Genomic DNA, 56153 nt, shown 5'->3' with positions numbered 1-56153 from the left:
ACGCGGGCCGGGGTGGCACACACCCGCCCACCCCAAGCGACCCACACCGCCCGACTCCCACCCACGTCAAGACAGGACGCGGGCGCCCAACGGAAGGCCGCAAGATTCAGCCCACCCACACCCGCGCCACAAGAGGCAGGCACCGCCCCAAAATGCGCACGGGTCGGCCACCCAACCCGCATCACAGAGGCACGCGGGCCTGGAGTAACACGCACCCAGCCACCCCACACGGCCCGACTCCCGCCCACGTCAGGCCGAGACGCGGGCGCCCGCCGAAGGGCCGCAAGGTCCAGCCCACCCACACCCGCGCCACAAGAGGCAGGCACCGCCCCAAATGCGCACGGGTCGGCCACCCAACCCGCGTCACAGGCGCACGCGGGCCCGGGGTGGCACGCACCCCCCACCCCAGGCGCCCCACACCGCCCGACCCTGCGCCCGCCTAAGGGCGGGCGGGCACCCGCCCGAGCTAGCGGCATGTGGCTCCCGTCCCGGGCCACCCGCACAGACCAACCCACCGCCCGCCCGCTCGCCACCGAAGGCTCGCAGGACACCCACCGACACGGCGCAGGCAGACCACTCGTCCAGAACACTCGCACGTATCGCCCCACCGTCCGCCCACGTCAGGGCGGGACGCGGGCGCCCGCCGGAGGGCCGCAAGGTTAGCTCTCACCTCCACCCGCCGCGGAGAGCGCGGGGGTACCCGCCCGGAGGCCAGTGAGGTGCGACTCTCCGCAGCCCCGCGCCGCAGGGCAGGCGGCCCGTCCAGAGGCCCATGGGGGTGGCCTGTCCCACTCGGAAGGCGGGGGACGCGGAGGACGCGGGACGCAAAGGAACGCGGAACCGCGGGCGGGATCGCCGGGCGCGACCGCAAAGCGCGGGGAGCGCGAGGAGCGCGAAGAGCATGGGAAACGCGGGCAGCGTGAAGAGCCCGGGGACCGCGAAGAGCCCGAGGACCGCCAGGACCGCGAAGAGCGCGAAGAGCGCGAAGAGCATGGGAAACGCGGGCAGCGTGAAGAGCATGGGAAACGCGGGCAGCGTGAAGAGCATGGGAAACGCGGGCAGCGTGAAGAGCCCAGGGACCGCGAAGAGCCCGAGGACCGCCAGGACCGCGAAGAGCGCGAAGACCGCGAAGAGCGCGAAGACCGCGAAGACCGCGAGGAGCATGGGAAACGCGGGGAGCGTGAAGAGCCTGGGGACCGCGAAGAGCGCGAGAAGCGCGAAGAGCGCGAGGAGCTCGCGGGGAGCGTAGGACTGCCGGGCGCGAGGCCCGTTGTTTATCGCTCGGCCGGGTCGCAGGGCGGCGAACACTCCCAGTGAAGGCGTGCATGGTTGGGCTCGCATCCAGCTGCGCCCGCAGACAGGGGAGCCACCTCGGCGCACGCCTCCGCCGCGAGGGCGAGGCGGGCGGACGGGAGACCTGTGGGGACGACCCACCGTGCACGCGCGCGTGGCGGGCAAGCGGGCGGGCCGCTTTGCCCGGGTTGGTCTGCCTCTGCCTGCGGGGCAGGGGGACGTGGGGACGTGCTGGGCAGGGCCATGCGGGATGGTTCGCTTGGCGCTCGCGCTGTGGAGTGGGGGCGCAAAGGTGGGCCTCTTGCTAGTGGTGGCTCGTCGTGTGGCCCCTTCTGTTGGGTGTGGGTGGACGCCGGGTGATGGGGTTCGCGGGGCGGGGTGGGTTGGCGGAATGGGTGGGGGGTCGGCGGAACGGGTGTGAGGTTCGCGGGGTGGGTGGGGGTGGGGTTAGGTCGGGGTGGCCAGGGTTAGGGGGAGGACGGTTTGTGCTCCGGCTTCCTTTAGGAGGCGGGTTGCTACGGCCATCGTCCAGCCGGTCTCGACTCGGTCGTCGATCAGGAGGAGGGGGCCGGGGGTGTTGGAGACGGTGGCGGCCAGGTCGGGTGGGACGGTCAGTGAGTGCCAGACCGAGCGGAGGCGCTGGGCGCTGTTGTGGCGGCGCGGGGACGGGTCGCCCACCGGGGCCAGTTCGCCCAGGTAGGGCAGGCGTCCGACCTCGGCGATGCGGTGGCCGAAGGTGGAGACCAGGCGCGGACGGGAGCGGGAGCCGATGGTGACGACGCCGGTCGGGCGGGCGGGCCAGTCCCAGGCGGCGAGGACCTGGACGACCGCGTTGAGCATGTCGGCGGGAAGGTCGGTGTCGTCACCGGCGAACAGGGCGCGCAGCCGGTTGCCCCAGCCGATGTCGGTGAGGCGGCCGAGGGCCCGGCCCACTTCAGCCTGGAGGGCCGGGTCGATGCGGCCCGCGACGCCGAGGTCGTCCTTGACGCCGGTGGGCCACATGCGGCGGGGCATGATGTCGACGCCCGGACGGTGCAGCCGCTCGCGGGCCTCGGACGCGCTTTGCCCGGTGACGTCGGCGGACCAGTGGCGTCCCGTGCAGTTGTCGCAGCGGCCGCAGGGCGCGGCGGCCGGGTCGTCCAGTTGGCGGCGCAGGTACTCCTCACGGCACGCGGTGGTCGAGATGTAGTCGAGCATCGCCTGCTGTTCGCGCCGCCGCTCGGCGGTGACGCGCTCGTAGCGTTCGCGGTCGTAGGACCAGGGGATGCCGGTCGACGTCCAGCCGCCCTTGACGCGGCGGGCCGCGCCGTCGACATCGAGCACTTTCAGCATCATTTCGAGCCGCGTCCGGCTGAGGTCGACCTGGGGTTCGAGGGCCCCGGTGGAGAGCGGGCGGCCCGCGTCCTCCAGGACGCCGAGGGTGTGCCGGACGACGGGCTCCGGCGGGAAGGCGAGGCTGGCGAAGTAGGCCCAGATGTCGCGGTCTTCCCGGCCGGGCAGGAGGATGACCTCCGCGCGGTCGACGCCGCGGCCCGCGCGTCCGATCTGCTGGTAGTAGGCGACCGGTGACTGCGGGGCTCCGACGTGGACGATGAAGCCGAGGTCGGGCTTGTCGAAGCCCATGCCGAGCGCGCTCGTGGCGACGAGGGCCTTGAGCTTGTTGTCGAGCAGATCCTGCTCGGCCTGGAGCCGTTCGGCCTGTTCGGTCTGCCCGGTGTAGGCGGCGACCGCGTGGCCGCGGTCGCGCAGATAGCCGCTGATCTCGTGGGCGGCGGCGACGGTGAGGGTGTAGACGATCCCCGATCCGGGGAGTTCGTCGAGGTGTTCGGCCAGCCACGCGATGCGCTGCTCGGCAGTGGGCGGCGTCACGACGGCGAGGTGCAGGGACTCCCGTTCGAGCGGGCCGCGCAGCACGAGCGCGTCGTCGCCCGCGAGCTGCTCGGCGACGTCCTTGGTGACGCGGGCGTTGGCCGTCGCGGTGGTGGCGAGCACCGGGATGCCGGGCGGCAGCTCGGCCAGGAGCGTCCGGAGCCGGCGGTAGTCGGGACGGAAGTCGTGCCCCCAGTCGGAGATGCAGTGCGCCTCGTCCACCACGACGAGGCCCGCGCCGGCGGCGAGCTTCGGTAGGACGAGGTCGCGGAACTCGGGGTTGTTCAGCCGCTCGGGACTCACCAGCAGGACGTCGACCGCCCCCGCGTCGACCTCGCCGAACACCGCGTCCCAGTCGCCCGTGTTGGACGAGTTGATCGTCTGGGCGTGGATGCCGGCGCGCTTCGCGGCATCGATCTGGTTGCGCATCAGCGCCAGCAGCGGCGAGACGATCACCGTCGGGCCGGCGCCGCGCTCGCGCAGCAGCCGGGTCGCCACGAAGTAAACGGCGGACTTGCCCCACCCGGTGCGCTGCACGACGAGCGCCCGCCGCCGTTCGACGACGAGGGCGCGGATCGCCGTCCACTGGTCGTCGCGGAGCCGCGCGTGGTCGCCCGCCAGCGCGCGCAGGCAGCGTTCGGCCTGCTCCCGGAGTCCGTCGGATTCAGTCATGCGTCCTTGGTACCAGCGCCGTCGAAGCCCCCGCACCAGAACCGCGTTCTGTGGACAACGCGGCCAAGCCTCGATGATCATGTCCGTGCGACCCGCGCGCATATCGCCATCCGGCCCGACATCGCTGACCGGATGGAAAGGGCGCGGCGTCCCGCCTGCAGCGCCCGCGGACTACCCCGACAGGTGTCCGCGTAGGCGGGTCACGCCACCTCCAACCAAGTCCTGGCCTGGTCAGACATCTCCGCACTCAACAACAATGTCACTCTATGTAACTGAGCATACGCGCTAGGTTCGGAGGGTCGGACTCACCGACTTCACCGGAAGGAACCCGATCATGAAGACAGTCGTCCTGCCGATGCTGGCCGCCGCCGTCCTGGCCACGGTGGCCGGGCCCGCCGACTCCGCCGTCGCGGCCGGCCCGCCGTCCCCGACGATCATGCAGGCCAGCACCGACCATGTCGCTCACCGAACGGTCGGCTTCGAGCAGTGCAGACGAGGCGGCGGCCATCCCGTGCGGAAGAGCGGGTACTGGTGGTGCGAGGGCGGGAGATACGACGGCCAGATGATCAGCGGCGGCTGACCGGCGATCCCCTGTGTGACATCCGCGCCGAAGGGCGATCCCCGGCCTCACCCCGGCCGGGGCTCGTCCCCTTCGTCCAGGCACACGGCCCCGCCCCTACCGCGCTCAGCGACTCAGTAGGCAGACCGGACGCCAGGCAGGACGCCTCCCGAACGCTTAGCCCTCAGGCCAGCGGGCATCCCCGCACGTGACGGGGCGACACCCGATCACTTGGACGCCGTTCCCCAGAGGTGACCGATTCTCTGCGGAGAGCCTGCCCGGCGAGGCCGCCGAGTCGCGGCGAGAGGCACGCGGGTAGCCTGCCATCAAGATCGGTCACGGGTGCGGAAGGAACTCGGGCGGCGTAATGAGCGCGGCTGAACGCTTGCGGCGGACGTGGCGGGTCCTCATGGACCACTCGCCCCCGGAGCCACCCGAAGAGGAGCCCAGCGAGGTCGTCGATCCGCGTGCGGTCGACCTCGTCCTGCGTGTCGGCGAGCTCCTGTTGGCCAGCGGCGAGACCACCGAACGGGTGAACGAGGCCATGCTCGGCCTGGCGGTCGCCTATGAACTGCCCCGGTGCGAGGTACAGGTCACGTTGACGAGCCTCCTGGTGTCGGCCCACCCGGGGAAGGGCGCGCCGCCCATGACGGGGACGCGGGCCATCCGCCGCCGTGTCCCGGCGTTCTGGCGGCTCACCGCGCTGCACCAACTCGTCCAGGACGCGTCCATCGGCATGCTCGAACTGGACGAGGCCCACCGGCGGCTCGCTGAGATCAAGCGGGCCCGTCCGCCATACCCGGCTTGGCTGCTGGTCGTGTCACTGGGTCTCATCGCCGCGTCGGGCAGTGTCCTGTCCGGTGGTGGACCGCTCGTGGCGACCACGGCGTTCATCGCCACCCTCCTCGGCGACCGCACCGCGGCCGCGCTGGCTCGGCGCGGCATAGCGGAGTTCTTCCAGTTGACCGTGGCGGCGGCCATAGGCGCGGGGGCCGCGGCGGTGGTCGTCGCCATGGGCAACCCGGGCCAGGCGGCCACCATCGTCACCGGTTCGATCCTCGCGCTGCTTCCGGGGCGGCCGCTCGTGGCCAGCATCCAGGACGGCATCACCGGAGACCTCGTCAGCGCGGGCGCGCGCGTCCTCGAGGTCTTCTTCATGATCGCGGCGATCGTCGCCGGGCTGGGCGCGGTCGTGTACCTCGCGGTCAACCTGGGCGTGGAGATCGACGTCCGGCACCTGCCCACCCCGGCGGCGGAGCTGCGGCCGGTCGCGGTCATCGCGGCGGCGGGGATCTCGCTGACCTTCGCGGTGTCCCTCGCCGTGCCGCGGGACGTGCTGCTGTCGGCGGCGCTGGGCGGGGCCCTCATCTGGGCGCTGTACGTGATAGCGCGTGGATGGCACGTTCCACCCGTCCTGGCGGCGGGGATGGCCGCCACCGTCGTCGGCATCCTGGCGAACTGGCAGGCACGCAGGAGCGGCCAACCCGTCATGCCCTACGTCGTCCCGTCCATCGGGCCGCTCCTGCCCGGGACGGCCCTCTACCGGGGCATGGTCGAGCTCAACACGGGCTCCCCCGAGTCCGGCGTGCTGAGCCTCATCGGGGCCGTGTCAGTGGCCCTCGCGCTGGCCGCGGGCGTCAACCTCGGCGGCGAGCTCGTGCGCGCGTTCCAGCACGTCGGGCTGAGCGCGTCCGGCCGCTGGGCCCGTCCCGCCGCCCGCAGGACGCGCGGGTTCTAGCGCCGCGACCAGCGCGAACGTGTTCTGTCGGTGGGGGGCGCTACGTTCGCGGCATGTACCGACAGGGAGACATCCTGATCTTGCCCGTGCCGGCGGAGGCGGTCCCGGCGGGCGTCCGCGACCTGCCGCCCGCGCCGCGCGACGGGCGGGGCCGCATGGTCCTCGCGCTCGGCGAGGCCACCGGGCACGCGCACGCGCTGACCGCGCCCGGGACGCTGCTGCGCTCGCCCGACCCGCTCGCTCCGGACCACCTGCACCTGCCGTCCGGCGGGCGGCTCGTCCACGAGGAGCACGCGGCGATCACCCTGCCGAGGGGCTGGTACCGGGTGATCCGCCAGCGCGAGTACGTGCCCGGCGCCGTCCGCGTCGTGGCCGACTAGGGGGACGGGATGCTCACCGCGACGGCACGCGAACCGCACTACGTGGTCGGCGACTGGCAGTCGGCCGCCTATGACACCCGTCCCGCCGACCGTGCCCGGGCCGAGGCCGGTGTCGCCGCCGCCTACACCGCCGCCGGGCTGGACGCCCCCAAGCGCTGCGTGTGGGTGCCCTCCCCGGCGCGGGGCGCCGTGGTGGCGGCGGTCCTGGCCGGGCACGGCGACGCGCTGCGGGCGGCCGGTCTCGGCGACCTGGTCGACCAGGCCCGCGCCGACCTCGGCGCGGGCGCGGCGGGCAAGAGCGTCCTCTCGGACGTGCGGACCCGTCCCTGGGAGGCGGAACGCGCGGCGGCCTGCTCCGAACAGGGGCCGGAGCAGTGGCCGCGCACCTGGGCCGAGACCGGCGGGATGCTCTGGAACCAGGTGCAGGCGCTGGTCACGCGCGTGCGCGCCGCCGTGGGCGAGCACGCGCGGCGCGCCGACCCGCCCGGCCCGCGGGAGGACGAGGCCGTCGCGCTGCTGCGGGGCGCCACGCTCGACGCGGTCCTCGGCCAGCACGACGCGCCCTGGCTGGCCCTCTTCGAGACGCTCGGCCGCCTCGACGGCCCCCTCGCCGGGCTCGCCGAGGCGGCCCGGTCGGCGGGCTGGTGGTGGCCCTACGAAGACCTGGTGATCCTGTCGGAGCGACCCTGCGAACTGCACCGCGACGAGCCCGGACGCCTCCACCGCGGCGACGGCCCCGCCCTCGCCTACCCGGACGGTTTCGCCCTGCATGCCTGGCGCGGCATGCCGATCCCGCCCGACTTCGTCGAGTCGCTGACCGGTCTCACGCCCGACCGCATCTCGGCCGAGCAGAACGCCGAGCTGCGCCGCGTCATGCTGGAGATCTTCGGCTACGACCGCTACCTGGCCGAGACGGGCGCGCGTCCCGTGCACCGGGACGAGACGGGCGTGCTCTGGTCGATCGACCTCCCCGGCGACGAAGCGGTCGTGATGGTCGAGGTGGTGAACTCCACCCCCGAACCCGACGGCACTCACCGCACCTATTACCTGCGCGTCCCACCCGACACCCGCACCGCCCGCGCGGGCGTCGCCTGGACGTTCGGCATAGCCGAGGCCGACTACCACCCCGAAAAGCAAACCTGACCATCGCTGTGAACACGGACTCCGAAGGAGGTGAGGCCCACGACTCCCACGGACCGGGGGCCAGCCTGGCCACGCTGAGTTCACGCCGGTGAAGGGACGTGGAGCACGTGACGGCCATGGGCCTCGTTAGTTGGTGTGGGTCCGGGCCCAGGTGACCTTGCCCGCGCGGGTGGGGCGCCAGCCCCACGAGCGGGACAGGGCGCCGACCAGCATCAGGCCACGGCCGCTCTCGGCCTGGAGGTCCACCGCGGGCTCGGCGGGGACCTCCGGGTTGTCGTCCCAGACCTCGACCATCGCGGTCGTGTCGTCGGGCAGGGACAGGACGACCGTGATCGCGTTCGCGTACCGGATCGCGTTGGTGACGAGTTCGCTGGTGATGAGTTCGAGGTCGCCGTTGACGTCCTCCCGGTCCCAGCGCTCCATCACGGCGCGGACCGTGTCGCGCGCCGCGCGCACCGCCACCTCGGCGGGCGTGAGCGCGAGGACGAAATGGGGTTGGTCTAAATGGTCCACGTGTCCGCCTTGGTTCACCGGCCGATGCCAGGGTGCGCCGTACCCCGCAGTCCGGCATGGCATTCCGCCGCCTTGCCGGGATCGGCGCTACCTGCGCGGATCGGCCTGGACGAAGGTCACGGGAATAGCGTCGGAATGCGTTCGAGGACGCCTCCCGCGAACGTGTCGTAAAGGCCGAGCGGCTCCAGGTGGACATAACCGATGTGGCAGTCGCAGACATCGAGGGGGCACGGACGCGGAGCCAGCGCGTCGAGGAACGATCCGTCGTAGAGGTTTCCCAGCACTGCCGGGACGAAATGGCAGCGCCGGACGGTTCCCTCGCCGTCCACCGACACGACGGTGTCGCCCGTCCGGCACGGGAGGCCGCGGCTCGGGTGCGGGCGGCGGCTCACGGGGAACAGCGGGTCGATCGCGGTCCACTGGTCGGCCTCGGCGTCGTCGTAGGCGCGGCCCTCGGCGGCGTTGACCCACAGGTAGGTGCCGGAGGGCAGGTCGGCGCGGAGGCGGCGGGCGGCGTCGAGATGGTCGGGCTGCCCGACGATCCCGACGCTGAACCGCACGCCGCGTCCCGCCAGCTCCCGGCATTTGCCGAGGAACCGGTCGTAGGGCACTTGGCCGGGGTGGTAGGTCGCCCAGAGCGCGAGCCTGGTGAGGTCGGCCTCGGACGTCCACGAGACGCGGTGGCTGAGATTGGTCTGGATCGCGACGCGCTCGACATGGGGCAGGTGGCTCAGCTCGACCAGGGCGCGCCGGTACCAGGAGCGGACGAGCCCCTCCCCCCACGGCGTGAACAGGACGGAAATGCGAAAGCTCTGCCCCGAGACCCATTCCGTGAACCGTTCGAGGGCCGCGCGGTCGGCGCGGAGCTGCTCCGCCGAGTCGCGGCGCTTGGCGAACGGGCAATAGGGGCAGTCGTAGTCGCAACTGGCCAACGGGCCCCGGTAGAGGATCGTCAGGTGCTCCATTACCGCACCTTGTAGGACTTCATCCGCGCCCGGACGTTCGGTGAGAACAACGCGGGGCCGATCGCGTCGGAGTAGGCGAGCCCTTCGGCGGTGAGGCGCAAAGCGTCCCCGGACTTCTCCAGCCATCCCCGTTCGTCGAATGAGCCGAGTTCCACGGAAAAGTGGTCGTGGGGATCGGCGTCGAAGCGCGATCGGTAGAGGCCGAGGTCGAGCCCGCTCACCTGCAACAGCGACTGGACGAGATGGCGGCGGCGCCGTTCGTCGTCGTCCAGTTCGAAACCGACATGGGCGAACCCGAAGTCCTTCTCTGCCACGTATTCGTCGATGATGGAACGCACCAGCCTTGTCTCGACCGCGTACTCGAACGAGTAGTGCAGGCGGGACGTGTACGAGCGGGCTCCGCAGCCGAGGCCGACCATTCCGTCCGTCTGGCAGCAGTATTCCGTCCCGTTGGCGGTGGCTCCGGGGAGGCGGAACATCCGCATCGACACCTGCTCGTAGCCTTCGGCCAGGAGGTGGTCGCGGCCGATCCGGTAGAGGGTGAGGCGCTGGTCGTCCCATTCTCGGGTGCGGTGTTCAAGCCCTGTCTTGGGCCGAACGTAGAGGGGATACAGGTAGATCTCCTCCGGACGCCAGGCGAGGGCGGCGTCCAGGGAATGCGTCCATGTCACGGGCGTCTGGCCGTCGATGCCGTAAATGAGGTCGATGTTGAGGATCGGGAAGCTGGCCGCGCGAATCCGGTCGAGAGCGGCTTCGACTTCCGCGCGTTTCTGAGGACGGACGGCCGCCCGCGCCTCCTCGTCCAGGAAGGACTGGACGCCGATGGAGACGCGGCTCGTCCCGCGTTCGGCGAGCACGGTCAGCCGGTCGGTGGTGGCGGTGGCCGGTGACGTCTCCACGCCCAGCGGAATGGCGCCGAATCCCGGGAAGCGGCCAGCGATGTCGCAGAGCCGTTCCAATTCGCGCGCGGTGAGAAAGGTCGGAGTGCCGCCGCCGAATGCCGCCGTCTCGAACGACGCGTCGCGACCCGTCGCGCCCAGGGCGTCCAGGACGGCGGTGGCCTGCCGGTCGAGCGCGTCCAGATAGGCACTGGTCAACTCTTCGGGCGCGCCCGTGCGGGTGAACAGATTGCAGAAGCCGCACCGCATTTCGCAGAAGGGCACGTGGAGGTAGAGGAAGAGGGTGTCGAGCGGCTCGTCCGCCCACACGTCGCGCAGCGGACGCAACGGCTCCAGCGGACGGTAGGCGGTCTTGTGCGGATAGGCGTACACATACGCCTCGTAGGGATTCACGGCAGAACGAACTCCCCGTATGGAACTGTCCAGATGACCTCGTGGCCGAAACGGTGGCCGGTGTGGCCGCCCTCGCCGTACGCCGTTCCGTGGTCGGAGCAGACGATGACGAAGCAGGGGCGGCGCATCAGCGCGAACAGCCGCCCGATGTGTGCGTCGACATGGCGGAGCGCGGCGGCGTGGCTGGCCCGCGTGTCCTCCTTCGAACCCGAAGCGTCGTCCAGGTAGAACCAGTTCGGCTGGTGCAGGGACGCGACGTTCAGCAGCAGGAAAAGACGGCGTTCGGCGGGCAGCCTCGCCACGATTTCGGCGACGCGGTCGATCTGGTTGGGCAGCGAATCCGGGTCGGTCACGCCGAATTCGCGTTCCCAATGGCTCTCGGCGAACAGCGAGGGAAGGGCGCTTCCCAGCGGCGTCGCCTTGTTGAAGAACCCGACGCCGCCGACGCAGGCGGTGTGGTATCCGGCAGCGGCCAGCCCGGACGGCAGGTCGGCCGCGTCGAACGTCCACGTGCCGGACGCGGTCGTCTCGCTGCCCGGGAACGTTCCGGCGAAGAGCCGCGGGTGCGGCCCGGGAGACGCGGGCGTCGGCAGGAATCCGGCCAGCATCGCGGCATGGGCGGCGTAGGTGAAACTGCCCGGCGTGTGGCGGCGTTCCCAGCGCCCGCCCGGGAGAAGCCCGGTCAGAGTCGGGGTCTGACCCGACTCCGCCAATTCCTCGGCCACGTCGTACCGGAGCGTGTCGAGCGTTATCAGCAGCAGATCGTGCGTGCCGACGATGCGGTTCATGTCATGCATGCGGTTCATGTCGTGCATTCGGTTCACGCCGTACACGCGGAGGGCAAGGCGGCTCGGACCTGGGCGGCGTAGGTGTCCAGCCCTTGGGCCGGGCCACCCGGGAAGCCGGTCAGCCCTGGAAGGAGGTCGCCGAACGCGTTGACCTCACCGACCTCCATGTGGCGCATGCCCTGGCCGATGAGCAGGTCGACGCCGACCATCAGGCTGCCGGGGAAACAGGCCGCTGCCCGCGCGCACACGTCCATGGCCCGTCGCCACCCAGCCTCGCCCAACGCGCCTCGCACGGCGGACAGGTCTCCCCTGGCTCCACCCAGGTGAAGGTTCGTCATCGGATGGCGGCTGGTGCGGACGACCGCGTGCGTGGGTTCGCCGCCGATGACGACCACGCGGAGGTCGAACACGCGTCCGCCCACCGTGGCCTTGGGCAACCACCGCTCGACGTGCAGGCCGTCCGGGGCGAGCGCGTCGATGAGGGCGGCGACCTCCTCCTCGGCCTGGTAGGTGCGGACGCGCAGCGAGTTGACCCACAGGTCGCCCGCCATCAGGGCGGACGTGACCGCCCGGACGCGTCCCGGCGCGGTCTGCACGGCGACGACCCCCGAGGCCGACGAGCCGTGCGCGGGTTTGACGAACACGCGCCGCAGCCCCGCCTCGGCCATCCGCGCGCGGAGCGCCGCGTACCCGTCCACCCGCGGCAGCGCGGGCGGGACCGGCACCCCGGCGGCCCGCAGCCGCGCGTGCGACGACCGCTTGTCGAACATGGTCCCGATCTCGTCGACGTCGCCGAGCAGGCGGGCCCCGGACGCCGACGCCGCCGCGGACAGCCTCCGCAGCGCGGCCGTGAACGTCCGGTGCCAGCGCGCCCCGCCGCCCACCCGGGCGGGCGGCCCCGGGCCGCGCAGCAGCGCGTCGGCCTCGGCGTCCTCGCCCGGGGAGTCGACGCGGAGCAGATCGCCCGGCGCCAGGACGATCTCGGCGCCGCGCAGCACGTCCGTCCAGGGAACGAGCCGCGGCTCGGGCAGCCCGGCGGCCCGGCACGCCGCCGCGAACAGCGCGGGACGCCGGTCGCCGGGCGTGCCGACGACGGCGAACGTCATCCCGCGCCCACGGGAGGACGGCGCGCGGCGGTCATTCGGACACCGCGATGTACTGCCATTCGCCGTCCGGCTTCTCCTGGTCGTCGAGGTCGACGTCGACGCCGGGCAGCGCGGCCCGCACCCGCTCCACCATCGCGTCCGAAAGGAAGTGGTGGTGCAGGTCGAGCTTGCGCAGATGGGTGAGCGGCTGGCCGGACAGCAGCGCCTCGGCGCCCTGGTCGGTGAGGATGCCCATCGCGAGGCTCAGCGACTCCAGCCGGGCGACGACCGGCGCGCCCGCGACGGCGGCGGCGATCTCGTCCTGGACCTCGCTGTCCTCCAGGCCGAGGTGGCGCAGGGCGGGGAAGCGCTCGCCGCCGAGGAACGGCGCGAGGTCGGCGACGGTCGCGTCGCCGCCGTAGTTCTCCTCGCCGAGCCACAGGTCGAGGTGCTCCAGGTTCGGCAGGTCGCTCGCGCCCACCGCGCGGACGACCGTGGCCGGGAGACCGCCCGACTCGAACCGCAGCGTCGTCAGCTTCTCGCTCCGGATCGGGTCGAGCGACAGGCCCTGCGAGCCGCGGACGTCGAACCGCTCCAGGCCGGGGAACGCGGTGAACAGCGGCGAGATGTCGGAGTGCTCGATCCAGGAGATCTCCGACTCCTCGCCGGTGATGTCGCCGAGGAAGAGCGACCGCAGCTTCGGGAAGGACGCGGCGGCGTCCGCCAGCAGCGCCACCGGGTCGGCGACGTTGTCGTCGTAGGACGCGCCCCAGTAGCCGATGACGAGCGCGGTGACCTCGGTGGTGTCGACCGTGGCGAGGAAGCGCTGGAAGACGTCGGCGAAGGGCTCGTCGTCGAAGAACGTCCCGACGTGCCAGGCGGCCTCGGCGGCGGGCGGGAGGCCGTCGGCCTTCGCGGAGCCGGAGCCGGATTCGTCGTCCGACCCCGGCTCCGCGTTGAATACGGCCACCGGCAGCCCGGCGTACTCCTCAAGATGCTGATAAACGCCCATGGGTCCCCTTCATGCGATCGTGGATCCATGTCCTATCAGGAGCGGAGGACAGAACGCCGCGCTTTCCGGATCAAGAGGCGATCAGCACCGACCCCTTGTACTTGTCCTCGACGAACTTCTTGACCTCGGGGCCCTGCAGCAGCTTGACGAGCTTCTTCACGCGCTCGTCGTCCTTGTTCTCCGGCAGGGTGACGACGCCGTTCGCGTACGGGTTGCCCTCGGGCTTCTCCGCGGCGAGCGCGTCCTTGTTCGGCGCGAGGCCCGCCTCGATCGCGTAGTTGCCGTTGATGACCGAGAGGTCGACGTCCTCCAGGGAGCGGGGCAGCTGCGCGGCCTTCAGCGGCTTGAACTTCAGGCCCTTGGGGTTGCTCGTGATGTCGCGCTCGGTCGCGCTGGCGGGCGCGTCCGGCTTCAGGGTGAGCAGCCCGTTCGCGGCGAGGAGCTTCAGCGAGCGGCCCTCGTTCGCCGGGTCGTTCGGGACGGCGACCGTCGCGCCCTTCGGGACGTCCCGCAGGCTCTTCAGCTTCTTCGAGTAGACGCCGAGCGGCTCCAGGTGGACGGGCGCGACGAACGCCAGCTTCTTCCCGGACTTCTTCTCGAACTCCTCCATGAACGGGACGTGCTGGAAGTAGTTGGCCGTGACCTGCTTCTCCGTCAGCGCGGTGTTCGGCTGCTGGTAGTCGCTGAACGTCACGATCTCGATCTTGAGGCCCTCCTTGGCGGCCAGATTGTCCTTGACGTAGGACAGGATGTCGCCGTGCGGGACGGGGTTGACCGCGACCTTCAGCGGCGCGTCCGGATCGTCCGACGCCGCCGAGGAGCCGCAGGCGGTCAGCCCCGCGAGGAGACCGACGGAGGCCAGCGCGACTGTGATCTTGCGAAGCACGACAGGTGCCCTTCTCTTGGTTAGCGGTGGGTCAGCCGGCGGGACACGAGATCCCCCGCCGCCTGGATGACCAGGACGATGACGATGAGCAGCGCGACGGTGGCGACCATGACCTTGGTCTCGAAGCGCTCGTAGCCGTAGACGACGGCGAGGTTGCCGAGCCCGCCGCCGCCGACCGTGCCGGCCATGGCGGTGTAGCCGATCAGCGCGATCACGGTGACGGTCAGCCCGGACACGAGGCCGGGGCGCGCCTCGCGCAGCATGACCTTGCCGACGATCTCGCGGCGGGTGGCGCCCATCGCGTCCGCGGCGGCGATCACGCCGGGGTCGACCTCGCGCAGCGCGATCTCGACGAGCCGCGCGTAGAACGGGATGGCGCCGACGGTCAGCGGGACGATCGCGGCCGCGTTCCCGATGCTGGTGCCGACGATCGTCCGGGTGAACGGGATGATCGCCACCATCAGGATCAGGAACGGCAGCGACCGCCCGATGTTGACGATCACGCCGAGCGCCCGGTTGACCGGGGGCGCGGGCAGCAGCCCGCCGCGCTCGGTGATCACGAGCAGCACGCCGAGCAGCAGCCCGAGGACGGCGGTGAACAGCGTCGCGACGCCCGTCATGGAGAGGGTGTCGACCGTGGCGGGCCACAGCAGCGGCATGACCTCGTCCCAGCTCATCGGACGTCCTCCTCGGGGGCGCGGAGTTCCACGGGGGCGCGGAGTTCCTCAGGGGTGTGGGGTTCCAGGGGGCTGCGGAGTTCGTCGGGGGTGCGGAGTTCCACGGAGAGCCCGGCCTCGCGGAGGAAGGCGAGCTGGGCGGCGTTCAGGGACGGGTCGCCGGGCAGTTCGAGCCGGAGCCGTCCGACGCGCTCGCCGCCGACCGTCTCGACGGCGCCGCCGAGGATGTTGACGTCCACCGAGTACTTACGGGCGAGCGCCGACACGAACGGCTCGTCGGTGGCGCCGCCGGTGAAGGTGACCTCGACCAGGGTCGTGCCGGGACGCGGCTCGGCGGGCGGCAGCGGGAACAGGCCGCGCGCGAGCTCCGATCCCGGACGGGCGAGCAGGTCGGTCACCCGTCCCGACTCGGTGATCCGGCCGTCGCGCATGACGGCGGCCGAGTCGCAGATGCTCTTGACCACGCCCATCTCGTGCGTGATCAGCAGGATCGTGAGGCCGAGCCGCCGGTTGAGGTCGCGGAGCAGCGCGAGGATGGACGCGGTCGTCTCCGGGTCGAGCGCGGACGTCGCCTCGTCCGACAGGAGCACCTTCGGACGTCCGGCTAGCGCGCGGGCGATGCCGACGCGCTGCTTCTGCCCGCCGGAGATCCGCGCCGGGTACGCCTTCGCGTGCTCGGTGAGCCCGACCAGGTCCAGCAGTTCGGCGACCCGGCGGGCGCGCTCGGCGCGCGGCACGCCCATGACCTCCAGCGGGAACGCGACGTTCCCGGCGACCGTCCGGCTGCCGAGCAGGCCGAAGTGCTGGTGGATCATGCCGATGCCCTGGCGGGCCCGGCGCAGCCGCCCGCCGCGCAGGGCGAGCAGGTCCCGGCCGTCCACGACGACGCGCCCGGAGTCCGGACGCTCCAGCAGGTTGACGCAGCGCAGCAGGGTGCTCTTCCCGGCGCCGCTGCGACCGAGCACACCGAAGACCTCACCCTCGGCGACGGTCAGGTCGACGCCGTCGACGGCGGTCACCTCGCGGCCACGGCCGCGATGGACCTTTCTGAGTTTTTCGATCTGAATCACAGGAAACCAGTCCATGGGGAGTCGCCGGACGAGCGGCGACGGCGGGCAAGAGCGGACGGAACACACGCCGGACGCGAACGACCACGAACACCGGCCACCTCACGACCCGCGACGCGCCACCGGAAGGCGACGGCCGCGACCGCGAACCGCGACGCTCCGGCTCCGCGATTCGCGACGTGATCTCGCGGCGTGCCGCGGACGCACCGGCGACGCGACCGGGAGCGCGACCGTGATGGCCGCGAACCGCGAGCGCTACGCCGGGCCGCGCCCCGAGGCGAACCGCGAACGCGACGCCGGACCGCGACACCGCGACGCGCACCGCGAACGCGACGCGAACCGCGAACGCGACGCGGACCGCGGCGCCGGGATGCGCACTGTGAACGTGGTGCGAACCGTGAACGCCGCGATGTAGGCCGCGAATCCGACCCGGGCCGCGATCAGTGCTAGCCGGAACGCATTTCGGAGCGCGCAACGCGACGCGATTCGCGCAACGAACGTGAATTGCGAATGCAATTCGGATCGCGGTGTGACGCGGAGTGCGAAGGCGGTTGGCTCAGCCGGGTTTGGGCCTGGTCAGGAGAGGCCGGGCGGGTAGGGGGCGTGGGCCAGGAGGTGACGTTCGAAGTTCATGACGGCTCGTGTGTCGGGGACTCGCTCGCTTCGGGGCGCGAGGCTCAGGCGGCAGGCAGGGGCCCTCAGCGGTCACACATTCGACGACAGCGCGCACGTCGAGCGGACCGCGCGGCCGACATGGCCGGCGGGCGGTGCTCGGAGAACGGGCGCACGAAAGTCACGTCAGCAGTAAACCCTCTCGACACAAATGACGCAAACCTCGGCGGTGTTGCCTCCGCCACAGACACGACCGGGAGAAGGCGCCACTAGTCGTCGCGGTAGTCGACGTAACTCGAACCCGAATTGCTGTAGACGGAGATCCGCCGCGGCGAGGCGTCGTCCACCACCGCCGGGTTGAGGTGGGCGGAGCCGGAGCCCGTCCACCCGAGGACCTGGTACTGCGACCCGGGCGGGACGATGACCTTCACCGCCCCCGAGCGGACGGTGGCCGTCACCAGGTCGGGCGGCTCGGCGAAGCGCAGGTCGAGCGCCCCGGACGACGCCTCCGCCACCACCTTGCGGGACGCGAGCCCGGTCGCCCTGACCTCACCGGACCGGGCCTGGAGGCGGAGCCGTCCGCGCACGTCCGCGACCTCGACCTCCCCCGAGCCGGTGCGCAGGTCGAGGTCCCCGGCCAGCCCGCGCACCACGACGCGGCCGGAGCCCGTCACGGCCGACACCCGCACCCCCGGCGGGACCCGGACATCGACGTCCGCCCCGCACTCGCGGCCGATGACCGGGCCGGGACGGTCGCAGCGGAAGGTGACGAACAGCACGTCCTCCACCAGCGACTCGGTGACGTCCGGCTTGTGGAGGCCCCAGGTCAGCCGCTTGTAGACGCGGGCCTCGCCCTCGGGTCCCGGCCCGACGGAGACCTCGGCGTCGTCCATGTCGAGCCGCAGCTCCTTGATCGCGACGTGGTAGGGCGTGACCGACTCCGACGTCCGCCGGACGAGCCGTCCGAACGCGTACAGGCCCGCCGGGACGACCACGGCCAGCGCGGTCACGACGGCGAGGACGATCCACACGCCGCGCCGCCGCGCCGCCGCCTCCGGCTCCGGCCCAGGCGGCGGGGGCGGAGGGGGCTTCGTGCCGTCGGTCATGCTTCGCCGTCCAGGAAGCGAAGCACGGCGAGGACCCGCCGATGGTCCCCCTCGGCATGCGGCAGGTCGAGCTTGGCGAAGATGCCGTTGATGTGCTTCGCGACCGCGCTCTCGCTGACGACCAGCGCGGCGGCGATCCCGGCGTTGGAGCGTCCCTCCGCCATCAGCGCGAGGACCTCCCGCTCGCGCGGGGTGAGCCGGTCGAGCGGGTCGCGGTGGCGGCGGAGCAGGAGTTGCGCGACGACCTCCGGGTCCAGCGCGGTGCCGCCGGAGGCGACGCGGCGCAGCGCGTCCAGGAAGACCGAGACGTCGGCGACCCGGTCCTTGAGCAGGTAGCCGATGCCGCTGGTGCTGGTGGAGAGCAGGTCCGCCGCGTACCGCTCCTCGACGTACTGGGACAGCAGCAGCACCGCCACCTCGGGCGACTCGCGCCGCATGACGAGCGCCGCGCGGACGCCCTCGTCGGTGAAGCCGGGCGGCATCCGGACGTCCACGATCGCCGCGTCCGGACGGTGCTCGCGCACGGCCGCGAGCAGCCCCTCGGCCTCCCCGACCGCCGCCGCGACCTCGAACCCCGAGGTCTCCAGCAGTTTGATCAGCCCGGCCCGGAGCAGCACCGAGTCCTCGGCGATCACAACGCGCACGGCAACTCCACGGTCACGGTCGTCGGGCCCCCGGCGGGGCTGGCGATACGGAACGTACCGTCCACGGATCGCACACGCCGTGCGAGGCCGGTGAGGCCCGTCCCGGCGGACGGGTCGGCGCCGCCCAAGCCGTCGTCGCAGACCCGCACCCGCAGCGTGTCGCCTCGGCGGAGCACGGCGACGTCCACCTCGCTCGCCCGCGCGTGCTTGACCACGTTGGTGAGCGCCTCCGACACGACGAAGTACGCGACCGCCTCCACCGTGGACGACGCGCGCGGCTCCGCCTCGACCCTGAGCCGGACAGGCAGCGGAACCCGCGCGGCGATGCCGGACAGGGCCGCGTCCAGGCCGCGGTCCTCAAGGACGGCCGGGTGCAGCCCGCGAATGAGCGTCCGCAGCTCGCTGAGCGCCTCCTTCGCCTCCTCGTGCGCCTCGACGATCACCCGCATGGCGTCGTCGGGCACGCCGGTGAGTGTCTCGCGGGCCAGCCCGAGGTTCAGCGCGAGGGCGACGAGCCGCTGCTGCGCCCCGTCGTGCAAGTCGCGTTCGATGCGGCGGCGCTCGATGTCGGCGGCGTCGACGACGCTGGCGCGCATCTCGGCGAGGTCGTCGACGCGCCGCTGCAGCTCCTTCGCGCGGTCCGGGCCGAGCAGGGACGCGACGGCGCGGGCGTCCACCCGGCGGACGGCCGCCGCCGCCCACGGCGCCGCGCCGAGCAGAAGCACGCCGATCGCGGTGAGCAGGACGACGCGCGGCGGGTGCCCGGCCAGGTCGGGGCCGCCGGGCGGCAGCGCCCACGCGTACCCGCCGGAGACGGCGAGGGCGGCCCCGCCCGCCCAGGCGGCGATGACGGCGAGTCCGCCGACCGCGAGGAACGGCCCGACGACCAGGTGGTACTGCAGGACGCGCCACAGCTCGGGCGAGCGCAGGTCGCGCAGGGCGTCCCACGCGCGGCCGTCCTCGAAGCCCGGCATGCGCGGGACGCGCAGGCCGAGCAGCGCCCAGCAGCGCTCCCGCTGCCAGGACGTCAGCGGCCGGAGCGCCAGCAGCAGGAGCATCACCGACGCCCCGGTCAGGACGAGGATCGGCAGGACCTTGACCGGCGTCCAGACCGTCCAGAGGGCCCCGACGATCAGCCATCCGGCGGACTGGAGCGGCACCCCGGAGGCGACGAACGCGGTGTCCCGCCACGCCGCGGGCGACCACGGTGCGTGTGCGCGCGCACGCCGCGTCGCCGCGGTGATGGATGCCATGGCGCAACGGTAGGGGCGCGGCCCGCGAGCCCGCCATGGCGAAGGCACCAGGGCGGAGGGTGAACCTAGTGCCACCCCAAGTCGGATAGCCGCGCTACCGACCGTGACCCGCCGGGAGGCGAGGCTTGGACTCGCATCGATCGACGTCTCGCATCGAGCACCGTTCCCAGGGGGTCTCGCCATGGTCGCCGGTACCGCGCCGCCGCTCACGTCCCGTCCGCCGCGCCCCGTCCGCGCGACACGTCCGGCGCGCCCAGCGCGGCGGGCGCGCGGACGGCGGGCGCGCGGACGGCGGCTGGGCTGGGCCTTCGTCGGGGGCGCGGCGGCCATGGCCCCCTGGATCTGGGGGCTCGCGCGGACGATGCCGTCGACGGCCGTCGTCCAGAACTGGTCGACGGCGTGGGTGGGGCTCGACCTGATGGAGGCGGCGGCGCTGCTCGGCACGGGCGTGCTGCTCCTGCGCCACGACGACCGGTACCGCACGGCCGCAGCCGTCGCCGCGACCCTGCTGGTCACCGACGCCTGGTTCGATGTGACGACCGCCACGCCCGGCGCCCACCGCGCGCTGTCGGTCGCGCTCGCCGCCGGGGCCGAACTGCCGATCGCGATCTTGTGTGCGGCCCTCTCCGTGCGGGCGTTCACGCCCGGTGGGGCGGCGGACGGCGCGCCGGTGAAGGACGGGTGGCGAGCCGCCGACGAAAGAGCACCCGACGGGTGAAACCAGACAAGCCGGACCTCTAGAGTGTGTCCGACGCCGGGCCCTTCCGCGGGAGGGCCCTTCGCCTTCCCACCCCAGGTCGGTCCACGGCGTCCACCCCGCCCGCACGATCCAGAGGTCCCCGACATGAACCACCACGAGGTGCGCGAGGAGTGCCTGCGTCTCCTCAGGGACGGCCTGCCCGACCCGGCGCCCGCCGCCTTCGAGGACGGCCGGGACTTCCTTCCGCTCGGGCTCGACAAGGACGGCGACGTCGCCGTCGTCACGATCCTCCACCAGTGGGGCGACCCCGCGTCCGGGCCGGGCGCGTTCATCGAGGGCTTCACCTTCCACCGCCGCGACGGCGAGTGGATGGAGCTCGGCGGCGGGGGCGGCTCGGCCCCGGACGACGCGCTCGCGCGCCGCTCGTCCGGCGAGATGGGACGGCACCTGCTGAAGTACGGGTCAGGCCGGACGGTCCGCAACGCCGGGCGCCTGCTGCCGTGGGGCGCGAAGTGGGTGAACGAGGCGCGGCTGCGCGCGTCGGCCGAGGTCGCCCGGGTCCGGGTCGGCGCGCGGCTGCTGGACGTCCCCGCGCACGGCCACGTCGCGGTCGTGTGGGGCGCGCGGCAGGGCCCGCTCGTCGAGGCGCTCGCCGCCGACGGCTCGGTGCTGGACACGCTGGACCTCGGACGCTCGGCCGTCCCGGCGCGCTCGTCCGGCTGATATTTGACCGATCGTTCTTGATATGCGATCGTCCTGCCCATGGCACGGACGAAGGAGTTCGACCCGGACGCGGCGCTCCACCGCGCCCTGGAGCTGTTCTGGGAACGCGGGTACGAGGCGACGTCCATGGCCGACCTCGTCGAGCGCCTCGGGGTCGCCCGCGCCAGCATCTACGCGACGTTCGGCGGCAAGCACGAGCTGTATCTGAAGGCGCTGGAGCGCTACCTGGAGACGACCGACCCGGCGATCGCGGAGGCGCTGGCGCGGCCGGGGCCCGTCCTGCCCGCGATCAGGCGGCTGATCGAGCGGTACGGCGAGGAGTCGGCCCGCGACCGGCCGCGGTACGGCTGCTTCGTGGTCAACTCGGCGGTGGAGCTCGCCGCCCGCGACCCGGAGGCCGCGCGCCTCGTCGAGGCGAGCTGGAACTTCCTTGAGGCGTCCCTCACCTCGGCGCTGACGCGCGCCCGGGCCCAGGGCGAGCTGCCGCCGGACCGCGACCCGCGCGCGCTGGCCCGGTTCCTGGTCGTCTTCTTCCAGGGCGTCCGCGTGCTGGGGCGCGTCCCCGCCGACGACGGCCGCCTCCGAGACGCGACGCGCCAGGCGGCCGCCCTCTTCGACTGACCCCTCCCCCGTCCGGGGCGAGGGCCTTTTCCTGCCCTTATTCAAGAACGATCGATCTAGTTGAGGAGCCACCATGACGACCTTCGACGGCCGCGTCGCCCTGATCACCGGCGGCGCGGGCGGCATCGGCCGCGCCATCGCGCACGCGCTCGCCCGCGCGGGCGCCACGGTCGTCCTCGCCGGACGCGACGAGGACGCGCTCGCCACAGCGGCCAAGGAGGTCGGCGCCGCCGGAACCGGCGGCGCCGACCACGTCGTCGCCGACGTGACCGACCCGGCCGCCGCCGCCCGCATGGTCGCGGCCGTCGCCGCCCGGCACGGCGGCCTGCACATCGCGGTCAACAACGCAGGCGTGCTCGGCGCGGCCGGGCCCGTCGCCGACATCGACGAGGCGGCCTGGGACGCCGTCCTCGCCGTCAACCTGACCGGCGTGTTCCTGTCGATGAAGCACGAGATCGCCCACATGCGCGGGCACGGCGGCGGGACGATCGTGAACGTCTCGTCCAACATCGGCGCGCACGGGCGGCGCCCGGGGCTCGCCGCCTACGCCGCGTCCAAGGCGGCGGTCAGCGTCCTCACCCGGACGGCCGCGCTCGACCACATCACCGACGGCGTCCGGATCAACGCGGTCAGCCCCGGCCCGACCGACACGCCGATGTCGCTGCTGCCCGGCGAGACCCCGGCGGAGCGGGCGGAGCGGATGCGGGCGGCCGCCCCGTCCGGCCGGGTGTCGGACACCGCCGAGGTCGCCGAGGCGGTCCTGTGGCTCGCCTCGGACGCGTCCCGCAACGTCGTCGGGCACGACCTGGTCATCGACGGCGGCGTGACCGCCTGACAAGGCACCGCCCCCGCCCCGGCGGCTTTTCGCGGCGGTCGTGCCGGGCAGACTCAGGGCATGGCCCGCACACCCGAGCACGACTCCGACACCGAGTCCTTCCGCCTCGCCGCCAGGGTCACCCGGAAGTACCTGATCGGAGCGCGGAGCCTGCACGACCACATCGCCGCGAAGCTGCTGAACGACGGGCCGTCCCGGGTGCTCGACATCGGCTGCGGGGAGGGCGCGCTCAGCGACGCCCTCCCCGACCCGCCGCCGTTCCGGCTCGTGGGGCTTGACGCCTCCGCCGTCCTGCTGCGCGCCCACCGGCCGCCGCGCGTCCGGGCCGACGCGCTGCGGCTGCCGTTCCGCGACGGGACGTTCGGCGCCGCCGTCGCCGTGAACCTGCTCCACCACCTGGACGATCCCGGCCGCGCCCTGCGGGAGGCGCGCCGCGTCCTCGCGCCGGGCGGCGTCCTGCTCGTCACCGCCGTCTGCCGGACCGACAGCCCGGAGCTCGCGCCGGTGTGGCGGCCCGAGCCGTCCGGGTTCGACGCCGAGGAGGCCCCGGCCCGCGTCTGCGAGGTGTTCGGCGAGGTCGAGGTGGAGCGCTGGGACGCGCCGCTGATCACGCTGCCCGACCACGGCGCCGTCCGCGACTACCTGGTCGCCCGGCGCGTCCCCCGGGCGGAGGCAGCGGAGGCGGCGCGGCGGCTGCGCACCCCGCTGCCGGTCACCAAGCGCGGCAGCCTGGTCGTCGCCCGCCGCGCCGTCGACCGCTGAGACCCGAACCGGGTCACGCGCGCACGAGGAGTTCCGGCGTCAGCTCGTCCGGACGCGCGATGCCGGAGAGCGCCAGCGTCAGTTCCAGCTCGGCCTGGAGGCAGCGCAGGACGTGCTGCACGCCCGCCTGCCCCGCGAGCGCCAGCCCGTAGGCGTACGGACGCGCGACCAGCACGGCGTCCGCGCCGAGCGCGAGGGCCTTCGCGACGTCCGCTCCCGTGCGGACCCCGCTGTCGAAGAGGACCGCCGCCTGGTCGCGGACGGCGTCGACCACGCCGGGCAGGGCGTCCAGGGACGCGACGGCGCCGTCCACCTGGCGTCCGCCGTGGTTGGAGACGATCACGCCGTCCATGCCCGCGTCGACGGCCTGGCGGGCGTCGTCCGGATGCTGGACGCCCTTCAGCGCGATGGGGCCGTCCCAGTGCTCGCGCAGGAAGAGGAGATCGTCCCACGTCAGGCTCGGGTTCCCGAACGTGGCGACCCAGTGCAGGATCGCCTGGTCCCGGTTGGCGTCGGTGATCGGCCCGCCGACCATCGCCTGGAACACCGGGTCGCTGAAGTAGTTCGCGACGCCGATGCCGCGCAGGAACGGCAGGTACGCCCGGTCGAGGTCGCGCGGGCGCCACGCCAGCGTGAACGTGTCGAGCGTGACGACGAGGGCCGTGTACCCGGCCGCCCTGGCCCGTTCCAGGAGGCTCACGGCCAGGTCCTGGTTCTTCGGCCAGTACAGCTGGAACCAGCGCGGCCCGTCGCCGTTCGCCTGGGCCACGTCCTCGATGCTGTACGAGGACGCCGTGCTCAGCACCACCGGCACGCCCTCCTCGGCCGCCGCCCGCGCGACGGCCAGTTCCCCGTCGTGGTGGACGATCGACAACACGCCGATGGGCCCGAGCACCACCGGCGACGGCATCCGCGTGCCCAGCACCTCGACGGACAGGTCGCGGTCGGAGACGTCCCTCAGCATCCGCGGCACGATCCGCCACCGGTCGAACGCGGCCCGGTTGGCCCGCGCCGTCGCCTCGCTGCCCGCCGATCCCGCGACGTACCCGAACGCCCGCGCCGACAGCGCCCGCTCGGCGAGGCCCTCCAGCTTCGTCAGGTCCGTCGGAAGCGGCGGGACGACGTCGCCGAGCCCCTGCAGATAGATCGAGTTCTGGAAGTCGGCCAGCGCGCTCAAGGGAACCTCCGCCTGCGGGAACGAAACACCGTCCTGCCTCATTGAACACTTCCGCGAAGGCGACGGAACGACACCGAATTCTCGGAGGCGGGCGGCCGAACCGGTGGGGCGGGCCGAAGATGTCCGTGGGACCGGCCACAATGTGGGGCATGGCACGACGCGGATCCCAGGCCCCTCCCCCGCCGGACTTCGAGGAGAACATCGTCGACGTCGACGTCTCCGAGGAGATGCGCGGCAGCTACCTCGAATACGCCTACTCGGTGATCTACCAGCGGGCCCTCCCCAACGCCCGCGACGGGCTGAAGCCCGTCCAGCGGCGGATCCTCTACTCGATGAACGAGATGGGGCTGCGCCCCGACCGCGGGCACGTCAAGTGCGCCCGCGTGGTCGGCGAGGTGATGGGCAAGCTGCACCCGCACGGCGACAGCGCCATCTACGACGCGCTGGTCCGGATGGCGCAGCCGTGGGCGATGCGGATGCCGCTCGTCGACGGGCACGGCAACTTCGGCTCGCTCGGCGGCGACGACCTGCCCGCCGCCATGCGGTACACCGAGGCCCGGATGACCCGCGCCGCGATGCTCATGGTCGAGTCCATCGACGAGGACACCGTCGACTTCCGGCCGAACTACGACGGCCAGGAGACCGAGCCCGAGGTGCTCCCCGCCGCGTTCCCGAACCTGCTGGTCAACGGCGCGTCCGGGATCGCGGTCGGGATGGCGACGAACATGGCGCCGCACAACCTCGGCGAGGTCGTCGCCGCGGCCCGGCACCTCATCGACCACCCGGACGCCACGCTCGACGACCTGATGCGCTTCGTCCCCGGCCCCGACCTCCCCACCGGCGGCAAGATCGTCGGGCTGGACGGCATCCGCGACGCCTACGCGTCCGGACGCGGCACCTTCCGCACCCGCGCCACCACGTCCATCGAGAACGTCACGCCGCGCCGCAAGGGCATCATCGTCAGCGAACTGCCCTACGCGGTCGGCCCGGAGCGCGTCAAGGGCAAGATCAAGGAACTGGTCAACGCCAAGAAGATCCAGGGCATCGCCGACCTGAAGGACCTCACCGACCGCACCGTCGGCCTCCGCCTCGTCATCGAGATCAAGAACGGTTTCAACCCGGAGGCCGTGCTCGCCGACCTCTACCGGCTGACGCCGATGGAGGAGACGTTCGGCATCAACAACGTCGCGCTCGTCGACGGCCAGCCCCGCACGCTCGGGCTGCGCGAGATGCTCCAGGTCTACGTCGACCACCGCATCGAGGTCGTCCGGCGCCGCTCGATGTTCCGCCGCAAGAAGCGCGAGGACCGCCTCCACCTCGTGGACGGCCTGCTCGTCGCCCTGCTGAACATCGACGAGGTCATCCAGGTCATCCGGCAGAGCGACGACGCCGCGCAGGCCAAGGCGCGGCTGATGGAGATCTTCGACCTCTCCGACATCCAGGCCCAGTACATCCTCGACACGCCGCTGCGCCGCCTCACCCGCTACGACCGGCTCGAACTGGAGAAGGAGAAGGAGCAGCTCGCCAAGGAGATCGCGAAGCTGACCGCGATCCTGGAGTCCGAGCGCAAGCTCCGCGGCGTCGTGTCCAAGGAACTGGGCGACGTCGCCAAGGAGTTCGCCACCCCGCGCCGGACGATCCTGCTCGAATCGTCCGGGCACACGGCGGCCGAGGCCGTCCCGCTGGAGGTGGCCGACGACCCCTGCACCGTCCTGCTCTCCTCGACCGGGCTCCTCGCCCGCACGCACGGCGCGGGCCCGCTGCCCGACAGCGGCCCCCGCTCCGCGCACGACGTGCTGACCTCGGTCGTGCCCGCGACGGCGCGCGGCCAGGTCGGCGCCGTCACCTCGCTCGGCCGGATGATCCGCGTCGACGTCCTCGACCTGCCGACGCTGCCGCCGTCGGCGACGCCGCCGTCCCTCGCGGGCGGCGCCCCGGTCACCGAGTACGTCGACCTGGAGCCGGACGAGACGATCGTGGGCCTCGCCGCCGTGGGCGAGGAGGGCGGCGGGCTCGCCCTCGGCACCGCGCAGGGCGTGGTCAAACGGGTCGTCCCCGACTTCCCGGCCAACCGCGACGAGTTCGAGGTGATCGGCCTCAAGGAGGGCGACCGGGTGGTCGGCGCCGTCCAGTTGCTCTCCGAGGAGCAGCACCTCGTGTTCATCACCACCGACGCGCAACTGCTGCACTTCGCGGCGTCGCTCGTCCGTCCGCAGGGGCGGGCGGCCGGGGGGATGGCGGGCATCAAGCTCGGCGCGGGCGCGCGCGTCCTGTGGTTCGGGGCGATCGACCCGGCCCGGGAGGCGCGGGTGATCACGATCTCCGGTTCGTCGTCGGCGCTGCCCGGCACCCAGACCGGCGCGATCAAGCTCGCCGACTTCGCCGACTTCCCGTCCAAGGGGCGCGCGACGGGCGGGGTCCGCGCGCACCGCTTCCTCAAGGGCGAGGACGTCCTCCTCCAGGCGTGGGCGGCCCCCACGCCGCTGCGCGCGGCGGCGGCCGGCGGGCGGCCCGCGATGCTGAACGTCACGCTGGGCCGCCGGGACGGCTCGGGCGAACCGCTCGACAGCCCGCTGACCGCCATCAGCGGCCCCCTCGGCCCGCCGCCCCCGGACGAGCCCGAACCCGCGGAGTAACACGGAAAGTCCCGGCGCCCCGCGGCGCCGGGACTTTCTCACTGTGACGGAGCGGGCTCTCCATGCTCCAAGGCTCCGGACGATTCGCCCGCGGAATGGTCACGGCGCGAGGCCCACAGGGCCAGCCCGCCCAAGGGAAGAAGCGCCCAAGCACCGGACGCGGGTTCCAACACGCAGATCGGAACGGCGGCGGACAGCAGGATCCAACCGGTCTCGGGCGGCAGCGCGCCGGTGGCGATCACGGACCGGCGCATGAGGACCGCGAGCCCGCCGAGGGCGATTCCGCCGAGCATGAACCACAGGCCCGCCCTTCGGGCGTCGTCGTCGCCCGAGACCGTGTTCCACAGCCCCTCCGACACGATGCCGCGCCACCGCGCCCGGTCGTCGACCAGCCCGATCGCGACGTGCCCCGCGGCGATCGCGAGCAGCAGCCGCGGAACCCACCGATCGACTCCGCCTGCCCGCGCGGCGGACGGACCGCGCGCCCCCGACCGGGCCATCCCCGCGACGATCAGATGGTGGAACGGGCGGATGACGGCGAAATAGACCGGCCCCGTCCAGCGGTGGTATTTGACGATGGTCGCCATTTCGAACCGGGCACGCCCGTCCGCCGCCGGTTCCCTGGCCATCGCCAACCAGCACGACAGATGGTTGTCGCTCGCTTCGAGGACGACGAACCGGTCTTCGGACGCGTCCCTGACCGTGAAGAACGCGACGCGGTCACCGGGCGCGAACGACAGTTCCTCCGGACGCCGAACCGCGCGGATCGGGATATCGGGTTCACGCAAGCGCAGAACCCTGCCCAGCACTCCCCTGGCGCGGAAGAGCCCGCGCATCCAGGCCGGGTTCCGCCCCATCGCCCCGGCGACGAACTCCCGCAGGCTCGCCCCCGACTCGGCTTCGCGCACGTCCACGTGGTCGGCGTCCGCCAGCAGCCCCCGCAGTTCGGGGACGCGGTCGATGATCCTCACGATGCGGCCTCCTCGGCGTCCAAGAGTGGGAAGAGCAGTTCGTACAGGCCGCGCATCTCCTCGCCGCCCAGCGGGGGCGTCACATGCGCCCCGCCGATCAACACGAGATAGATGAGCGTGGCCATGCGATCCGGGGCGGCGTGCCCGATCCCCGCGCACAGGTCCCGCAGGTACGCGATCCGGGTGGCGTCCACCCGCTCCTGCATGGCCGCCGCCTCCGGGTCCTGTTTCGCCCAGGCCCGCACGGCGACGCCGAGCTCGGCTCCGGTGTCGCCGACGGCCTCGGCCGCGAGCCGCCCCAGCCGCGCCCGCGGCGAGAGGTCGCCGGCGCCCTCCACCCGCTCGATGATCGCCGTGGTGTGCCGCTCCTCGTAGTGCGCGAGCAGCCTCGTCCGGAACTTCGGCATCGACCCGAAGTGATGGTAGAAGGCCCCCTTGGACATCCCCATCCGCTCGCACATCCGGTCCAGGGTCACCGCGGGCGCCCCCTGCTCCGCCAGCAGTGCGAGCCCCTCGTCCAGCCAGTCCTCGCCGCTCACCCACACCTCCATACCAAACCTTTTGGTATGGAGGCTAGCAACCGGTGGCCCGGGCGCCGGAAGCGGGTCGGGTCTCCGGGTCGGCGCGCCGCCGGTGGGTGATGATGGGGGCATGGCGATCGCATCGTTCATGGTGCCGCTCGGGTCACCGCTCCCGGCGTTCAGGCTCCCGTCCGTCGAGGGCGGGACCGTGTCGGACGAGGACTTCCCGCAGGCGGCCGCCCTGCTGGTCATCTTCATGTGCAACCACTGCCCGTACGTGCGGCGGGTCGAGGCGGGGATCGGCGCCCTCGCCGCGGAGTACGCCGCGAAGGGCCTCGCCACCGTCGCCGTGTGCAGCAACGACGGTGAACTACCCCGACGACGGCCCCGAGCACCTGCGCGAGCAGGCCGAGCGCGCCGGGTTCGGCTTCCCGTACCTGGTGGACGAGTCGCAGGAGGCCGCGAAGGCGTTCAAGGCCGCCTGCACCCCCGACTTCTTCCTCTACGACCGGGACCGGCGCCTCGCCTACCGGGGCGAGTTCGACGGCGCGCGGCCGAGCAACGACGTCCCGGCGGACGGGACATCGCTCAGGGCCGCGCTCGACCTCGTCCTGGCCGGGGAGGACGTCCCCGAGCCGCACACGCCGAGCCTCGGCTGCGGCATCAAGTGGAAACCCGGAAACGACCCGGTGTAATTACGCCGCCCGAACCACACCAGGGGAACCACAGCGGCGGAACCACACCGGCCGAATTACGCCGGGGTCGTCTCGCCGGTGCGCGGGCGCGGGAACGTTCCGATCTCCGTCCGGCCGGAGCGCAGCCCGCGCTCGGCGCAGGCCGCGAGCGCCTCCAGCAGGTCGGCCGGGCTCCCCGACGCGTCGTCGTAATGCCAGAAGCGGATGATCCGCTCCCCCTCCGGGCCCGGGTCGAACCGGCCGCCGCGGAAGCAGCCCGCGACGATCAGCCGGATGATGACGCGCTCGGCGTCGTCCAGCTGCGCCGCATAGGCCGCCGCGTCGATCAGGCCGATCGCGGCGCGGGCGTCGCGGTCGTCGCGGTGGGAGTCGGGACGGTTGATCCGCCACTGCGCGTACGGGCGCAGGTAGTCCGCGATCATGCAGGTTCTGAGCACGGTCCCATGCTGGGCGCGCCCGCCCGGGCGGGGCCGGGCTTTGACCGAGGTCTTGCCGCCCGCTGACCGATGATCATCCGGCGAGGCCGTGTTTGAACGCGTAGGTGACGGCCTGCGCCCGGTCGCGGAGGTTCGCCTTGGCGAACAGGTTGTTGATGTGCGTCTTCACCGTCGCCTCGGAGATGAACAGGTCACCGGCGATCTCGGCGTTGGAGCGCCCCCGGGCGATCAGTGCGAGCACCTCGGCCTCGCGGCGGGTGAGCCCGTCCGGCAGCCCGCCCGCGGCCGGACGGCGCGGCCGCTCCTCGGTCGCGACCGCCTCGACCAGCCGCCGCTGGACGGCCGGGTCGAGCTGCGCCGCTCCGCCGCGCACGGCGGCGACGGCGCGGGCGATCTCGTCGGCGCCCGCGTCCTTGGTGAGGTAGCCGCGGGCCCCGGCGCGCAGCGCGGCGAAGATCGACTCGTCGTCGGCGTAGGTGGTGAGGACGACGACCTCCACGTCCGGGTGGTCCCGCTTGATCCGGCGGGTGGCCTCCACGCCGTCCACCCGGGGCATCCGCAGGTCCATCAGGACGACGTCGGGCCGCAGCTCGGCGACCATCGCGACGGCCTGCTCGCCGTCCCCGCACGACCCGGCGACGTCCAGGCCGGGCAGCAGTTCCAGCAGGAGGACCAGGCCCTCGCGCACCACGGTCTGGTCGTCGACGACCAGGATTCTCGTCTTCTCGCTCACCGCGTCCAGTCTCCCGTCACACCGGCACCTTGAGGGACACCCGGAAGCCCTTGCCCTCGGGGCCCGTGATCAGCGTCCCGTCGATCAGCTCGGCGCGCTCGCGCATGCCCACCAGGCCGTAGCCGCCGCCGTCCAGCTCGATGACGGACTCCGTGGCGCCGCTGTCCGTCACTTCGAGTTCGACCCTGTCGCTGAAGTAGCGCAGGACGACATGTGCGCGCGCGCCCGGAGCGTGTTTCCGGACGTTCGTCAGCGCCTCCTGCGCGGTCCGCACGACCGTGAGCCCGGCCTGCGCCGGCAGCTCGCGCGGGACGCCCGTCACCCGCACGTCGCAGGGGCGGCCCGTGCTCGCGTAGAACTCTTCCGCCAGTTCGGCGATAGCGTCCTTGGGCTCCGGTATCTCGCCCCGCAGGGTGGCCAGCGCGCGCTTGGTCTCCTCCAGGCCGGAGCGGGCGAGGTTGCGGGCGCGCTCGACCCGGTCCAGGGCCTGGACGCGGTCGCCGTCCCGGGCCAGCAGCAGCCGCGCCCCCTCCAGGTGGACGATCTGCGCCGACAGCGAGTGCGCGAGGATGTCGTGGATCTCCCGGGCGATGTGCGACCGCTCGGCGAGCACGGCGTTGGCGGCCTCCGCGCGCCTGGTCGCCTCCTGCGCGGCGACGCCCTGCCTGCTCGCCACCGCGCCCATGGTCACGCCGACGAACGCGACCATCAGCCCGTAGTCGGCGCCGCGGTCGCGGAACACCTCGCCGAGGACGCCGAGCACCACGATGGTCAGGGCGCTCGTCGCGACGCCCCACGGCAGCGGAAGCCGGGTGAACAGCGCCCAGAGCGCGATCATCGGGACGATGAAGGAGCCGCCGAACTCGGGGTCGAGCCCGTAGAACGCCAGCGAGGTCGCGAGGGCGGCGCCGAGCAGGACGATCGACGCCGTGCGCCACCGCCCGTCCCTGCGGTGGTTCGCGCGGGCGCCGGCCGCCAGCAGGGCGATCATGACGAGGTTGATGGCGAGGACGGCGAGGCCGGACCCGTGCAGCGCGGGCGGCTGGTCGGAGCGGAGCAGCCCGCGCAGGTACGCGACCGCGCCCCAGGTGATCAGGATCACCACGAGGACCCGCGAGACGATCCGCTCCTTGGACCTCGGGATGCCGCAGTTCACGGTATGACGCTAACCGCTGCGGGCCGGTGCGCGGTCCGTCCCAAACCGGGACGCCGCCCGGCGGGGCCGTCCCGGTGGAGACCGACGATCACCGTGTGCCGTGTGCGCCCGTCCGCGCACCGTGGGACGGTGCGGGCGGGGCGCGTGCTGCCCTGCGCGTTCATGCGTCCGACGCTAGGGAACGCGGGCGGCGGACGGATCGGCGCTCGGCTGGAGTTCGCCTTCTCCACCGCCGGGTGGACACGCCCGGCCGGACACCAGCGCGGACGCCGCGCTGACCGCCGGGGTGGGCGCCGCGCCGTCGCCGCCGGTCACACGTCGATGCGCTCGGCGTCCAGTTCGGACGCGCCCGCCGTGATGAACGCCCGCCGGGGCGCGACGTCGCTGCCCATCAGCAGGTCGAAGATCTTGGCGGCCTCGTCGGCGTCCTCGATGCGGATCCGGCGCAGGATGCGGTGCCGCGGGTCCATGGTGGTCTCCGCGAGCTGGTCGGCGTCCATCTCGCCGAGGCCCTTGTACCGCTGGACGGGCTCCTTCCAGCGCTGGCCCTTGCGCTCGAACTCGACCAGCTTGCGGGTCAGCTCGCCGTCGCTGTAGCAGTAGACGTACTTGTCCTGGCCCTTCTTGGGTTTGATCAGCTCGATGCGGTGCAGCGGCGGGACGGCGGTGTACACGCGTCCGGCCTCCAGCATGGGCCGCATGTAGCGGTACAGCAGGGTCAGCAGCAGGGTGCGGATGTGCGAGCCGTCGACGTCGGCGTCCGCCATCAGGATGATCCGGCCGTACCGGGCGGAGTCGAGGTCGAAGGTACGGCCCGAGCCGGCCCCGATCACCTGGATGATCGCGGCGCACTCGGCGTTCTTCAGCATGTCGGCGACGGACGCCTTCTGCACGTTGAGGATCTTGCCACGGATCGGCAGCAGCGCCTGGAACTCGGAGTTGCGGGCGAGCTTGGCGGTGCCGAGCGCCGAGTCGCCCTCGACGATGAACAGCTCGCTGCGGTCGTCGGCGGTGCGGCAGTCGACGAGCTTGGCCGGAAGGGCGGAGTTCTCCAGGGCGTTCTTGCGGCGCTGGTTGTCGCGCTGGGTGCGGGCCGCGATGCGGGTCTTGGCCGCGCCGACGACCTTCTCCAGCACGGCGCGCAGCGGCTGCTTCTGCCCGCGCGGCGGGTTCTCGAAGATCTCGCGCAGCTCGCGGGTGACGACCTGGGAGACGATCCGGGTCGCCGCCGACGTGCCGAGGACCTCCTTGGTCTGGCCCTCGAACTGGGGCTCGGGCAGCCGGACCGTGACGACCGCGGTGAGCCCTTCGAGGACGTCCTCCTTGATGACGTCCTCGTCGCCGTTCTTGAGCAGCCTCGTGGAGCGCAGCTGCTCGTTCAGGACCTTGAGCACGGCGCGGTCGAAGCCGCGCACGTGGGTGCCGCCCTTGGGGGTGGCGATCACGTTGACGAACGACTTGGTGACGGTGTCGTAGCCGGTGCCCCAGCGCATCGCGATGTCGACCTCAAGGTCGCGCTCGACGTCGGTGGGGGTCAGGTGGCCCTGGTCGTCCAGGACGGGGACCGTCTCGGTGAAGTGGCCCCGCCCCTGGAACCGCAGGACGTCGACGATGGGCTCGTCCTTGGCGAGGTAGGCGCAGAACTCGCTGATGCCGCCGTCGAACCGGAACGTCTCGTCGACGACCTCCTCGCCGCGCTCGTCGCGGACGTCGATCGTGAGGCCGGGGATGAGGAACGCGGTCTGCCGCATCCGGTCCAGCACGAGCGACTGGTCGATCGTGGCGTCCTTGAGGAAGATCTGCAGGTCGGGCCAGAACCGGACGCGGGTGCCGGTGACCTTCTTCGCGACCTTGCGGACCTGGCGCAGCCCCGACTTCTTCTTGAACCTGGCGTTCGGCCGCCCCTCGTCGGCGAACTCGCCGGGCAGGCCGCGGCGGAAGCTGATCGCGTGGGTGTACCCGTCGCGGTCGACCTCGACGTCCAGCCGCGCGGACAGCGCGTTCACCACCGACGCGCCGACCCCGTGCAGCCCGCCGGACGCGGTGTAGGACACCCCGCCGAACTTGCCGCCCGCGTGCAGCCGGGTCATGACCAGCTCGACGCCGGGGAGGCCGGTCTTCGGCTCCAGGTCGACCGGGATGCCGCGGCCGTTGTCGGACACCTCGAAGGACCCGTCGGCGTGCAGCGTCACGCCGATGTGGGTGCAGTATCCGGCGAGGGCCTCGTCGACGCAGTTGTCGACGATCTCCCACAGGCAGTGGGCGAGGCCCCGGCTGTCGGTCGACCCGACGTACATCCCGGGTCGCTTGCGCACGGCCTCCAGCCCCTCCAGCACCGAGAGGTGCCGGGCGGAGTAGCCGTGCGGGTCATCGGTGGTCGCTTCGGCGGTCGCGGCGGTCAACGTGCGTGCGCTCCTCGGGGGTGGGACGGTCGGCAGAAGGGTACCCCCGGCCACCGACAATCCTCCGAAAGGCTCGCCGCCGCGGACGTTCCGGCACGCCCGGCGCGGCGGACCCGGTCGACTCGCCAGGCTACCGCGCTCCGGCATCTAGACCCGAACGTCCACCTTTAGGTGGGTGTGCGGTGATGCGCGGCTTCCCTATCGTCCTCCGCATGGCTCAAACGATCGAGGTCACGGGCCTCCGCAAGCGTTACGGGGACGTCCGGGCCGTGGACGGGGTGACGTTCGGGGTCGAGGAGGGCGAGTTCTTCGGCATCCTCGGCCCGAACGGCGCGGGCAAGACCACGACCCTGGAGATCATCGAGGGGTTGCGGGAGGCCGACGAGGGGGACGTGTCCGTGCTCGGCCTGCCCCCATGGCCGCGGAACTCCAAGCTGCTCCCCCGGATCGGCGTCCAGTTGCAGGCGTCGTCCTTCTTCGAGCGGCTCACCGCGCGCGAACAACTGCGGACGTTCGGCTCCCTGTACGGCGTCGCCTCCAAGAAGGCGGACGCGATGCTCGACCTGGTGGGGCTCGGCGACAAGGCCGACGTCCGGGTGGAGAAGCTGTCGGGCGGGCAGGCGCAGCGCCTGTCCATCGCGTGCGCGCTCGTGCACGACCCGGAACTCGTGTTCCTGGACGAGCCGACCGCCGCACTGGACCCGCAGGCTAGGCGCAACCTGTGGGACGTCCTGCGGGAGATCAACACGGAGGGACGCACGATCGTCCTCACCACCCACTACATGGACGAGGCGGAGAGCCTCTGCGACCGCGTCGCCATCATGGACGCGGGCCGGATCCTCCAACTGGGCCCGCCCGCGACGCTGGTACGCGGCCTGGACGCCCCCGCGCGGATCAGCGTGGCCACCGGCGTCCTCACGGTGGCGGACGCGCGGCTCCTGCCCGGCGCGGACGACGCCGCCGACGACGGCGTCTCGCTGATCATCACCACCCGCGACCCCTCCGCGGTCATCGCCGCGATGGCCGCCAAGGACGCCCTGGACGGCGTCCAGATCCACGGGGCGACGCTGGAGGACGTCTTCCTGGAGCTCACCGGACGGGAGTACAGGGCGTGAGCACGTTCGAGAGTTTCAAGAGCCTGTCCCGGGCCATGTTCCTGGGCTTCCGCAGGGACCGGACGGCGCTCTTCTTCACGGTCCTGTTCCCGCTCATGTTCCTGGTCGTGTTCGGGGGCATCTTCGGCCACCAGACCACGTCGAAGGTCAAGGTGCTGGAGGTCGGCCCGTCGGTCGTCCTGGACCAGGCCGTCGCCCACGGCGACCTGTCCAAGGTCATGAAGGTGACCAAGACGTCCGACCGCGCCGACGCCCTGCGCAAGGTGGAGAAGGGCGACGCGGACGCGGTCATCGAGCAGCACGGACCGGAGCTCGTCGTCCACTACTCGGCCGCCGACCAGGTCAAGTCGGGGACCGTGCGCGGCCTGATGGACTCGATCGTCCAGTCGGCCAACCTCGCCGCCACCGGCAAGCCGCCCGCGTACAAGGTGACCAACCAGCAGGTCGAGGACGACTCGCTCAAGGCCATCCAGTTCTTCACGCCCAGCCTGCTGGGGTGGGCCCTGGCGTCGGCGGGCGTCTTCGGCGCCTCCCAGACGCTGGTGACGTGGCGGACGAAGGGCATCCTGCGCCGGCTCCAGCTCTCCCCCGCCCCGATCCCCACCGTGTTCGCCGCGCGTGTCGCGGTCAGCCTGGCCGTGGCGCTCGTGCAGTTCGCGCTGTTCGTCCTGGTGGCCCAGCTGCCCATGTTCGGGTTGCAGCTCGGGGGCTCGTGGTGGATGGCGATCCCGATGGTCCTGTCGGGGGTGCTGGCCTTCCTGGCGATCGGCATGCTGATCGGCGCGTGGGCCAAGACGCAGGAGACGGCTCAGGCGGTGACGCAGTTGGTCGTCCTGCCGATGGCGTTCCTGGGCGGTTCGTTCTTCCCCCTGGACGACGCACCGACCTGGCTCAAGGGCCTGTCGTACATCTTCCCCCTGCGCTACCTGAACGACGGGATGCTGAACGTGATGGGACGCGGCCTAGGCCCGATGTCCGCGCTGCCGCAAATCGGCGTTCTGCTGGGTGTCGCGGTGGTAGGCACCCTGATAGCCATGCGTTTGTTCCGGTGGGACGCCGCTTGAGGCGATGTTGCCCGCTGTGACGTCAGTCACTAATTGGGCCATTCTGCTGTGGGCGTACGAAGAACCAGGTTGGGAACGTCAGCGTCGGGTTAGATGTTGTCCTAAGTACCGACCCCGAGCATGAGGAAGGTGCCGTGACTGGAGCCCTTGCCCCAACCAAGCCGTTGTCCGTCGCAGACCGCTGCGACCGCTGCGGCGCTCAGGCCTACGTCCGTGCAGTCCTTGTAGGCGGCGGCGACCTTCTGTTCTGTGCCCACCACGGGCGCAAGTACGCAGAGGCTCTCCGCGCCAACGGGGCCGACATCCAGGACGAGACCGACCGGCTCAACGAAACCCCGGCCTCCGCCCCGGTCGAGGAGCGGTAGTTCCCCATAGACAGGGCCCGATGAACGGCGGCCACCGGAAACGGTGGCCGCCGTTCGCATTCCCTGACGGGAACACAATGACTTCACAGAGTAATTGTCTGATCACTCATTGTGAGTCGACGGTCGTATTCTTCACTCGATAGTGGTAGATCCCGGCCCGCTCGAAGCCCTCCGCCTCGTACATGGCGACCGCCGGGGCGTTCCGTTCGACGACGACCAGGTACGCGCGTTCGCATCCCTGGCCCCGTCCCCACGCGAGGAGTGCCCGCAGGACGCGCCGTCCCAGGCCGCGTCTGCGCGCGTCCGGCGCGACGGCCATCGCGTACACGCCGAGCCACTCCCCCTGGGGGACGGCACGGCCGACGGCGACGCCGTCCAGGGACGCGTACCCCGCCCGTATGCCGGTGAGGATCCGCTCCGCCATCGGGAGCTCGTGACCGTAGCGGCCGTCCACGGACCACCAGAGGTCCAGCCATTCCGTGGACGGCGTGTCGGCGATCCGCACACCGTCCCGCTCGTGAACGTCCGGTAGGGCCGCCACCATGGCGAGCGTCGGATCCACCAGCTCGTAACCGCGCGCCTCCAGGAACCCGTCCAGTTCCGCGGGCTTCGCCTGGGCGTCGATCGAGAACACGGTCGGCAGGCGCAGCGCCGTGTAGAAGCGCTCCGCCTGATCGACGGCGTGCCCCACGTCCCCCGGGTCACCCAAGGGCAGGACGGAGTTGGCCCGCTTGGTGACGCCTCCCGCATGCCGGAGCAGCCAGCCGCCCATATCCTGATTGGACGGCGCGGGCCACGCCTCGGCGACCAGCCGTCCGACCTCGGGAAACCGCTCCATCAGCCACCGCTTTCGGGGGGATCGTGCACATCCTGCTGCCGCCGTCGGAGAAGAAGGCTAGCGACGGGGACGGTCCGCCCCTCGACCTGGGGTCGCTCAGCTTCCCCGGCCTCAACCCCGTGCGCGAGCGCGTCCTGAAGGCCCTGACGCGGGCGAGCAAGCGGAAGAACGCGTCGGAGGTGCTCGCCCTCCCGCCCGGCCAGGCGGACGAGGCCCTGGCCCGCAACCTCGCCCTGCGCGAGGCCCCGACCCTGCCCGCCGCGCGGCTCTACACCGGCGTCCTCTACGACAACCTGAGGCTCGCCGACCTGGACGCCGACGCCGCCGAGGCCGCCGCCGAGCAGATCATCGTCTTCTCGGGGCTGTGGGGCGCTCTGCGGCTCACCGACCGCGTCCCGCCGTACCGGCTCGCCATGGCGGTCTCGCTGCCCCCTGCCGGCCGTCTGGGGACGCTCTGGCGCCCGCCCATGCGCAAGGCCCTGCGCCTGGACGACGACCTGGTCGTCGACATGCGCTCGGGGCCGTACGCGGCCGTGTGGAAGGCGCCCGGCCCGGCCGTGGCGGTGCGGGTGTTCCGGGAGCGGCTCGTCGGCGGCGTCCCCAAGCGGACCGTGGTCAGCCACATGGCCAAGGCGACCCGCGGGCAGGTCGCGCACGACCTGCTCAAGGCGGGCGCCTCGCCCCGCACCCCGGATCAGCTCCTCAAGATCGTCGCCGGGCTGGGGCACACCGCCGAGCTCAACGGCGCGAACCTGGACATCGTCCTGCACGACTGACGGATCGCGGCCGGGCGGCACGCAGCGGGGCCCCTTCCGGAGAAGGGGCCCCGCGGTCGCGTACCAATCGGTCGAGTCAGGCGCGTCAGTCGAGGTAGTCGCGCAGCACCTGGGACCGGGACGGGTGGCGCAGCTTCGACATCGTCTTGGACTCGATCTGCCGGATGCGCTCCCGGGTCACCCCGTACACCTTGCCGATCTCGTCCAGGGTCTTCGGCTGGCCGTCGGTCAGGCCGAACCGCATCGACACCACGCCCGCCTCGCGCTCGCTGAGCGTGTCCAGGACGGAGTGCAGCTGCTCCTGCAGCAGGGTGAAGCTGACCGCGTCCGCCGGGACGATGGCCTCGGAGTCCTCGATGAGGTCGCCGAACTCGCTGTCGCCGTCCTCGCCCAGCGGGGTGTGCAGGGAGATGGGCTCGCGGCCGTACTTCTGGACCTCGACGACCTTCTCAGGGGTCATGTCGAGTTCCTTGGCCAGCTCCTCCGGGGTGGGCTCGCGGCCCAGGTCCTGGAGCATCTGGCGCTGCACGCGGGCCAGCTTGTTGATGACCTCGACCATGTGCACCGGGATGCGGATGGTGCGGGCCTGGTCGGCCATCGCGCGGGTGATCGCCTGCCGGATCCACCAGGTGGCGTACGTGGAGAACTTGTAGCCCTTGGTGTAGTCGAACTTCTCGACGGCGCGGATCAGGCCGAGGTTGCCCTCCTGGATCAGGTCCAGGAACAGCATGCCGCGCCCGGTGTAGCGCTTGGCCAGCGACACCACCAGCCGGAGGTTGGCCTCCAGCAGGTGGTTCTTGGCGCGGCGGCCGTCCTCGGCGATCCACTCGAAGTCTTCGAGGTCCTCCTCGGACATGGCGGCAGCGGCGGCGGCGAGGCGCTCCTCGGCGAACAGCCCGGCCTCGATGCGCTTGGCGAGCTCCACCTCCTGCTCGGCGTTGAGCAGGGGGACCTTGCCGATCTGCTTCAGGTAGTCCTTGACCGGGTCGGCGGTCGCGCCGGCGGCGGCGATCTGCTGCGCGGGCGCGTCCTCGTCGTCGTCGCCGAGGGTGAAGCCCTCCTCCTCGGACGGCGGGCCGTCGGTCGGCTTGCCCGGCGCGGCCTCCTTCGCCGCGGGGGCGGGCACGACCTCCTCGTCCTCGGGCTCCGGGGAGTCCTCGGCCTCGGCGGCGTCGTCCTCCACGAGCTCGACGTCGTCGAGATCGGCGAGGTCGGCGTCGAGATCGACGTCGACGTCGTCCTCGACCTCGGGGTCGTCGGCCGCCTTGGAGTCGGCGACGGGCTTGGCCGGGGCCGGCTTGGCGGCGGCGGCCGCGCGCTTCTTGGCGGCGGCCTTCTTGGACTTGGCGCCCTTGGCGGGCGCGGCGGCCTTCTTCGGCGGCGCGGGCTTGACGGCCGCGGGACGCGGCTCTGCCGCGATCTCCTCGGCGGCCGCGTCGTCGCCGACGACGGCGGTCACCGTGTCGGGCTGCTCCTTGGCCGCGGCGGCGGTCCTGGGCCTGCGCGCCGGCGGCGTCGCGCGCTTGCGCGAACGCTTGGGCGCCGCGGAGTCGGCAGCGCTCACCATGACGGTCACACCCTCCTTGCTGAGGCTCCGCAGAATGCTGGAGGCCGCAGACACGGGGATGTCGGCCTCCTCGAACGTACGTCGTACGTCGTCGGCTTCGAGGCGATTGCCCTGGGACCGTCCACGCTCGATCAGTTGCGCGATGACGTGATCGTGCAGATCTGACGCTTTCGAGGTCGAGCTAGCAGGCGACACAAATACCTCTCGAACGAACGTGTGGCTTGGCTGACCCAAGTGCCCTGACGGGCCCGGCCTCACACTGGGTGGGACCACACACGGAACGAACCTCCCGGTGCGGGACCGCAGCGTACCCGCTCTCTCTGGGTCAAGCATTCTGGCACTGCTGCGCATTCCGCCTTGGAGGTCCTACCCGGTAACTCTCCACCTTAGAGGGCGCGGGACGGTCCTTCGTACGCGCGACGCGATTCTTCGGCCGTTGCCGGCGGGCGTCACCCGGACTTGGGCGGGACGTGCAGGGCAAGCACGGTCACATCGTCTACCTGCTCATACCCGGCAAGCATCCGATCGACCAGGAAGTCGACGAGTCTTTCGGGATCTCCTACCACTTCAGGTGGGGCGTCCGCGGCCACGGCGACAAGCTCCTCCAGCCCGGCGTCCACCCCACGCCTACGGTTCTCCACAAGTCCATCGGAATAGAACACCACAGTGTTGCCGGTCTCGATGGAAAAACTTGTCTGCTGTCGCTGGCTCGGCCAGCCGAGGGGAGTCCCGGGCTCGCGCGTGCTGACCCGCGCGGGCGTGTCCGGAGAGATCAGGAGGGGCGGCGGATGACCCGCGTTGCTGAACTCGCCGTGGCCCGTCTCGGGGTCGATGACCGCGTAGGCCACGGTGGTGAACTGCTCTTCGTCCTCGGTCGCGCTGAACAGGCGGTCGAGGCCCGCGAGGACGGCGGCGGGGCGCGGATCGTTCAGGGCGAGGGCGCGCAGGGCGTTGCGGACGCGTCCCATTCCGGCCGCCGCCAGGACGCCCTTGCCCATGACGTCGCCGACGGCCACGGCGAGCCGGTCGTCGGGAAGCCGGAACACGTCGTACCAGTCGCCGCCCACCTGGACGTGGCGCGTGGCGGGGTTGTACCGGGCCGCGAGCACCATTCCGGGCAGTTGCGGGAGGTCGCTCGGAAGGAGGCTGCGCTGGAGCTCCTCCGCGGTCTTGTGCTCGCGTTCGAACAGGAGGGCTCGTTCGACGGCCAGGGCGCACTGCCCGGCGAGCGCCTCCAGGAAGACCCGCTCCTCCTCGGTGATCTCCCTGGGGCGGGTGAACGAGAACCGGAGCGCGCCTATGGGCGCACCGGCCGCCAGTAGCGGAAGACCCACCCAGGCGCGTTCCTCCGTGTGCTGGGCGAACAGGTCGCGCTCTCCGTGCCCGAGCTGCAGGCGCAGGCTGTCGGGGTGCTCGGCCAGAAACGGACGGCTCTCGCGCACGGCCACCGACATCACGGTCTGGTCGCTGACCTTGATCTCGTCGCGGGAGGCGAGCCCGGCCTCGCCCTCGGCGCCCGGCTGGCCGACGATGCTGAGGCGGAGCTTGTCGTCGTCGAGCAGGGCCACGGCGGAGTAGTCGGCGCCGATGGCGGACCGTCCGACCTCGGTGATGACCTGGACGACCTGCGACACGGTCAGCGCCTCGGCGAGCATCGAGGTGGCCTGCTGGAGCCGCGCCGTGCGCAGCGCCGCCGCGGAGAGCTGCTCCGTCAGCCGCCCGCGCATCTCCTCGGCCTCGCGCTGCCCGGTGACGTCGGTGTTGGCGCCGACCCACTCGATGACGGCGTCGCCCTCCCAGATGGGCACGGCCCGTACGTCGAAGTGCCGGTAGGTGCCGCTCTTGGTGCGGACCCGGTAGTTGGTCTCGAAGACCCGGTTCTCGTCGACGCACTCGGTCCAGATGGCCTCGATGCGGGGACGGTCCTCCGGGTGGACCACCGAGAGCCAGCCGCCGACCGCGTAGTCGTCCGGCGTCTGGCCGGTGATCGCCCGCCACTCCGGCGCGTCGTCGATCACGCCGCCGCCGGGCGCGGCGACCCAGACCACCTGGGCGCTGGCCTCCACGAGCGAGCGGTAGCGCTGCTCCTTGCGGCGGATGACCTCCTCGGCCCTGCGCCGCTCGGTCACGTCCAGGGCGGTCAGGACGACGCCGACGTGCTCGCCGTCGGCGCCCCTGGCGGGCAGCCAGGTGCAGGCGAGGATCCGCTCCTCGGTCGCCGTGGACACGCCCGACGCGTCGGGCGAGGCCGTCGGGACGGACGGCGGGGGCGCGGCGGCCGGCGCGACGGGTCCGCCGGACGGGACGACGAGGTCGAGGTCGCTGAGCGGGCGGTCCTCGGCGATGACCTTGCGCAGGGCCGTCTCGAAGGCCGTCGCGAGCGCCTCCGGCAGCACCTCGCCGGGTCTGCGCTTCTGCAAGTCCCGGACGGGCACGCGCAGTAGCGCGGCAAGGGCGTCGTTCGCCCTGCGGCAGCGCATCTCGCGGTCGAAGAAGGCGAGCCCGGCGGGCGCCTCGGTCAGCAGGGTCGCGTACAGCGCGGCGTCGGACGCATCCATGGGCTGGCCCTCCACCCCTGAGACGCGAGGATGCGGGACGGACGTCTCGGTGCTCATGGACAACACCTCCGCCCCAGAGGGTCCCGTACCGCGCGGCAAGTTTTCATCACTATGAGTGAATGGGAGCAGGCTAGCGCTCCCGCCTCCATCACAACACCGGTCGGAGTCAGGTATTCATCATCCCGATGGTTCGCCGTGGACGGAAGCCCTGATGAACATCATCGTCACTTCGACACCAAGCGAACACGGTCGGATTCGGGCACCGTCGCCGGGGACACGGGGAGGCGGTCCGCGAGGACGGCGAGTAGGAGATGTTACGGCGATCGGGCGTCACAGGGCGTCAACTCGGCGGGTTCGGCGCGTCCGCGCACGCGAGGCCGCACGTGCGGGGGCGATCCCGGGACGCATCGGCCTCGGCTGGCGGACCCTGGCTGGCGGGTCTTGGCTAGCAGGCTGGCGGGTCTTGGCTAGCGGGCGTTCTTGGCTGCGGACTTCATCTCCTGCTTGAAGGCGCGGACCTTCGCGAGCGACTCGGGCCCGGTGATGTCGGCGACGGAACGGTGAGAGCCCTGCTCCCCGTAGGCGCCGGCGGCCTCACGCCAGCCGTCGGGCTGGACGCCGTACTGCTTGCCCAGGAGGGCGACGAAGATCTGTGCCTTCTGCTTGCCGTACCCGGGGAGGCCGTTGAGGCGCTTGAACAGCTCTTTGCCGCTGTCGACGCCCTTCCACACGCGCTCGGCGTCCCCGTCGTAGTTCTCCACGAGGTATTGGCACAGTTGCTGCACCCGTTTGGCCATGGATCCGGGGTACCGGTGGACGGCGGGCTTCTCCGACAGGAGCGCCGCGAACCGCTCGGGGTCGTAGGCGGCGATCTCGTGCGCGTCCAGGTCGTCGGAGCCGAGCCGCTGGGCGATGGTGTAGGGCCCGGTGAACGCCCACTCCATCGGGACCTGCTGGTCGAGCAGCATGCCCACCAGCGCGGCCAGCGGGCTGCGTCCGAGCAGCTCATCGGCCTCGGGACGCTGGGCGAGTTGTACCTTCGTGGCCATGGGGCCAGCTTAGGGCCGCTCCCGGATCTGTCAGAAGTCTTACGGGGACCCCCGGAACCTGGCGCGACCAGGGCCACGGTGCTCGAATGGGAGCGTGGACGAGGACGAACGAGCGGAGGGCAGCCCCGTCGGACGGCGGGTCGTGCTCGGGATGCTCGGCCTCGGCGTCGCGGGGGTCGCCGTGGGGGCATCTCTGCAAGACAAAGTGAGCCGCGCCCTGGCGCCGGCGGGGCCGATCGGGGACGTCCTCCCGGCGGCGGGCGGTTTTCGCTACTACTCGGTCACGGGGAGTGTGAAGCGGCACAGTGCCGCCACCCATCGCGTGACCGTTAGTGGCCTTGTCGACAGGCCTCGCTCTTTCGGGATGGCCGATCTGGCGGGGTTCCCCCAGACGGCGCTCGACAAGGACTTCCAGTGCGTGACGGGCTGGCGTGTCCCGGACGTCCGCTGGGTGGGTGTCGCCCTGCCCGACCTCCTGGACGCGGTGGGAGTGTCGCCTCAGGCCCGCGCGGTGCGGTTCACGTCGTTCGACGGCGTCTACACCGAGTCGCTGACGCTGAGCCAGGCGCGCAGGCGGGACGTCCTCGTGGCGACGCAGATGGACGGCAAGCCCGTCTCGCACGATCACGGCGGGCCCACCCGCCTCTACGTGGCGCCCATGTACGGCTACAAGTCGCTGAAATGGCTCGGTGGCATCGAGCTGACGGATCGGGTCCGTCCCGGCTACTGGGAGAACCTGGGGTACGACGTGGACGCCTGGGTGGGGCGGTCGAACGGGCGCGATGATGCACCGACATGACGTCGCGCCGCCCGCGCGGACATGGTTGCTGCGTTTCACCCGCGCCGAGCGCGCGATCCACCACGTGACCGGATCGCTGATGCTGATCTGCATAGCGACCGCCGCGTGCCTGTACCTCCCGGCGTTGTCGACGCTGGTGGGGCATCGGGAGACGCTCAAGACCGTCCATGTCTGGTGTGGGTTCGCGTTGCCCGTTCCGATCGTCCTCGGTCTGGTGTCCCGCGCGTTCAGGGCCGACCTCCGCCGGTTGAACAGATTCGCTCCGCACGATTGGGAGTGGCTCAGGCGCCGCGACCGCAGAGCCGTCCGGGGTGGACGCGGAGTCCTGCCCGTGGGCAAGTTCAACGCGGGTCAGAAGTTGAACGCGGCCTTCGTCGCGGGCGCGATCCTGCTGATGCTCGGCACCGGCGAGGTCATGACGTTCCCCGATCCCTGGAGCGACCGGTGGCGGACGGGTTCGACGTTCGTCCACGACTGGCTCTTCCTCGTCATCGTGGTGGTGACCGCAGGGCACCTCTGGGAGGCGCTACGGGACCGGGGTGCGCTCCAGGGGATGCTCACCGGGCGCGTTGACCCCGACTGGGCGGCACGGCACCACGCGGGCTGGGCGGACGCACTGGGCGAAGAGAACACCCAGGTCAATGACATGGACTCGGGTATGGACAAGTCCTCCGCCGAAGATGACCCAGAATTTGCGAAACGACGGCCCGGAATGTATTGACTCTCCTCGCAGAAGCGCTGGAATGGGACATCGGATCCCCGTGCGCGGAGGTGTGCGCTCATGCATGCACTGGCCGATCACCGCAGCGTGACCCGTGAGTCGCTCGCGCGACGGCTCTGCGACGAGTTCACGAGCTTTCCGTCGGACACGGTGCACCGGTGCGTGGCCGACGTCCAGGCGTGCATGACCCATCTGGGTCTTGAGGCCACTCCCGCCAGGGTGGAGCGGATGGCCCGGGAGCACCTCACCGGGATACTGAAATCCGAGCCGCCGTCCGGGCGGAGCCCCGCCACGGGCGTGGACGGCTGAGCGGACGGAGCGACCCCTCGGCACCCCTGTCTTCGGACGTGTCCTGGACATGGCGCACGGCCGATCTGAGAGGCTAGAAGGGTGAGTCCCCGCCACCGCCACCGCCCCTCCGGGGAACCGGGCCGGGACCGTCCCCCACCCCCCGACGAGGTCTCGGCGATATTCGACGGAATGCTGCTGCATGCCCGCGAACTGCTCGCCCTGCGCAGCCCCCTGGACGCCGAGCTCATCATCAGCGAGATCCTCGGTTCCTGGTGGGGGCGACGCCTGCCGGACGGCGACGTCGAAGAGGTCATCGGCGAACCCCTGATCGACTACGCACGGGACGCGGGCACCCCTGCCGCTCTCGCACTGCTCATAGGGATGGCCTACATGGGCACCCCCCGGCAGGCCGCGAAGGCGGAGGGCGCGGCACTCGAACTGATGGAGAACGGCGTCGCCAGACCGGGATGGGCCGACCGCGTGGGGATGGTCGCCCCCGAAGAGTGCTACGTGTCCAGGGACGTCTACGGCGACCAGGACTCCGTCGTCTGCACCTACACCTACGGCGGCGCCGAACGGCACGCGCTGGTCATCCTCGTCGACCGCAACAAGGGCGGGGCCCTGCCGCCGGCGGGCGATCCGTTCGCGCCCGCCGCGCGCCCCGGACGGCGCCCGTCGGTCGGGATGGTGCGGGACGCGTGGGTCTCGTCCAGGGTCGACACCCTTCTCGAGCACTGCCGCCGTGAGGGACGCGAGAACCCGCTGATGCGGTTCGAGGAGTACGACCCGCGCGACGCCAAGGCGCTGCTGCAGAGCGCGCTCGACCTCACCGACGACACCGACGACCCGCCCGTGAACGAGAACTTCGGCTCGTACCACGCGTTCGTGCGCGCGCGTGTGGACATCCTGCCCCCGGGCGGGCGGCTGCCCCAGGCGCCGGTGTACGGGCGGGACAGGCGGGCCACGATCGCGGCCCGGTTCATCGCCTCGGACGAGGCGGGCGGCCTCTCCGACCTCTCGGCGGCCAGCCGGTGCGTCGACCGCATCATCGAGTACGGCTGCGCGCACGACTTCGGAAGGCCGCTTCGGGTCAGCCCGGTCAAGTGCGAGATGTTCCTGCTCGACTGGCTGCCGCGGAAGGTCCTGCTGTCCCCGTCGGAACAGGAGGCCGTGCCCCACGTCCTCGCCGCCTGGGTGAGGTGGGCGGGAAAGCGCACCGGGCTGCCTGAGGAGGGGATCAGGGCGACCTTGGACGCCCTGTGGGACGCCACCGCGAAGTTCGCCGAGGCCTACCGCGACCCGGCCGCTTTCGGTCTCGACCGCGAGCTGGTCGACCGGTTGCTGCCCGACGGGGACCTGGAGGCGCTTCCGCGCAGGGCCTTCGCCCTGCCCTTCCTGTCCGGGACCCACAGGCGGTCGGGACGGCACGGATTCATCAACCTGTCCACCCTGGACCCCGCCGACCCCGACGACCGGCGCGCCATCCTGGAGTTCGAGCATCCCGGCGCGGACGAGGAGCACATCGCCGCGCACGAACGCCTCACCGAGCGGCTCTGGAACGGCGAGCCCCCGCAGCTATGGGAGACCGCCCGATCACTCCTCGACGTGGGCTACGAACGGCACGAGATCCTGCACAAACTCATCGCTGTGCTGGACCGCGACGAGGACGGGCCGGAGGCCCTCAGGGAGGCGCTGCGTGTGCTTCGTCACGAACCCCCGCCGGAGTGAACTCCCGGTTTGCGTGCGGCGTCCCCGGCGGTAATCATCGGGTCTCGGGCATGGTCTCGCGGGGCCCGGGGGCCCGCCCCCGGCCGTAGGGAGTGATCTTGTTGGAGTGGTCCGAGTTCGCCTGGCGGCTGGGACGCGAGCTGGCGGGGCTCGAACGGGACACGATCCTCATCGTGCGGGAGCGCGACGAGAGCCGACACTACGTGCAGGCCATGCGCGAGCCGGACCGGCTGTACGCCGAGGCCGTCAGCAACAACTTCCTCGAAGGCCCGCTTCTGCTCACCCTCGCCGACGAGGAGGTCATGAGCGAGGCGGGCTGGCGTCCGCCGTCCGACCCCACTCCGCGCAACTGGTGGACGGAACTGCCCGAGTTCGGGACGCCCGGCGGGATGCGGTCCGTGACCGAGGGCGACTTCTCGCGGCTGGCCGACGTGATGGTCACCGCCCTGCGGGACGTCCAGGGCGTCCGGCGGCCGTCCGATCTGGTGTACGAGTCGTTCCACCGGCACGGCACGGGCCTCATCGAGCTGACCGATTTCGGTATCGACGTGGCCGACCCGTCGCGCGTGAACAAGCGCCGCGCGTCGTCGCCGGGTGCTCCGCCCGCGGCCGACGCGCTCGCGGGGGCGGCTCCCCCGTCCGTCGGCACGCCCCCTGCCGGGACGTCCATGCCGCTTGAGGGCACCGCCCGCGTGAACGCCGAACTGCTGGAGCCTCGCCTGGCCGAAGCCAAGGCGAACGGTGACAACACCACGTACTTCCGGTTGCTCGCCAACGCCGATCTGGTGCTCCCCGCGAGCGCCGGCGCGGTGGAAGACCCGGACCGCGCCGAGTTCCCCACCATCAGCATCGGCAGCAGTACCTACGTCACGGTGTTCACCTCTCCCGGAGCACTCGCGCGCACGGGCGACCGGCGTCCCGGCCTCTACCGGCGGACGTCGTTCGCGCAACTTGCGTCCGGGTGGCCCGACCCCACCTGGCGGCTGGCCATCAACTGGGGGCTCCCCAGTGAAGTCCTCCTGGACTCGTCCGTCCTCGACCGGTTGCACGGGGAGTTGCACGGAGCCTCGCGCCCGACGCCTCCGCCCACGCAGGGCGACCCGAATCCCTACGGGACGGTCGATCCGACCGCGCTCGCCGGGCCGAACCCCGTCGCCGGTGAGCCCAAGCGTCCGAGCGGTGCCCTGAACGGTTCCGCGGCAAGTCACGCTGGACGGAGCACTGAGGCGCACGACGATTCCCACACGGCGATCGATCCGTACTCGGCGGCCGACCTGAACGCCGCCCTGGATTCCGGGATATCCGACACCCGGCCCGCCGAGCGGGTGGCACCCGAGCCCATTCCCGTCGAACCCGCGCCCGTCGAAGCCGCGCCCAGTGAGCCCGCACCCAGTGAGCCTGTGTCCGTCGAGCCGGTGTCCGCCGAACGGCAGCCCGCTCCCCTGGGCGCGCCCACGGACGGGCCGAGGGCCGCCCAGGAGCCGACCGGCGTTCCGCTGCGGCCGCCGCACGGCACGCGCCTCTGGTACTCGTCCGGCGAGGGCGACGAGACCCCGCTGGCGGTGTACGACGCGATCGGCGGCGCGTGGACCCCGGTGAGGGCCGACGCGGTTCCCGCTCCGCGATCCGAGTGAGGCGCCACTCGCCCGCCGCCGATTCGGCTACCGTCGAGTAAGGCATCCCCGCCCCCACATACGTGAGAGTGGATCCGAGTGGACTGGAACGACTTCGCCCAGCGGCTGACATTGGAACTCTCACGCCTGCCGGTCAATTCGTTCGTCATCGTCCAGGGGCAGAGCGGGCTGCCCTACGTCCAGGCGATGCGGGCCGAGGGGCTGCTCGACGCGGAGGCCGTCGGCAGCGCCTTCCTGCCCAGGCCGCTCGCCCCGGGGCAGGAGCGGCGGCTCAGGGCGCTCGGCTGGGAGCCCCCGGACGAGGAGGAGCGCAGGAACTGGTGGCGCCAGTTCCCCCTGCGCGAGCGCGGCGGACGTGCGGCGGCGGAGCAGCGCGCCGCGGCCGAGCGACTGGAGACGTGCGCCCTTCTCGCCGGGCAGATGGTGGGCGCGTTCCGCGACGCCTACGGGATCGAGTCGCCGCTCGGGCTCGTCTACCAGGCCAGCCGGTCGGGACCGGACGGCGGCCCGCTGCCGCTCCCCGGACTCGGGATCCCGCCCGCCGTTCCGGAGGGGGGCGGACGTCCGGCCGCACGGCGCGCGCGCCCGTCCGGCTCCGCGTTGGAGGGCGCGCTCGCCGAGGCCCGGGAGCGCGGCGACCAGAGCGGCTACCTCGAACTGCTGGCGCGGGCCGTCCTGTACCTGCCCGCGCCCGGCGAACCGGGGGCGGGCGGGCACCAATTCGCCACGGCCCGGTTCGGAGACGGGACGTTCGTGCTGGCGTTCACCTCGCCCGAGGCGATGGACCGCTCCTTGCAGGGGCAGGCGGTGCACCACCGGGAGGCGTCGCTGTCGGAGCTGGCCCGGCGGTGGCCCCACCCGGACTGGCAGCTCGCGATCAACCCCGGCCTGCCCAGCGCGTCCTTCCTGGACGCCAAGGCGCTCTTCGAGCCCGCGGAGCCGCGCGCGGCGAGCGCCCCGACGCCGCCCGTCCCGACGGACGTCCATGTCGCGGGCGCGTCGGTCCGGGCCCCGTCCCGCGGCCGGAGCGGCGGTGCCAAGCCCGCCCGCGAGCGCCGCGCCGCCGCGCGGAAGGCTCCCAGTCCGCCGGAGAGCGCCGCTCCCGCGCGGGCCGAACCTCGGCCACCCTCCGCCGCCCCCGCCGCCCCACAGGCGCCCACGCGTCCGCCCGCGCCGCCGGTTCCGCCGGTTCCGCCGGTTCCGCCGGCCTCGCCGCGCGAGACGCCGAGCGACCCGCTGGGGCTGCCGGTGACGCCGACGCTCGAGCGCGGGCCGAGCGTCACCGCGCCCGACGCCGTCGCGGACGCGCCCGCTCCCCCAGAGGGGCAGCGGAACGCTCCCACGGCGAGGTCGCAGACGGTCCCGTTCCCCAGAGAGCACATGTCCGTGGAAGGCACGGGCCAGGCCGAGGTCATGCAGAAGGTGGTGCGGCCCGAGCATGTGCAGCACTACCTGGAAGGCGGCTACGACCTCGTCGCCGGGTACGTGCACCGGCTGCGGGACGTCGCCGAGATGACGACCCCGGCGGCGCTGATCCACGGCCTCGGGCTGCTCTACGAGGGGTCGCCGTTCACGCCCGCGGACGAGGAGGTCTTCGCGATCCGCTGGCCCGCGGTGAAGCCGCCGTTGTTCCGGCGTGCGCCCGGCGGGTCGGGGCACACGCCGGGTGACGGACCCGCCGTTCCCGAGTTCAGGATCGAGAGTCAGCGCCTGCCGCACGGGGCCGAGCTGTACCGGATCGTCGCGAACGGTCCCGAGACCCTGGTGGCGTCCTACGACGCCGACTTCCGCCGGTGGCTCGTGCGGCTTCCCGGGGGACGGGGATGAGCGTCCGGCACGGTTTCTACGCGGCCTGGCACGGCGGCGAGTACGAGGCCAGCCCGGACGGCGACTGCGTGCGGCTCTACGCGTCGCGCCAGGTCGAGGGGTTCCGGCAGGTAACGCCGGACAGGTGGGTCCAAGTGGTGCCGCGGTCGGCGGTCGAGCGGTTCCGGTACGTCCTGACGCACTGCACCTGGCGGGGCGAGCCGTTCGTGGTGCTCGGCGAACACGAGGGCTGGCTGCGCGTGGAGTACAGCGGCGGCGAGGCGTCCGTGGCCGAGGCACTGGGCCTGGAACTGTTCGACCGGGGCGTGTACCAGGCGTGGGCGTCCAGGCACGAGGTCGAGGACGTGCGCGAAGAGGCCGTCTGAGTCCCGGGATTCGGTGGTAGGTCTTGGGCATGGCGATCATGGACATCAACGCCGACCTCGGTGAGGGGTTCGGCGTCTGGGAACTGGGCGACGACCTCGCGCTGCTCGACGTCGTCACGAGCGCGAACGTGGCGTGCGGGTTCCACGCGGGCGATCCCCTCATCATGCGGCGGGTGTGCGCGGCGTCCGTGGAACGCGGTGTGACGATCGGCGCGCAGGTGTCGTACCGGGACCTGGCGGGGTTCGGAAGGCGCGAGATGGACGTCGCCCCAGCCGAACTGACCGCCGAGATCCTGTACCAGATCGCCGCCCTGGACGGGATCGCCCGGGCGGAGGGCGGACGGGTCGCCTACGTCAAGCCGCATGGGGCGCTCTACAACCGGGTGGTCCGTGACGCAGGGCAGGCTGGGGCGGTGGCAGACGCCGTGCGCGCGTACGACCCTTCGCTGCCCCTGCTGACGCTTCCCGGCTCCGCGGTGCACGACGCGGCCCACGGGCTCACCGTGGTCGCCGAGTGCTTCGCCGACCGGGCTTACACGCCGTCCGGTGCGCTGGTGTCCCGCCGTGAGCCAGGAGCGGTCATCCACGACCCGGACGCCGTCGTCCAGCGTGCGGTCAGGATGGCTGTAGACGGAACGGTCGCGGCGGTGGACGGGGGTGAGGTCGCGTTGAAGGCGCGCTCCATGTGCGTGCATGGCGACACCCCCGGCGCGGTGGAGTTGGCACGGTCGGTGCGGTCGGCCCTGTCCGGGGCAGGCGTCACGCTGGAGTCGTTCGCGTGAGAGTGCTCCGGGCGGGTGACGCGGCCCTGCTCGTGGAGACCGAGGATCCCGCCACCGCGCTCCGCCTCAACGCCGCCCTGCGCGACCAGAGCCTCCCCGGTGTCGTGGACGTCGTTCCCGGTGAGCGGACGGTCCTGGTCATGGCGGACCCGTCCGCCGACCTGGACCGGCTCGCCGCGCGGCTCCCGCGACTCCCCCTGCCCGCGGACGCGGCGGACGACGCCGAGCCGGTGGAGGTGCCGGTCGTCTACGACGGGGAGGACCTGGACGAGGTCGCCCGGCTGACCGGGTTGTCCCGCGAGGATGTCGTCCGGCGTCACTCCGCCGCCTCGTACACGGTGGCCTACCTCGGTTTCTCCCCCGGTTTCGCCTATCTGACCGGCCTCGACCCCGTGTTGCACGTGGCGCGCCGCGCGTCGCCGCGGACGTCGGTCCCGGCCGGTTCGGTGGCGATCGCCGGTCCGTACGCGGCCGTCTACCCGTCCCGGTCGCCGGGCGGCTGGCGCCTGCTCGGACGGACGGACCTGCGGCTGTGGGACGAGACGCGCGACCCGCCCTCGCTGCTGCGTCCCGGGACGCGCGTGCGGTTCGTACCCGGGGAGCGCTCGTGATCGAGGTCGTCCGGTCCGGGCCGCTGGCGACCGTCCAGGACCTCGGCAGGCCCGGGCATGCGCATCTCGGCGTTCCGCGGTCGGGGGCCGCGGACGAGCGCGCGCTCCGCTTGGCCAACCGGCTGGTGGGCAATCCCGAGGGCGCGGCGGGCGTGGAGTTCACGTTCGGTGGGGCGGCACTGCGTTTCCAGGGGCACGCCTGGATCGCCGTCACTGGCGCGCCAGTGCCGCTGTGCGTCAACGGACGCGAATACGGGACCAACGCGCCCTGCCATGTTCCGGACGGTGCGCTGGTCGAGTTCGGTACGCCTTCGTCCGGGCTGCGCAGTTATCTCGCTGTGCGCGGTGGCGTCGAGACAGAGCTGATTCTCGGGAGCCGCTCGACCGACCTTCTGTCCGGCCTCGGGCCTGCACCACTCTCGCCAGGTGACCGCCTAGCGCTGGGCTCCTCCGAGGGGCTCGCGGATATCGCCGTGGACATCGCCCCCACACCGCCACTGGCCGAGACACCGGTACTGCGCATCCTGCCCGGACCGCGCGACGACTGGTTCACCGAGGACGCGTTGGCCACGCTCACGTCCGCGACATTTGAGGTGTCGCCGGACAGCAATCGCGTAGGCGTCCGCTTGAACGGGCCACCGCTCGCCCGTGTCCGGGACGGAGAACTCGGGAGCGAGGGCATGGTCACCGGGTCGCTCCAGGTGCCGCCCAACGGGCTGCCCATCATCTTCTTGGCCGACCATCCGACGACCGGCGGCTACCCGGTGGTCGCCGTACTGGCGTCATCCGCCGTCAACGACGCCGCGCAGTTGCGTCCTGGCCAGCACGTCCGTTTCCGTACCTAGGTCAAAGGGGCGGGCGCGGACCATTCCAGATGCGACACGTCGTTGAAGCCCCGAATGGACGACACGCCCCCGAGCCTCACCAGCCGCGAGACCGAGCCGTTGTCGGGCGTCATGAAGGCGAACGGCCTCGCCCCGGTCGCGGACGCGAGCGCCTGCGCGATCACCCCGCCGTGGGTGAACACGGCTATGCGCCCGCCCGCGTGGACCTCCGCCAGGCGGGTGAGGGCCTCGTCGATCCGCGCGACGAACGCCTCGTTCGATTCGGCGCCGGGAATGACGTCCCAGCGCTCTTCGGCGAACATCCGCTGCGCCACCGGATCGTTCTCCGCGACCTTCTTCCGGAACAGGCCGCCCTCCCATTCGCCGAGGTACACCTCGCGCATGCCGCGCTCGACGCGCGGCTCCAACCCGAGCCTGCGCGCCAGGGGCGCGGCGGTCTGCGCGGTGCGGCGCAGGGGCGTCACGTAGACGGCGTCGATGCGCTCCTCCGCGAGCCGGTCACCGACACGGTCGGCCTGGTGACGGCCCTCGGGGGCGAGCGCGGGATCGCCCTGGCCGTCCACGAGCGGGAACGGGCGGTCCGGACGGGCGGGCTCGGACGCGCCGTGCCGGATCAGCAGGATCTCCGCCGCGCCCTCCGGCGGCTTGTAGCGCTCCTGCCGGTACTCGACCGGATCGTCCCGTGTTTCCCGCTCGTCCATGGTCGGTCACGCTAGACGAGCGCTTTCGGATCGTTACGCGCGCCCTGGATCGAACCCCGTCAGGCCAGCAGAGCGCGCATGCGGGCGACCTCGTCCTTGAGCGGCGCGGCGGGGACGTCCTCGAACGTGGTCACGGCGATGTCACCGTCCTTGGCCTCCCAGACGCCCGCCACTCGCCCCTCGTACACGACCACGGGTGAGATCCATCCCGCGGCCCGGCTGACCTCCTTGCGGCGTTCGGCGGGCACCAGATAGGTCGCCCCCGTCCCGGCCCCGAGGACGTACTGGTCGAACGCGCCCAGCAGCCGCACAGACGTGCTCGGCTCGGTAGCCAGGAGCTCATCACGGTGTTCTTCCAGTACGTACATCTGCGCGCCCTCCACTTCGACGGTGGACAGGCCCTCCTGCGCAGCGGCGAACCATTCCTTGACGTCCTTCTTGCGGCTCGTCTTGCGCATCAACCAGTTGTCGAACATGTCAGGGGTGGCGGGCCCATGCGCGCCGACGAACGCGTGGACGACCGTGCGGGCGGCGTCCTCCACCGAGGGGATCCCCGTCCAGCCGGGCAGCCAGCGCCCCGGCGAGGTGAACGTCACGCGCGTGCCCTGCGGAGGCCCGTAGCAGAGCACACCCCACCAGGCGAGCGGCTTGAGCAGCGTCCCCCAGCCCGACCCGAGTACCTCGGCGAGATGCTGCGACCCGGTCTCGTCGACCACCGCCGTGGTGAGTTCCTCGCGGGTGAGTGCCGCTCCGCCCGACAGGGCGTCGGTCGCGGCGGCCGCGATCTCCTCCAGATCGGCTGGGGTCGCTCCGAAGGTCTTCTGCCAGCTCGCCTTCTTCCAGGGGCGGGCCGTGGCGCACAGGGCGAGATAGGCGGCCGCCTCTTCGGCGGGGAGCACGTGCAGGGTTCCGCGCATGGCCCACGTCTTGACGAGGGTGCGTTCGTCGGTCAGCGCCCGTGCCACGGCCCCTGGCTCCGGGGTTGTTCGCCGTACCGCCACGGCGAGTTCCGCGGCGGAGGCGACCTGCGCCTGGACTCCCGCCAAGCGCCGCGCTATCTGAACCGCCGTCACGTCCCCGGGGCGTTCGATGAACTGCCGCCGCATCCGCCAGGCCAGCACCTGCGCCCATGTCACCGAGGTCATGCCCTCGATTACAGCGCACGCCCCGGACAGAACACGCCCCCGAACAGAGAACACGCCCGGGGTCAGGCCAGGCGGTGGGCGAGGTCGGCGAAGGCGTCGCGTACGTCCTCGGCGGTGAGGACGGTCAGGTCATCGGTCGTGGCGGCGTCGCCCAGACCGGCCGCACGCAGCGCCCTGCACGCGCACGCCTTCTCGTACAGCGACCGGGCGAAGCGTCCGTTGCCCAATTCGTCTATGCGTCCCGCGCCGCAAACACGCTGGAACACGAGGGCGAGGTCGTCCAAGGCGCGTTCTTCCCAGTGGTCGCCCCCCTCCTCGGCGATGAGCTGTGCGATGCGCAGCAGTTCGTCAGGCCCGTAGGAGGGGAAGTCGACCCGGACGTCGAACCGTGACGCGAGCCCAGGGTTGGACGACAGGAACCGGTTCATGTCGTCCTCGTAACCGGCGAGGACGACGACGAGCCGGTCGCGGTCGTCCTCGGCGCGCTTGAGGAGGGTCTGCACCGCTTCGGCGCCGAAGGCGTCCCCGCCCGAGTAGCCCGGATTGCTGAGCGAGTACGCCTCGTCCACGAAAAGGACGCCGCCCAGGGCGGAGTCGATGACTTTGTTCGTCTTGAGAGCCGTCGCCCCCAGATGCTCGCCAACGAGGTCGGCGCGCTGGGCCTCGACCACTTCCGGGCGGGCGAGCAGCCCGGACGCGGCGAAGATGCGGCCGAGCACGCGGGCGACGGTCGTCTTACCGGTGCCGGGCGGTCCGGTGAACACGAAGTGCCGGGTCGGCGGGCGGGTCACGAGGCCCTGCTCCTGCCGCATCCGGGCGACCTGGAGCTGCGCGGCGATCTCCCTGACCTGCCGTTTCACCGGTTCGAGCCCGATCATCGCGGCGAGCGAGCCGAGCGCCTCGTCCAGCGTCGGGGTCTCGGCGTAGCCCCGGTACCGCTCGGTGACCTCGGCGAACGCGGCCTCGACGTCCGCGGCGCGCAGGGTGACGAGGTCGTCGGCGCTGGGCCGCGCGGGCACGCCGGACGCGGACACGGCGTCGACCACCCGCACGTCCCGCGCGCGCGCCGCCGCCTCCGTCAGCGACCGGACGAACCGTCCGTTGCCCAGTTCGTCGACGATGCCGCGCCGTTCGACCTCCTCGAAACGTTCGGCAAGCCTCTGCCGGGCCTCCGCGTCGAGCCGGTCCTCCCGGAGGCCGGTGTGGTAATCGGCGATCTGCAGCAGTTCCGTCGGACGGTACGACGGGAAATGCACGCGCGTGCCGAACCGCGACGCGAGGCCGGGGTTGGAGTCGAGGAACTCGGCCATCTGCGCGTCGTATCCCGCCAGGATGATGACGAGGTTGTCGCGGTCGTCCTCGGCGCGTTTGAGCAGTGTCTGCACGGCCTCGTCACCGAACCGGTCGGGCTGCCCTTCGGCGGAGTTGGCCAGGCTGTACGCCTCGTCG

Annotated in this window: 54 protein-coding genes and 1 pseudogene (1 of these 55 running past the window's edge); 27 read left to right on the top strand and 28 right to left on the bottom strand. The window is 72.1% G+C overall.

Annotation, left to right across the window (positions count from 1 at the left end):
* Window positions 1–666: 666 nt before the first annotated feature.
* Together ACH01S_RS43865 and ACH01S_RS27860 are read right to left on the bottom strand one after the other, a co-directional pair.
* Window positions 667–1308 (bottom strand): hypothetical protein, encoded by a 642-nt coding sequence (locus ACH01S_RS43865; RefSeq protein WP_067897827.1) that lies wholly within the window; start codon window positions 1306–1308, stop codon window positions 667–669.
* 432 nt (window positions 1309–1740) lie between these two features.
* Entirely contained in the window at window positions 1741–3834 is a 2094-nt protein-coding gene (locus ACH01S_RS27860) for a RecQ family ATP-dependent DNA helicase (protein WP_067897823.1), read from the bottom strand.
* Window positions 3835–4168: 334 nt separating this feature from the next.
* Between ACH01S_RS27860 and ACH01S_RS27855 the strand changes: the two genes are divergently transcribed.
* The 4 genes from ACH01S_RS27855 to ACH01S_RS27840 all read left to right on the top strand — a co-directional run bounded on the left by ACH01S_RS27855 (window position 4169) and on the right by ACH01S_RS27840 (window position 7654).
* The gene (locus ACH01S_RS27855) at window positions 4169–4414 is read left to right on the top strand and encodes a hypothetical protein (RefSeq protein WP_067897820.1); all 246 of its coding nucleotides are present in this window, start codon (window positions 4169–4171) and stop codon (window positions 4412–4414) included.
* Between the two features lie 346 nt (window positions 4415–4760).
* Window positions 4761–6131 (top strand): threonine/serine exporter family protein, encoded by a 1371-nt coding sequence (locus ACH01S_RS27850; protein WP_246237232.1) that lies wholly within the window; start codon window positions 4761–4763, stop codon window positions 6129–6131.
* A gap of 53 nt (window positions 6132–6184) precedes the next feature.
* Entirely contained in the window at window positions 6185–6511 is a 327-nt protein-coding gene (locus ACH01S_RS27845; protein WP_067897817.1) for a DUF8820 family protein, read from the top strand.
* Window positions 6512–6520: 9 nt separating this feature from the next.
* Window positions 6521–7654: a DUF6745 domain-containing protein gene (locus ACH01S_RS27840; RefSeq protein WP_067897815.1), complete on the top strand. Its 1134-nt coding sequence runs from the start codon at window positions 6521–6523 to the stop codon at window positions 7652–7654.
* Window positions 7655–7780: 126 nt separating this feature from the next.
* Here the strand turns inward: ACH01S_RS27840 and ACH01S_RS27835 are convergent, their stop codons facing one another.
* From ACH01S_RS27835 to ACH01S_RS27795, 9 genes are all read right to left on the bottom strand, one after another.
* A complete protein-coding gene (locus ACH01S_RS27835) occupies window positions 7781–8167 on the bottom strand; it encodes an ATP-binding protein (RefSeq protein WP_067897812.1) in 387 nt (128 codons plus the stop codon).
* Between the two features lie 116 nt (window positions 8168–8283).
* Entirely contained in the window at window positions 8284–9132 is an 849-nt protein-coding gene (locus ACH01S_RS27830) for an STM4011 family radical SAM protein (protein ID WP_067897809.1), read from the bottom strand.
* Window positions 9132–10424 (bottom strand): STM4012 family radical SAM protein, encoded by a 1293-nt coding sequence (locus tag ACH01S_RS27825; protein WP_246237231.1) that lies wholly within the window; start codon window positions 10422–10424, stop codon window positions 9132–9134. The genes ACH01S_RS27830 and ACH01S_RS27825 overlap by 1 nt, the downstream gene beginning before the upstream one ends.
* The gene (locus ACH01S_RS27820; protein WP_067897874.1) at window positions 10421–11221 is read right to left on the bottom strand and encodes an STM4013/SEN3800 family hydrolase; all 801 of its coding nucleotides are present in this window, start codon (window positions 11219–11221) and stop codon (window positions 10421–10423) included. Before ACH01S_RS27820 ends, ACH01S_RS27825 begins: the two co-directional genes overlap by 4 nt.
* A 23-nt stretch (window positions 11222–11244) precedes the next feature.
* On the bottom strand, window positions 11245–12318 hold the full coding sequence (locus ACH01S_RS27815) for an STM4014 family protein (RefSeq protein ID WP_067897807.1): 1074 nt from the start codon (window positions 12316–12318) through the stop codon (window positions 11245–11247).
* A gap of 31 nt (window positions 12319–12349) precedes the next feature.
* Window positions 12350–13309, bottom strand: a complete 960-nt coding sequence (locus ACH01S_RS27810) for an STM4015 family protein (RefSeq protein WP_067897804.1) — start codon at window positions 13307–13309, stop codon at window positions 12350–12352.
* A 70-nt stretch (window positions 13310–13379) separates the two neighbouring features.
* On the bottom strand, window positions 13380–14195 hold the full coding sequence (locus ACH01S_RS27805; protein ID WP_067897801.1) for a MetQ/NlpA family ABC transporter substrate-binding protein: 816 nt from the start codon (window positions 14193–14195) through the stop codon (window positions 13380–13382).
* Window positions 14196–14215: 20 nt separating this feature from the next.
* A complete protein-coding gene (locus ACH01S_RS27800; RefSeq protein ID WP_067897798.1) occupies window positions 14216–14872 on the bottom strand; it encodes a methionine ABC transporter permease in 657 nt (218 codons plus the stop codon).
* Entirely contained in the window at window positions 14869–15942 is a 1074-nt protein-coding gene (locus tag ACH01S_RS27795; protein ID WP_174564916.1) for a methionine ABC transporter ATP-binding protein, read from the bottom strand. The genes ACH01S_RS27800 and ACH01S_RS27795 overlap by 4 nt, the downstream gene beginning before the upstream one ends.
* A 232-nt stretch (window positions 15943–16174) precedes the next feature.
* Here ACH01S_RS27795 and ACH01S_RS27790 point away from each other — a divergent pair, with 232 nt between their 5' ends.
* Window positions 16175–16354 (top strand): hypothetical protein, encoded by a 180-nt coding sequence (locus ACH01S_RS27790; protein WP_067897792.1) that lies wholly within the window; start codon window positions 16175–16177, stop codon window positions 16352–16354.
* 466 nt (window positions 16355–16820) lie between these two features.
* On the opposite strand, the gene ACH01S_RS27785 is transcribed toward ACH01S_RS27790, so the two are convergent.
* From ACH01S_RS27785 to ACH01S_RS27775, 3 genes are read right to left on the bottom strand one after another with little or no spacing between them, the layout of a single operon-like run.
* The gene (locus tag ACH01S_RS27785) at window positions 16821–17657 is read right to left on the bottom strand and encodes a DUF4097 family beta strand repeat-containing protein (protein WP_067897790.1); all 837 of its coding nucleotides are present in this window, start codon (window positions 17655–17657) and stop codon (window positions 16821–16823) included.
* On the bottom strand, window positions 17654–18301 hold the full coding sequence (locus ACH01S_RS27780; RefSeq protein WP_067897787.1) for a response regulator: 648 nt from the start codon (window positions 18299–18301) through the stop codon (window positions 17654–17656). The genes ACH01S_RS27785 and ACH01S_RS27780 overlap by 4 nt, the downstream gene beginning before the upstream one ends.
* A complete protein-coding gene (locus tag ACH01S_RS27775) occupies window positions 18289–19554 on the bottom strand; it encodes a sensor histidine kinase (RefSeq protein ID WP_067897783.1) in 1266 nt (421 codons plus the stop codon). The genes ACH01S_RS27780 and ACH01S_RS27775 overlap by 13 nt, the downstream gene beginning before the upstream one ends.
* 181 nt (window positions 19555–19735) lie before the next feature.
* On the opposite strand from ACH01S_RS27775, the gene ACH01S_RS27770 reads away from it, so the two are divergent.
* The 5 genes from ACH01S_RS27770 to ACH01S_RS27750 all read left to right on the top strand — a co-directional run bounded on the left by ACH01S_RS27770 (window position 19736) and on the right by ACH01S_RS27750 (window position 23195).
* Window positions 19736–20272, top strand: coding sequence for a hypothetical protein (locus ACH01S_RS27770; RefSeq protein WP_148344826.1), 537 nt, complete (start codon window positions 19736–19738; stop codon window positions 20270–20272).
* 126 nt (window positions 20273–20398) lie between these two features.
* Entirely contained in the window at window positions 20399–20977 is a 579-nt protein-coding gene (locus ACH01S_RS27765) for a hypothetical protein (RefSeq protein WP_083981211.1), read from the top strand.
* Window positions 20978–21016: 39 nt separating this feature from the next.
* Window positions 21017–21598, top strand: coding sequence for a TetR/AcrR family transcriptional regulator (locus ACH01S_RS27760; RefSeq protein WP_067897780.1), 582 nt, complete (start codon window positions 21017–21019; stop codon window positions 21596–21598).
* A gap of 73 nt (window positions 21599–21671) precedes the next feature.
* Complete coding sequence (locus ACH01S_RS27755; protein ID WP_067897777.1) at window positions 21672–22433, top strand: SDR family NAD(P)-dependent oxidoreductase; 762 nt, start codon at window positions 21672–21674, stop codon at window positions 22431–22433.
* A gap of 60 nt (window positions 22434–22493) precedes the next feature.
* Window positions 22494–23195: a class I SAM-dependent methyltransferase gene (locus ACH01S_RS27750; protein WP_067897774.1), complete on the top strand. Its 702-nt coding sequence runs from the start codon at window positions 22494–22496 to the stop codon at window positions 23193–23195.
* A 13-nt stretch (window positions 23196–23208) separates the two neighbouring features.
* On the opposite strand, the gene ACH01S_RS27745 is transcribed toward ACH01S_RS27750, so the two are convergent.
* A complete protein-coding gene (locus ACH01S_RS27745; RefSeq protein WP_218010422.1) occupies window positions 23209–24372 on the bottom strand; it encodes a lactate 2-monooxygenase in 1164 nt (387 codons plus the stop codon).
* A gap of 149 nt (window positions 24373–24521) precedes the next feature.
* Here ACH01S_RS27745 and ACH01S_RS27740 point away from each other — a divergent pair, with 149 nt between their 5' ends.
* On the top strand, window positions 24522–27008 hold the full coding sequence (locus ACH01S_RS27740; RefSeq protein WP_083981210.1) for a DNA gyrase/topoisomerase IV subunit A: 2487 nt from the start codon (window positions 24522–24524) through the stop codon (window positions 27006–27008).
* Between the two features lie 38 nt (window positions 27009–27046).
* On the opposite strand, the gene ACH01S_RS27735 is transcribed toward ACH01S_RS27740, so the two are convergent.
* Together ACH01S_RS27735 and ACH01S_RS27730 are read right to left on the bottom strand one after the other, a co-directional pair.
* The gene (locus tag ACH01S_RS27735) at window positions 27047–27979 is read right to left on the bottom strand and encodes a DUF6463 family protein (protein ID WP_067897766.1); all 933 of its coding nucleotides are present in this window, start codon (window positions 27977–27979) and stop codon (window positions 27047–27049) included.
* On the bottom strand, window positions 27976–28518 hold the full coding sequence (locus ACH01S_RS27730; protein WP_218010421.1) for a TetR/AcrR family transcriptional regulator: 543 nt from the start codon (window positions 28516–28518) through the stop codon (window positions 27976–27978). The genes ACH01S_RS27735 and ACH01S_RS27730 overlap by 4 nt, the downstream gene beginning before the upstream one ends.
* Window positions 28519–28630: 112 nt before the next feature.
* On the opposite strand from ACH01S_RS27730, the pseudogene ACH01S_RS46205 reads away from it, so the two are divergent.
* Window positions 28631–28810: pseudogene (locus ACH01S_RS46205) on the top strand (thioredoxin family protein); the annotation flags it as partial.
* A gap of 55 nt (window positions 28811–28865) precedes the next feature.
* Complete coding sequence (locus ACH01S_RS46200) at window positions 28866–29195, top strand: thioredoxin domain-containing protein (RefSeq protein ID WP_246237230.1); 330 nt, start codon at window positions 28866–28868, stop codon at window positions 29193–29195.
* A 56-nt stretch (window positions 29196–29251) separates the two neighbouring features.
* Here ACH01S_RS46200 and ACH01S_RS27720 read toward each other — a convergent pair whose 3' ends face one another.
* The 4 genes from ACH01S_RS27720 to ACH01S_RS27705 form a co-directional block, all read right to left on the bottom strand.
* Window positions 29252–29632, bottom strand: a complete 381-nt coding sequence (locus ACH01S_RS27720) for a hypothetical protein (RefSeq protein WP_148344825.1) — start codon at window positions 29630–29632, stop codon at window positions 29252–29254.
* Between the two features lie 73 nt (window positions 29633–29705).
* Window positions 29706–30365 (bottom strand): response regulator, encoded by a 660-nt coding sequence (locus tag ACH01S_RS27715; RefSeq protein WP_067897758.1) that lies wholly within the window; start codon window positions 30363–30365, stop codon window positions 29706–29708.
* A gap of 16 nt (window positions 30366–30381) precedes the next feature.
* Window positions 30382–31521, bottom strand: a complete 1140-nt coding sequence (locus tag ACH01S_RS27710; RefSeq protein ID WP_083981208.1) for a sensor histidine kinase — start codon at window positions 31519–31521, stop codon at window positions 30382–30384.
* 311 nt (window positions 31522–31832) lie between these two features.
* A complete protein-coding gene (locus ACH01S_RS27705) occupies window positions 31833–33923 on the bottom strand; it encodes a DNA gyrase/topoisomerase IV subunit B (RefSeq protein WP_067897753.1) in 2091 nt (696 codons plus the stop codon).
* A 212-nt stretch (window positions 33924–34135) separates the two neighbouring features.
* On the opposite strand from ACH01S_RS27705, the gene ACH01S_RS27700 reads away from it, so the two are divergent.
* The 3 genes from ACH01S_RS27700 (at window position 34136) to ACH01S_RS46195 (ending at window position 36467) form a co-directional block, all read left to right on the top strand.
* Complete coding sequence (locus ACH01S_RS27700) at window positions 34136–35038, top strand: ABC transporter ATP-binding protein (protein WP_083981218.1); 903 nt, start codon at window positions 34136–34138, stop codon at window positions 35036–35038.
* Window positions 35035–36102 (top strand): ABC transporter permease, encoded by a 1068-nt coding sequence (locus ACH01S_RS27695; RefSeq protein ID WP_218010420.1) that lies wholly within the window; start codon window positions 35035–35037, stop codon window positions 36100–36102. Before ACH01S_RS27700 ends, ACH01S_RS27695 begins: the two co-directional genes overlap by 4 nt.
* Window positions 36103–36236: 134 nt before the next feature.
* Window positions 36237–36467 (top strand): DUF7455 domain-containing protein, encoded by a 231-nt coding sequence (locus tag ACH01S_RS46195; RefSeq protein WP_067897747.1) that lies wholly within the window; start codon window positions 36237–36239, stop codon window positions 36465–36467.
* 106 nt (window positions 36468–36573) lie between these two features.
* Here ACH01S_RS46195 and ACH01S_RS27685 read toward each other — a convergent pair whose 3' ends face one another.
* On the bottom strand, window positions 36574–37305 hold the full coding sequence (locus ACH01S_RS27685; RefSeq protein WP_067897744.1) for a GNAT family N-acetyltransferase: 732 nt from the start codon (window positions 37303–37305) through the stop codon (window positions 36574–36576).
* A gap of 23 nt (window positions 37306–37328) precedes the next feature.
* Between ACH01S_RS27685 and ACH01S_RS27680 the strand changes: the two genes are divergently transcribed.
* A complete protein-coding gene (locus ACH01S_RS27680; protein ID WP_067897741.1) occupies window positions 37329–38081 on the top strand; it encodes a YaaA family protein in 753 nt (250 codons plus the stop codon).
* Between the two features lie 85 nt (window positions 38082–38166).
* Here the strand turns inward: ACH01S_RS27680 and ACH01S_RS27675 are convergent, their stop codons facing one another.
* From ACH01S_RS27675 to ACH01S_RS27665, 3 genes are all read right to left on the bottom strand, one after another.
* On the bottom strand, window positions 38167–39843 hold the full coding sequence (locus tag ACH01S_RS27675; RefSeq protein ID WP_083981207.1) for an RNA polymerase sigma factor: 1677 nt from the start codon (window positions 39841–39843) through the stop codon (window positions 38167–38169).
* A gap of 254 nt (window positions 39844–40097) precedes the next feature.
* Window positions 40098–42263 (bottom strand): SpoIIE family protein phosphatase, encoded by a 2166-nt coding sequence (locus ACH01S_RS27670; RefSeq protein WP_067897738.1) that lies wholly within the window; start codon window positions 42261–42263, stop codon window positions 40098–40100.
* 410 nt (window positions 42264–42673) lie between these two features.
* The gene (locus tag ACH01S_RS27665; protein WP_067897734.1) at window positions 42674–43255 is read right to left on the bottom strand and encodes an HhH-GPD-type base excision DNA repair protein; all 582 of its coding nucleotides are present in this window, start codon (window positions 43253–43255) and stop codon (window positions 42674–42676) included.
* A gap of 151 nt (window positions 43256–43406) precedes the next feature.
* Between ACH01S_RS27665 and ACH01S_RS27660 the strand changes: the two genes are divergently transcribed.
* The 10 genes from ACH01S_RS27660 to ACH01S_RS27615 all read left to right on the top strand — a co-directional run bounded on the left by ACH01S_RS27660 (window position 43407) and on the right by ACH01S_RS27615 (window position 52858).
* Window positions 43407–44054, top strand: a complete 648-nt coding sequence (locus tag ACH01S_RS27660) for a molybdopterin-dependent oxidoreductase (protein WP_083981217.1) — start codon at window positions 43407–43409, stop codon at window positions 44052–44054.
* Between the two features lie 25 nt (window positions 44055–44079).
* Window positions 44080–44775 carry a cytochrome b/b6 domain-containing protein gene (locus ACH01S_RS27655; protein WP_218010418.1) on the top strand — a complete coding sequence of 232 codons (696 nt, stop codon included), beginning with the start codon at window positions 44080–44082 and terminating at the stop codon, window positions 44773–44775.
* Window positions 44776–44862: 87 nt separating this feature from the next.
* Window positions 44863–45084, top strand: a complete 222-nt coding sequence (locus tag ACH01S_RS27650; RefSeq protein ID WP_306303264.1) for a hypothetical protein — start codon at window positions 44863–44865, stop codon at window positions 45082–45084.
* Between the two features lie 171 nt (window positions 45085–45255).
* Complete coding sequence (locus ACH01S_RS27645) at window positions 45256–46794, top strand: hypothetical protein (RefSeq protein WP_067897723.1); 1539 nt, start codon at window positions 45256–45258, stop codon at window positions 46792–46794.
* Between the two features lie 98 nt (window positions 46795–46892).
* Window positions 46893–48428 (top strand): TY-Chap domain-containing protein, encoded by a 1536-nt coding sequence (locus tag ACH01S_RS45485; protein ID WP_246237229.1) that lies wholly within the window; start codon window positions 46893–46895, stop codon window positions 48426–48428.
* A gap of 78 nt (window positions 48429–48506) precedes the next feature.
* Complete coding sequence (locus tag ACH01S_RS27635; RefSeq protein ID WP_067897717.1) at window positions 48507–50255, top strand: SseB family protein; 1749 nt, start codon at window positions 48507–48509, stop codon at window positions 50253–50255.
* Window positions 50252–50620 (top strand): UCP033725 family protein, encoded by a 369-nt coding sequence (locus tag ACH01S_RS27630; RefSeq protein ID WP_067897713.1) that lies wholly within the window; start codon window positions 50252–50254, stop codon window positions 50618–50620. Before ACH01S_RS27635 ends, ACH01S_RS27630 begins: the two co-directional genes overlap by 4 nt.
* 29 nt (window positions 50621–50649) lie before the next feature.
* Window positions 50650–51402, top strand: a complete 753-nt coding sequence (locus ACH01S_RS27625; protein WP_067897711.1) for a LamB/YcsF family protein — start codon at window positions 50650–50652, stop codon at window positions 51400–51402.
* Window positions 51399–52013: a 5-oxoprolinase subunit PxpB gene (gene pxpB, locus ACH01S_RS27620; protein ID WP_067897707.1), complete on the top strand. Its 615-nt coding sequence runs from the start codon at window positions 51399–51401 to the stop codon at window positions 52011–52013. Before ACH01S_RS27625 ends, pxpB begins: the two co-directional genes overlap by 4 nt.
* Window positions 52010–52858, top strand: a complete 849-nt coding sequence (locus ACH01S_RS27615; protein ID WP_067897704.1) for a 5-oxoprolinase subunit C family protein — start codon at window positions 52010–52012, stop codon at window positions 52856–52858. The genes pxpB and ACH01S_RS27615 overlap by 4 nt, the downstream gene beginning before the upstream one ends.
* Here the strand turns inward: ACH01S_RS27615 and ACH01S_RS27610 are convergent.
* The 3 genes from ACH01S_RS27610 to ACH01S_RS27600 all read right to left on the bottom strand — a co-directional run.
* A complete protein-coding gene (locus ACH01S_RS27610) occupies window positions 52855–53559 on the bottom strand; it encodes a histidine phosphatase family protein (protein ID WP_067897701.1) in 705 nt (234 codons plus the stop codon). The two genes, ACH01S_RS27615 and ACH01S_RS27610, sit on opposite strands and share 4 nt — an antisense overlap.
* A 59-nt stretch (window positions 53560–53618) precedes the next feature.
* Window positions 53619–54704 (bottom strand): winged helix DNA-binding domain-containing protein, encoded by a 1086-nt coding sequence (locus ACH01S_RS27605; protein ID WP_067897697.1) that lies wholly within the window; start codon window positions 54702–54704, stop codon window positions 53619–53621.
* A gap of 62 nt (window positions 54705–54766) precedes the next feature.
* Window positions 54767–56153 carry the 3' portion of an AAA family ATPase gene (locus ACH01S_RS27600; protein ID WP_067897694.1) on the bottom strand. The gene runs 1214 nt beyond the window's last position, so the window shows 1387 of its 2601 coding nt (coding positions 1215–2601); the start codon falls outside the window, past its right edge; it ends in the stop codon at window positions 54767–54769.

It is taken from the genome of Actinomadura chibensis NBRC 106107 (assembly GCF_001552135.1).
In the GTDB taxonomy this organism is placed as follows: Bacteria; Actinomycetota; Actinomycetes; order Streptosporangiales; family Streptosporangiaceae; genus Spirillospora; species Spirillospora chibensis.
The sequence above is the reverse complement of the archived record's forward strand: the minus strand, read 5'-3'. Positions and strand labels throughout refer to the sequence as shown.

Excerpts from the sequence above, each read along its gene's own strand:
- ACH01S_RS27860 (WP_067897823.1), bottom strand. The coding sequence starts at position 3,834 with ATGACTGAATCCGACGGACTCCGGGAGCAGGCCGAACGCTGCCTGCGC.
- ACH01S_RS27855 (WP_067897820.1), top strand. The coding sequence starts at position 4,169 with ATGAAGACAGTCGTCCTGCCGATGCTGGCCGCCGCCGTCCTGGCCACG.
- ACH01S_RS27850 (WP_246237232.1), top strand. The coding sequence starts at position 4,761 with ATGAGCGCGGCTGAACGCTTGCGGCGGACGTGGCGGGTCCTCATGGAC.
- ACH01S_RS27845 (WP_067897817.1), top strand. The coding sequence starts at position 6,185 with ATGTACCGACAGGGAGACATCCTGATCTTGCCCGTGCCGGCGGAGGCG.
- ACH01S_RS27840 (WP_067897815.1), top strand. The coding sequence starts at position 6,521 with ATGCTCACCGCGACGGCACGCGAACCGCACTACGTGGTCGGCGACTGG.
- ACH01S_RS27830 (WP_067897809.1), bottom strand. The coding sequence starts at position 9,132 with ATGGAGCACCTGACGATCCTCTACCGGGGCCCGTTGGCCAGTTGCGAC.
- ACH01S_RS27820 (WP_067897874.1), bottom strand. The coding sequence starts at position 11,221 with ATGCATGACATGAACCGCATCGTCGGCACGCACGATCTGCTGCTGATA.
- ACH01S_RS27815 (WP_067897807.1), bottom strand. The coding sequence starts at position 12,318 with ATGACGTTCGCCGTCGTCGGCACGCCCGGCGACCGGCGTCCCGCGCTG.
- ACH01S_RS27810 (WP_067897804.1), bottom strand. The coding sequence starts at position 13,309 with ATGGGCGTTTATCAGCATCTTGAGGAGTACGCCGGGCTGCCGGTGGCC.
- ACH01S_RS27800 (WP_067897798.1), bottom strand. The coding sequence starts at position 14,872 with ATGAGCTGGGACGAGGTCATGCCGCTGCTGTGGCCCGCCACGGTCGAC.
- ACH01S_RS27790 (WP_067897792.1), top strand. The coding sequence starts at position 16,175 with ATGGCCGCGAACCGCGAGCGCTACGCCGGGCCGCGCCCCGAGGCGAAC.
- ACH01S_RS27785 (WP_067897790.1), bottom strand. The coding sequence starts at position 17,657 with ATGACCGACGGCACGAAGCCCCCTCCGCCCCCGCCGCCTGGGCCGGAG.
- ACH01S_RS27775 (WP_067897783.1), bottom strand. The coding sequence starts at position 19,554 with ATGGCATCCATCACCGCGGCGACGCGGCGTGCGCGCGCACACGCACCG.
- ACH01S_RS27770 (WP_148344826.1), top strand. The coding sequence starts at position 19,736 with ATGGTCGCCGGTACCGCGCCGCCGCTCACGTCCCGTCCGCCGCGCCCC.
- ACH01S_RS27765 (WP_083981211.1), top strand. The coding sequence starts at position 20,399 with ATGAACCACCACGAGGTGCGCGAGGAGTGCCTGCGTCTCCTCAGGGAC.
- ACH01S_RS27760 (WP_067897780.1), top strand. The coding sequence starts at position 21,017 with ATGGCACGGACGAAGGAGTTCGACCCGGACGCGGCGCTCCACCGCGCC.
- ACH01S_RS27755 (WP_067897777.1), top strand. The coding sequence starts at position 21,672 with ATGACGACCTTCGACGGCCGCGTCGCCCTGATCACCGGCGGCGCGGGC.
- ACH01S_RS27750 (WP_067897774.1), top strand. The coding sequence starts at position 22,494 with ATGGCCCGCACACCCGAGCACGACTCCGACACCGAGTCCTTCCGCCTC.
- ACH01S_RS27740 (WP_083981210.1), top strand. The coding sequence starts at position 24,522 with ATGGCACGACGCGGATCCCAGGCCCCTCCCCCGCCGGACTTCGAGGAG.
- ACH01S_RS27700 (WP_083981218.1), top strand. The coding sequence starts at position 34,136 with ATGGCTCAAACGATCGAGGTCACGGGCCTCCGCAAGCGTTACGGGGAC.
- ACH01S_RS27685 (WP_067897744.1), bottom strand. The coding sequence starts at position 37,305 with ATGGAGCGGTTTCCCGAGGTCGGACGGCTGGTCGCCGAGGCGTGGCCC.
- ACH01S_RS27670 (WP_067897738.1), bottom strand. The coding sequence starts at position 42,263 with ATGAGCACCGAGACGTCCGTCCCGCATCCTCGCGTCTCAGGGGTGGAG.
- ACH01S_RS27665 (WP_067897734.1), bottom strand. The coding sequence starts at position 43,255 with ATGGCCACGAAGGTACAACTCGCCCAGCGTCCCGAGGCCGATGAGCTG.
- ACH01S_RS27660 (WP_083981217.1), top strand. The coding sequence starts at position 43,407 with ATGCTCGGCCTCGGCGTCGCGGGGGTCGCCGTGGGGGCATCTCTGCAA.
- ACH01S_RS27645 (WP_067897723.1), top strand. The coding sequence starts at position 45,256 with ATGCTGCTGCATGCCCGCGAACTGCTCGCCCTGCGCAGCCCCCTGGAC.
- ACH01S_RS27630 (WP_067897713.1), top strand. The coding sequence starts at position 50,252 with ATGAGCGTCCGGCACGGTTTCTACGCGGCCTGGCACGGCGGCGAGTAC.
- ACH01S_RS27625 (WP_067897711.1), top strand. The coding sequence starts at position 50,650 with ATGGCGATCATGGACATCAACGCCGACCTCGGTGAGGGGTTCGGCGTC.
- ACH01S_RS27610 (WP_067897701.1), bottom strand. The coding sequence starts at position 53,559 with ATGGACGAGCGGGAAACACGGGACGATCCGGTCGAGTACCGGCAGGAG.
- ACH01S_RS27605 (WP_067897697.1), bottom strand. The coding sequence starts at position 54,704 with ATGACCTCGGTGACATGGGCGCAGGTGCTGGCCTGGCGGATGCGGCGG.